The organism is Rossellomorea marisflavi, from assembly GCF_001274775.1.
Taxonomy (GTDB): domain Bacteria; phylum Bacillota; class Bacilli; order Bacillales; family Bacillaceae_B; genus Rossellomorea; species Rossellomorea marisflavi.
The window spans coordinates 1,625,032-1,682,702 of sequence record NZ_LGUE01000001.1 but is presented as its reverse complement, the minus strand read 5'-3'; the positions used below and the strand labels follow the sequence as shown (position 1 = coordinate 1,682,702).

Here is a 57,671-nt window from a genome sequence, read left to right as displayed (position 1 = left end):
TCCTCTTCCAGCCGCTCTTGATCTGGTGGGTGCTAGCTGTCAGCAAGGTGGAAAAGACTCGCAGCTTCTATTCTTAGGAAGATATCAAAAATGCGCCCCGGGAGCAGAATCTGCTTTCCGGGGCGCATTTCGTTTTACATAAGGAACATGGCTGCAATCGTCGTTACGACCAACCCGATGGTGACAGGGAGAAGGTTGCGACGGGCGAGTTCGAAAGGGTCAACCCCGCAAATCGCCGCTGCAGGAATCAGAGCCCATGGAACAAGTGTCCCACCACCGACCCAGATGGCGGCAATCTGTCCAAGGGCTGTGAGGGTCGCAACCCCAGATCCAATGCTGTCGGCAAATAGGGAGGCAATGGACCCGACGAGGGAAATACCTGAAAACCCTGAACCATCAAGACCGGTTATGGCTCCTACAGCAGTCAGTGTAACGGCACCTACTGCTTGAGATATCGGAACGACAGTCGATAGAGCGGCGCCCAAATCATTGACGATACCGTGGGAGGTTTGCGGCAGGTGATCACCGATGATGGCATTAAACCCTGAGTCGCCGAGGTAAAAGAACGCTGCGATGGGAATGACGGGACCGAACACTTTGAAACCGAACTGGAATCCATCAATGAGGAACCCGGTGGTTTTTGACAAACCATCTCCTTTGAATGCTGCAAGGGAGATGATAAGAACGATGAACATGGCGGTACCACCAATCAATGCAGTGGCATCTCCGCCCTGGAGACTGAAAACAGACATCGCCACCACATTCAGGATGAAGGCGGCGGGAATCAGGATGGCAATGATCCGTCTCCAGACAGGGGAGAGGGAGGATGAGGTGTCCGTTTCGGTGAACAGCAAAGGTGAAGTCTCCACCTTCAGTTTTCCCTGCTTCATATCCCTCTTCAGGAAAATGAAAGCCGTTACGGTCGTGACCCCCCCCATGATAATGACCAGCGGGATACTTGCAGAAATAACATCTCCGATCGGGATGCCTGCTGCATCCGAAGTGAGCTTCGGTGCAGCCTGTATGACAAAATCTCCTGAAAGGGCAATCCCGTGTCCGAAAAGGTTCATGGCCATGGCGATTCCGAGTGCCGGAAGCCCCACCCTGAGGGCAACAGGAACAAGGACGGCTCCGAGTAGGGCGACAGCTGGCGATGGCCAAAAAAACCAGGAGATGAACATCATGACGAGACCGATCGTCCAGTAGGCAAGGGTCGGAGTACGGATGAATGAAGCGAATGGTTTGATCATCACATCATTGATGCCGGTGGAGGTCAAGCTTCTGCTCATGGCAACGATGATGGAAATGACGAGTATGGTGGGGAGCAGTTCTGTAATCGCATAGATAAAGCTTGAGAAGATCGAACTGATTGATCCGGTCAAAGAGCCGGTGGCGACAGCGGCAATGGTGAAAATCCCCAGGATGCAAATGATGGTGGTGTCCTTCCTGAACACCATAAAGGCGATGATCAATCCAATGAACGATAAATAGATCCAGTGCAGGGAGGTCAAATCGATCCCCATTAGGAAAACCCCTTTCCATTCTTACAGGGCAAAAGCCCTGATTTGTAGTAATAAGATATGAAAGGCGAAACCTGTTCGTGCCAGGCGTAGTGCATTTCCTGGGGAATAGGGGAGTATATTGTCCATTATGGCACACAAATAAGGAGCCGCCGAAAATCGGCGGCTCCACTGAAACGATCAGATGGTCGTCACATGATATTTTGTCACATAGGATGAACGGGGGAAGATGTCTTTTTTATTGTCGATTCCGGATTCCGTTCCGCGTTTGGCATGAGCCTTTTTGTACTGGTTGGATTCCTGCCAACCAAGGAAGCTTTTTTCATCCTTCCACTGTGTCATGATCACATATGTATCAGAGCTTTGGGGTCTCAATACCCTGATTGAGATAAAGCCTTCCACTTCCTCCACAAGACCGGCACGATTGGTAAAGCGGTATTCGAATAAGGGGCGCCCTTCGTCCGTTACAGGTATATTGTTGCAAACCACGAACCCTTCTTCCGTAAGCTCCCCGGATGAATCGAGGATGTCATAGGTGCGCGGGGAACTGAAGACGCTGTCCCCTTCGCTTTCGTGGATCAGAAGTCCATCTTCTCCCTGCATGAGGACCATTGTCTCTCCCGGGTGCTCGTCTTTGATCGTCTTTAGGAAATCATGGGTCCCTGTCGTCATATAAATCTTCATGTCCATCACCTCTTGCGATATAGTTAGCTTCTATTATACTCTTCCCTAAAACCGTTTGCATGTAACATGAAGAGGGAAATGTTTTATAAATCGGTGGCAAAGCCGAGAAAATCGGCAATTTTATGACAGTTGCCACGTAAATCTATACTTTCAGACTGAAAACGTCTATAGTAGTGAGGTTGAGAACATCTATATTCATGAAAACTCTTACATAATTGTTGGAATCAATCTTACTTAGGCTACACTATACATATTGGATGTACGAGGAAAGGTGGACGAACAAAGGTATGAAAGCAATGAATGATACGCTGCTGCGTGCAGCAAGGGGAGAAGATACGGAGCATACTCCGGTATGGTTCATGAGACAGGCTGGACGTTCCCAGCCCGAATACAGGGCGATCAAAGAGAAATATTCTCTTTTTGAAATCACGCATCAGCCTGAACTTTGCGCATATGTGACAAGGCTGCCGGTCGAGCAATACGACGTGGACGCGGCCATCCTCTATAAGGATATCATGTCACCGCTCCCATCGATCGGAGTGGATGTAGAGATCAAGTCTGGAATCGGTCCGGTCATCGACCAGCCGATCCGCTCCCTGTCGGATGTGGAGAAGCTTGGCGAGATCCATCCGGAAGAGGATGTTCCTTACGTACTTGATACGATCCGTCTGCTGACAACCGAGCAGCTGTCGGTTCCCCTGATCGGATTTGCAGGGGCGCCGTTCACCATGGCAAGCTATATGATCGAGGGTGGCCCATCAAAGAATTATAATAAGACGAAGGCCTTCATGTATGAACAGCCTCAAAGCTGGTTCGCCCTCATGGACAAACTGTCTGACATGACCATCACGTATGGGAAATCACAAATCAAGGCAGGAGCATCTGCTTTTCAAATATTTGATTCCTGGGTTGGCGCACTGAACGTACAGGACTACCGTTATTTCATCAAGCCATATATGGAACGTATCTTCAATGAATTGAAGGAAACAGGAGTTCCCCTCATCCTCTTCGGGGTGGGTGCGAGTCATCTGGCAAGGGAATGGCATGACCTGCCGGTTGACGTCGTCGGTCTGGACTGGAGACTATCCATCAAGGAAGCAAGGGGGATGGGGCTTACGAAGACCCTTATGGGTAATCTTGATCCTGCGATCCTTCTTGCACCATGGGAAGTCATCGAAGAGCGTACAAAAGCGATACTGGATCAAGGCATGGAACTGCCTGGCCATATCTTCAACCTTGGACACGGGGTGTTCCCTCAGGTGAATCCGGACACATTGAAGAGGCTTGCTGCCTTTGTACACGACTATAGTTCGAGATAACCGTTCTGCCGAGCACTATTTTTGGTATTAATGGTCCAAACATGGCACAATATTCACAGACAAGTTATCAACTAAGAGGTGAAGAGGTATGTCTAAGAAAAAAATGGGTCTCCTCGTCATGGCTTACGGGACCCCCTATAAAGAAGAAGATCTTGAACGTTATTACACGCATATCCGTCACGGTAGGGCACCATCAAGTGAACTGCTTGAAGACCTCCGGGGCCGGTATGAAGCAATCGGGGGGATCTCCCCTTTGGCAAAGATCACCCTGGAACAGGCCAAGAGCCTTGAAGAACACTTAAATGATATGCAGGATGAGATTGAATTCAAAATGTATCTAGGTCTGAAGCATATCGAACCATTCGTGGAAGATGCAGTGGAACAGATGCATCGAGATGGAATTGAAGAAGCGGTCTCCATCGTACTCGCTCCTCATTTCTCTACCTTCAGCGTGAAGTCGTACAACGGCAGGGCGAAAGAAGCGGCAGAGAAACTGGGGGGACCAATCATTACGTCCGTTGAGAGCTGGTACGATGAGCCGAAATTCATTCAGTACTGGGTCGACCGTGTGAAGGAAACCTACGCGGGTATGTCTTCTGAGGAACGTGAATCAGCCGTGCTGATTGTGTCAGCTCACAGCCTGCCTCAGCGCATCCTCCAATCAGGGGATCCGTATCCCAAGCAGCTTGAAGACACGGCACGCATGATTGCAGATGGTGCCGGCGTGAAGGAGTATGCGGTCGGATGGCAGAGTGAAGGGAATACACCGGATCCTTGGCTGGGTCCCGATGTACAGGATCTGACCAGAGATCTTCATGAGGAAAAAGGGTACAAAACCTTTGTTTATACTCCAGTTGGATTTGTATCCGACCACTTGGAAGTACTATACGATAATGACTACGAATGTAAAGTGGTGACGGATGAAATCGGTGCGGCTTATTATCGTCCGGAAATGCCGAATAGCAAGCCGGAATTCATCGACGCCCTTGCAGACGTTGTATTGAAGCACATTCAGTAGCTCAGGCAATTGGACTGAGGCAGAAGGAAACCATTCCCGCAGCCCAGTCCTTCTCTGTGTTTTATGATCTTTGAATAAAAGAAGGCGATGAAGTATGACAGACAGAACGAAGAAACGGGTCGTCGTCATCGGCGGGGGCATCACGGGATTGGCGGCAACGTTTTACCTTCAAAAAGAAGCGCGTGAAAAGGGGCTTCCTTATGATGTGAAACTTGTAGAGTCGACACACAGGGTCGGCGGAAAGGTACAGACCGTCAAAAGGGATGGATATGTGATCGAGAAAGGTCCTGATTCCGTGTTTACGACGAATGACTCGATCCTGAAGCTGGCCGGGGAACTCGGAATCAGCGATACATTGGTGACGAATGAGAAAGGGAAGTCCTTTGTGATTGCCGGGGGGGAATTATACCCGATTCCCGGAGGGTCGATCGTGGGCATCCCTACCCAGATTGCACCTTTTGTCACGACCAATCTTTTCTCTCTCACCGGTAAGATGAGGGCAGCCGCAGATTTCCTCCTGCCGCGCTCTCACATGACGGAGGACCAATCACTCGGTACGTTTTTCAGGAGAAGGATGGGAGATGAGGTGGTGGATCATCTCATTGAACCCCTTTTGACAGGTATTTTTGCAGGGGACATCGATCAGATGAGCCTCATGTCCACCTTTCCGCAATTCTATGAACTTGAACAAAAACATCGCAGTTTGATAGCAGGAATCAAAAAAAACAGCCAGAAAGAGACATCAGAAGGCGGATTTCTGACCTTTACCGGCGGACTGCAGTCCATGATCGACGCATTGGAGGCGAAGATCGAACCGGGAACGGTGTTTAAAAGCATGAAGGCGACCCATATCCGAAAAGAAGAGAAAGGATATTCCGTCACCTTTGCCGATGGAAGCATCGAGTGCGATGCCGTCATACTGGCTGCCCCTCATCACGTGGTTCAAAGACTTCTTCCACAAGAAGGGTATCTGGACTTTCTGAAAGAGATGCCCGCCACTTCTGTCGCCACCGTTGCCATGGGCTTCGACAATGATGCGATCAAGCAGAAAAGGGACGGCACCGAGTTCCTCGTGTCGAGAAACAGTGATTTTTCCCTCACTGCAGCTGCCTGGACACATCGGAAATGGCCTCATACGGCTCCAAAAGGAAAGGCACTCATCAGGAGCTATTTAGGGAAACCGGGCGATGAAGCGATTGTTGATCTTTCCGATGATCAGATTGAGCAGATTGTCATTGAGGATCTGAACAAAATCGTTGAATTGAACGCGAAGCCGGAATTCACCATTGTGTCGAGATATAAGCAATCCATGCCACAGTATACGGTCGGACACCGGGACCGCATAAGGGAAATGGCAAGGAAGGCGGAGGAATCCATTCCCGGTATTTTCATCACGGGAAGTTCCTTCGAGGGACTGAGCATACCCGACTGTGTTTTACAGGGAGAAACGGCAGTGGAAAAGACCCTGGAATTCCTTCAGGATTGATGCATCTCCCAAAAGGCCAAATCTTTCCGATTTGGCCTTTTTTCTTGTGGGAGCTATTTCCTTCTTGCTATACGTGGGCGTGTGTGGTAAGTTAAGTAACGGCAATGAAATGACCAAAAATCAAATTTAGTCATTCGGTCATATGGAGGTGGGAATCATCGACCGTAAAAAACAGATCGTGGATGCAGCTACCAAATCCTTTTCTTTATTCGGGTATAAAGCAACGACCATGGATCAAGTGGCAAAGCTTGCAAATGTGGGGAAAGGGACCATCTATACGTTTTTCAGCAACAAAGAAGAGCTGTTCGATGAAATAGCGTTTACCTTGATGAATGAAATGAAGGGCAGAGCAGAGGAAGCCATCTCTCCGAACGTTACATTTTCCGAGAATGTTCACAATGCCCTGTTCTCTATGCTGGAATATCGGAAAGAACATAAGCTCACCATCAAACTTTATCAGGAAGCAAGAGAAATGGGAACTCCTGCTGTCTCCGATGCCCTGCATAAGCTCGAACAGATGGTGGTGGAGTTCCTTAGTGAACGGATATCAAGGGCCATCGAGTCGAAAGCGATCAAACCATGCAATCCAGAAATGACGGCTTTCGTCATGTTGAAGCTTTATGTGGCTCTTATTTTTGATTGGGAGCGTGAACGGGGAGAACTTGATAAAGATGAAATCGCCAATCTTTTTAAGCTTTATTTGATTGAAGGATTATCTTATTGATAGTCCCTTTCTTTTGAAGCGGTATGACCAAATGAATAATATGGTCATTTATTTTATGACCAGTATGACCGAATGAATAATATAGTCAATTTGAATGCGAGGGAAGACATATGTTTAAATCTGCGGGCTCAGAATTTAAAGCCATTTTCAAAAACAAGAAATTATTGATACCAATCATCGCGGTCCTCCTCATACCGGTCATGTACAGCGGTATGTTCCTATGGGCCTTCTGGGATCCATATGAACAGCTGAGCGATCTGCCGGTTGCCATCGTGAATAACGACGAAGGAGCTGACTTCGAGGGACAGTCCTTGGAGATCGGTTCTGAGCTGGTCAAGAAGCTGAAAGACAGTGATCAATTCGATTTTCACTTTGTGAATGAGAAGGATGGATACAAAAACCTCGAGAAGCAGAAATATTATATGCTGGTGGAGATTCCGAAGGACTTCTCAAAGAACGGGACGACCTTGCTTGAGGAGCATCCTACAAAGCTTGCGTTGAAGTATGTACCGAATGAAAGCTTCAACTTCCTGTCTGCCCAGATCGGCGAGACGGCAATGAAAGAAATCAAAGCAAGCTTGTCCAAGTCTGTTTCTGAAACGTATGCAGAAACGATGTTCGATAAAATCGGAGAGCTTGGAGACGGGTTCAAAACGGCGAGTGATTCCGCATCTGACATTAATAAGGGGGCAGGAGATCTTGCAAAAGGGGCAGGAAGCCTCAAGGATAATCTGACAACCCTTGCTGAAAAAAATGTGGAAATGAATAATGGTGTCGAGAAGACCCGCTCAGGTGCCAAGTCTCTGGCTGACGGTTCAAGCGAACTATCGGGAGGCATGGGGCAGCTTTCTGAAAACTATGGAAAATTATATAACGGATTCGAGGATATTCAGGCCGGAATCGACAGCCTGTCCTCCGGTTTGTCACAAAGCGGTGAAGGATTGGCCCAGGTGGACCAAGGTCTTCAGTCGGCTATCGACAATACGGGAAAACTCCAATCCGGTGCCCAGGAACTGACAGGTAAAATCGGTGAACTGCAGGAAGGGGCGGGCAAGGTGAATACAGGTGCTGAGCAGGTTAACGCCGGTTCGAAGCAGCTGAAGGAACAATTGACGCCACTCCTTGCCAGTCTCCCTGCTGAGCAAAGAGCCGCATTGGAAGGAGCATTGAATCAGCTTACGGAGGGTACTGCATCCCTTCAACAAGGAACAGGTGCCCTCCAAGAAGGAGCAGGTGCCCTTAAGACGGGAGCGGGTACGCTTGCTTCAGGACTCGGTGCCTTGAATGAAGGACAGGGTTCATTGCTTTCTGGGGTGAATCAGCTTGAAAGTGGATCGGCAGCCCTCCAGGAGGGAGCGGGCAAACTTCAGGCCGGACAAGGCGAGATCATGAGCAATTTTGCGCTCCTCAACGGAAAGCTGAATGAAGCCAAAGACGGGACCCAGCGTCTTGCTGCTGGTGCCGGAGAGTTAAGTGCCGGTATGGATCAGCTGTATGATGGATCGAGTCGACTGACGGAAGGTTCCAGACAGCTCGCAGATGGCTCAGCTAAGCTTGCGGATGGCTCGACCAAACTTTCTGAAGGAACCGGTGAGTACGATGAAAAACTGAAGGAAGCATCGGAAAAAGCCAACAGCGTCAAACCGAATGAAGAAACCGCCGACATGATGGCGGCTCCAGTCGACGTGAAAAATGAGAAGATCAATCATGTACCGAACTACGGTACAGGGTTTACACCGTATTTCCTTTCACTTGGATTATTCGTCGGTGCATTGCTGATCTCCATCGTCTACCCATTAAGGGAACCTGCAGGCATTCCTTCCAATGGAGGAAGCTGGTTCTTCGGTAAACTCATGGTTCTTGCAACCGTAGGGATCATTCAATCGATTGTAGCCGTCGCCATACTCCTTTGGGGTCTTGGGCTTGAAGTGGAAAGTGTACCGCTGTTCCTCCTCTTCTCAGTGGTGACAAGTTTTACATTCCTTGCTCTTATCCAGATGCTTGTGACAATCCTTGGAGACCCGGGACGCTTCGTTGCCATCGTGATCCTGATTCTTCAGTTGACCACAAGCGCAGGGACATTCCCACTGGAATTGATCCCTACCGCCCTTCAGCCGATCAGTGCGCTATTGCCGATGACCTATTCGGTGGCAGGATTCAAGGCGGTCATCTCAAGTGGAGATATGGCGGTCATGTGGAATAATCTCGGCATCCTCTGTGGATATGCCGCAGTATTTGCGGTGATTACGTTGACATTCTTCATTGTGAAGTTCAAGAAACAGGTAGATCAACCTGCAGAAGCATAATAGATAGGAACTAGGATAAATGTGTTCCTGACAAAAAACATCCGGATCATTGGAGTTCCTTCATTGGAATCGAATGCGTTCGGATGTTTTTGTCTATATATGTATCCCCACAATCATAGTGATGCTAGCCAAGGCGAAGGAAACGACAATACCTTTAGGGGAAGTATGAAAATCCCAAGATACCTTTCAGTGAAGCAACAGGGGGCAGGTATATGAAAGCCTCACTTCCTGACCTTCATAAAATGGACAAATACAGTCCTCCTCCTCGGGTGTATACTAGTGGAAGGATCGATTAATACTAGAATGGAAACTATGAAGTAAAGGAGTGGATCGACCATGAAAAAAGCATGGATGGTTCTGATGGGTACTGCGATTATTTTGGCTGCATGCGGACAAGGAAATGATAAGTCTTCTGATGGTGGAGAAATGCAAAAGCCGATCGATGCCCAAATCGATATTCCTAAACAAGCAGATAAAGGGGAGAAAGTGACCCTTGCCGTTACGGTGACCCAAGGTGATAAAGCGGTGGATGATGCAGGGGAACTTGAATTTGAAGTATGGCCGAAAGATAAAAAAGAAGATAGTAAAGTGGTAGAAGCAAAACATGATAAAGAAGGACTCTATAAAGGGGAAACGACATTCGATCAGGATGGTACATATGTTGTGCAGGCTCATGTGACCGCCCGGGATATGCATACGATGCCAAAGGAAGAAATTACGATCGGAAATGGGGGAGATCATGAGCATCACCATGAAGGAAGCGACACCTCCATCCACTTCATGGCACCGGAAGAACTGAATGCCTCTCAAGATGAAGTCTTTACCGTCCATGTGGAAAATGACAAAAAACCATTGACCGGGGCGGAGGTAAGGCTTGAAATTTCCCAGGAAGGCGTCGAAAAACATGAATGGATCGACGGAACGGAAAAAGGGAATGGAGAATACGAAGTGAAACACACATTCCCTGAAGCGGGGGAATATATGGTGAAGGTCCATGTGACCAAAGGGGACGAGGTCCACGACCACATCATGGAAACCGTAAAAGTCGATTAAGCTATCGAATAGAACAGAAAACATTGAAAGTGGCGCCCATACAGGGACGCCACTTTTTTCTCTATATTAATACTCGTAGTCTGTCGTGCACTTCTCGCAGTATATGCCGTAGCATTCGTGCTGTTCTTCGATTTCATCCCCGCATTGGGCACAAGACTTTGGCGGCAGGTTCCTGAAAAACTCCATAATGTTTTTTACCATGTTCATCATCACCTTCCAGGTTAGTATCCATCCTTATTGTTATATAACTGATGGATCGATTTGTTTTATTGTATTATAACAGTATGAAAAGCGTCAACCATTTATTCAAAAATAGGCGGAAAAAATGAAAAACTAGGCACAATGAAGTATAGTATGAGTAGCGCACAACAGAATGGAGGTACAAGATGAAACTTACTGTTATCGGGCATTGGGGTGGTTACCCGAAAGCCGGAGAGGCCAGCTCCGGATACATAGTGGAACATGACGGATTCCGTCTCCTCATCGACTGTGGCAGCGGCGTGCTCTCAAGGCTTCAGACCCATTTTCCTGTCAGTCAGCTTGATGCCGTCATCCTTTCACACTATCACCCTGATCATGTGGCGGATATCGGTGTTCTTCAGCATGCTCTCCTGATTCAGTCTTTTCTTGGAACGAAGAAAAAACTGCCGGTCTATGGACATCGCGAAGACGAGCAGGGATTCCGCTCTCTTGCATATCGGGATGTGATGGAGGGGATCGAATATAAAGGGGACTCAAGCGTTTCTGTCGGCCCCTTTACCATCAGCTTCGTGAAGACCCGTCATCCTGCCCCGTGCTATGCCATGAGGATCGAGGCAGATGGGAAGGTGCTGTATTATACGGGGGATACATCTTTTACTGAATCCCTTATCCCACTTGCCCGTGAGGCTGATCTGCTGCTGTGTGAATGTAATTTCTATGGAGGGATGGATGGTTCGGGAGCCGGTCACATGACGAGCATCGATGCAGGGCGACTCGCCCATCATGCCGGTGCATCACGACTTGTCCTGACTCACCTTCCGCATTTCGGGAATCTTCAGCAACTGGTGGAAGAAGCAGGGACAGTCTTCAATGGGGCCATCGAACTTGCTGCCATGAACAAAGAATGGATCATATAGAGGAGGAATCATCAACATGAAATTCATAGACAATAAAGGCATCACGGATCCACGGATCAATCTTGCCATAGAGGAATACGCCCTTAAGAACCTTGATATCGATGAGAGCTATCTGCTGTTCTATATCAACGAGCCTTCCATCATCATCGGTAAAAATCAAAATACGATCGAAGAGATCAACACGGACTACGTGGAAAAGCAGGGGCTGCATGTTGTTCGTCGACTCTCGGGCGGAGGGGCCGTTTATCATGATCTCGGTAACCTGAACTTCAGCTTCATCACCAAGGACGATGGTGACAGCTTCCACAACTTCAAGAAGTTTACCGAACCAGTGATCGAAGCATTGAATAAACTGGGCGTCAAAGCGGAGCTGAGCGGAAGGAATGATATCCTTGCAGAAGGAAGGAAGATTTCCGGTAACGCCCAGTTCTCTACCAGGGGCCGCATGTTCAGCCATGGTACACTGCTGTTTGATTCTGAAATGGAAAACGTTGTATCTGCCCTACGGGTGAAAAAGGACAAGATTGAATCGAAAGGCATCAAATCGATCCGGAGCCGGGTGGCGAATATTTCTGAATTCCTTGAAGAAAAATTGACGATTGAAGAATTCAGGTCCACCCTTCTCAAGTACATTTTCAATGACAGCGATGTAGAAGAATATGTTTTGACCGATGAGGACTGGGATCGCATTCACGCTTTGTCCAAGGAACGCTATCAGAACTGGGATTGGAATTATGGGAAATCACCTTCGTTCAATCTCCAGCACTCCCATCGTTTCCCTGTCGGTCAGATCGATGTGAGATTGGAAGTAAGAAAGGGCACCATTGAAAACTGCAAGATATACGGAGATTTCTTCGGAGTCGGCAATGTGGACGAAATTGAAGAAAAGCTTACAGGTACCCGTTATGAGCGCAGCGAAATCGAACACGTTCTCGAAGATATGGATATCCAACATTACTTCGGGAAAGTGACGAAAGAGGAATTTATCGATTTAGTCTATTAAGTGTGGGAAGGCGGGCCATTGCGGCCTGCCTTTTTTCATGTTGATCGCGATATCCTAAGTGGCAGAGGTTAAGGGGGCTAGATGGTTTAAATCTTGCAATCTGACTTTTCTTTTAATAGAATATATTTTGAATACTTTTACTAGTTTAATGAATGATGATTCATTCATTTCGAGAAAAAGGGAGGGGCAGGAATGAATATTGCTTCACGGTTAAAGGAAGTTTCACAGGACAAAGGGGAGAAGATCGCGTATCATTTCTTGGACACATCCGTTTCTTACAGGGAGCTTGATGATTCGGTTTCCCACTTTGCGGGCGGTTTGGAAAGCCTTGGCTTGAAGAGGGGGGATCATATTGCTCTCATACTGGGGAACTCGCCTCATTTCATTATCGGTCTTTACGGCGCGCTTCGTTTGGGATTAAGGGTCATCCCGATCAATCCGATCTATACACCCGATGAAATGGGGTACATACTGAGTAATGGGGATGTGAAGGCGGTCATCACATTGGATCTCATGGTTCCACTCATGGGTAAACTTGAATCGCTTCTTCAATCCGTTGATCACGTCATTCTCTGTGAATCGGGGGATGACAGGGCAAAAGGGGTGGATCTTGAACGAATCGGTTTGTTGAATCCAAAAATGAAATCGTTTACAAATGTACTTTCCCTTGGCGGTACGGATTTTGAAGGGGCAGAGGTAGCAGAAGATGATACAGCCATCATACTTTACACTTCGGGAACAACAGGAAAGCCGAAAGGAGCCATGCTGACACATAAGAATGTCTATTCAAATGCATGGGATGTCGGAACATACCTCCAGATGAGTGAACAAGATCGTGTCATCACGGCCCTTCCCATGTTCCATGTGTTCTGTCTCACAGTGGCACTCAATGCTCCGCTCATGATGGGTGCTACCCTTCTCATCGCTCCTAAGTTCAGTCCAAAGGGGATCTTCGGGTTATCCAGGATGCATAAACCGACCGTATTTGCAGGTGTACCGACCATGTATAATTTCCTCTACCAGTACACTGATGGAGATCCCGATGACCTCAGTTCCCTCAGGCTCTGTATATCCGGAGGAGCTTCCATGCCAGTTGCGCTCTTGAAAAACTTCGAGCAGAAGTTCAACGTCATGATTTCAGAAGGCTATGGATTATCCGAGGCTTCACCGGTGACCTGTTTCAATCCACTCGATCGCCCAAGAAAGCCCGGTTCGATCGGAACATCGATCATGAGCATCAAGAATAAAGTTGTCAATGAACTCGGAGAGGAGGTCCCGCCTGGGCAAGTGGGGGAATTGATTGTAAATGGACCGAACGTGATGAAGGGGTATTACAAAATGGAAGAAGAAACCCAAGCCGCAATCAGGGACGGGTGGCTTTACACCGGTGATTTGGCCCGCATGGATGAAGAGGGGTACTTCTATATCGTGGATCGGAAAAAAGAGCTGATCATCGTCGGGGGGTTCAATGTGTATCCAAGGGAAATAGAAGAAGTGCTGTATGATCATCCTGAGATCGTGGAAGCAGCCGTCATCGGGGTCCCGCATCCCGAGAAAGGGGAAGCCGTGAGCTGTTACGTCGTGAGGAAAGATCCGGCTTTGTCTGAAGAAGAGGTGATGGAGTATTGTCGTGAGCGATTGGCAAAATATAAACTTCCTTCTTCCATCGAATTTCTCGAAGAACTGCCTAAGAACACAACCGGCAAGATTTTGAGGAGAGCGTTGAAAGCACAGGTACTGAATCCATGATTTAGAGGTTTTTTTCGAAACATGTCGAATATACGTAGAGACATGAGGAAAGGGGAGTGAAGTATGGAATACATTCTGTTGGAACAAAAGGATCATGTGGCGGTAGTGACAATCAACCGTCCAGATGCCATGAACGCCTTTCATTATGATTCCCTGCACGAACTGCAGCAAATCGTGGAATCTCTCAGGCTGAACCCTGATGTACGGGCGGTGATCTTCACTGGAAGCGGCGAGAAAGCATTCAGTGTAGGGGCCGATCTGAAGGAGCGCAAAACCCTTACGGATCAGCAGGTCGTACGGAACGTATATAAGATCGGAGAAGTATTCAATGAAGTGGCCATGCTGCCGCAGCCGACCATTGCCGCCATGAATGGATATGCATTCGGCGGGGGGATGGAACTTGCACTGGCATGTGATTTCCGCCTGGTGGTTGAAGGCACGTCCATGGGACTGACTGAAACGAGTCTTGCCATCATACCAGGTGCGGGCGGTACCCAGCGTCTTCCAAGATTGATCGGGGAATCGAAAGCGCTGGAACTGATCCTTACGGCCAAGCGGCTGACTTCAGAGGAAGCGCTTGATGTGGGGTTGGTGAACAGGGTCTTTGGAAAAGACCGCTTCATGGAAGAGGTATACGACTTTATTGACCCTATGCTGAATAATGGCCCTATTGCTGTGCAACAGGCAAAATATGCGGTGAAATCCGGTATGAACGTTGATCTGCAGTCTGGCCTCCAGATTGAACGAAAGGCTTATGAACGACTGATCCCAACAGAAGATCGTGTGGAAGCACTGTTGGCCTTTAGCCAAAAACGCAAGGCGGAGTTTAAAGGGAAGTGACTCTTCTGCACATGGGAAAGGACTCGCGAATGAACGAGTCCTTTTTTTTAATTGGTGAGGAGGGCGCGCAGCCCCTTGTAAATGAGGAATAAAGAGAACAACAAGACCGTGATGATACCGATGACGTCTGTCACTGGTGAAATCCCTTCAAGGAATGTTCCGCTAAGCGGGAGCCTCAATAGCGCAAAACCGGAGAGGATGCTGGCGAGCATCAGCAGGATGAATCGATCCATGGTAGTACCTCCTTTCATTGATATCACTATATGTAAGCGTTATCTTTTTTGGCTGGGTGATAGTACCAGATGCAGATTTATATCAGTTTTCTGACAATCATGCTATAGTGTTTTGAACATATCCTGAAAGGGGAATCAGCATGTCTCATGAATGGAAACAGCTCATCTCTTCATTAAATCAGATTACCGTCACTTCGACGGATGACAATGAACCAGTGACCATCCGTGGTGAATATGAAGGGTTCACCTGCGTGGGAATCGGGACGGACGCTGCCGTATTCCGCTCCCCTGACTATCCGGAGTATGCCTTCAAAGTGTACGCAACAACCAAAGCCGATAAAGTCGAGGCAGAAGCCCGCGTCTATAAAGCGCTCGGGGAATCACATTACTTTCCACGCTGTTATGGAACCTATGGGAATATCCTCGTACTGAGTTTTGAATCAGGCATCACGCTATTCGATTGCGTCCTGCAGGGGATTCATATCCCGAAACATGTAGTCGACGGAGTAGAAGAGGCGAGGGAGTATGTAAGGAGCGTCGGTCTTAACCCAAGGGACATCCATTTGAAGAATATCCTTTTGCAAGATGGAAGGGCAAAGATCGTCGATGTTTCCGAGTACATCCTGGATGGCAATGATTATCGTTGGGAGCACCTCAAGAAGGGATACGACGAGTTTTATTCCCTTATCGACGGGAGAGCAATCCCCTTCTGGGTCGTTGAAACGGTCCGCAAATGGTACCATCAGTGGGTAAACAGGCCATCTACCATAGAAGACTTCATGGCCATGCTGTCCAAGTTCATTCCTTTCAATAAGCAATAGACGGATCTTTCCTAAAGGAAAGGTCCTTTTTTCATTGGTCCTGGCGCTTTTCTTGGAATCTCGACCTGCTGCAGGGAGAATAGTTCCTGCGGAAATGGGTAAAAGGAGAAGAGCGGATTTTTGACAAGTCGTTCAGAATCGTTTAAAATCCAACCATTACAATCAGAAAAGGAGGATTAAAATGACGAAAGTTATTCAACCGGTATCAGAGCAGAAAGGCCCGGTCCAAGGAGGGAAAGCATTGAATCCCCCTCAAATTCCATTGGTGGCCGGGGGCAGCATCGTATCTGCCGTACTGGTCATCTATCTCGCTTTCACCCAAGATGTCAGCCAGGTCGTGCTCCTGATTCTCGGTCTCTTATTAGGATTCACCCTATTTCATGCACGATTTGGCTTCACATCTGCGTTCCGCCGGGTGATGTCGGTGGGGAACGGCCAAGCACTCAGGGCCCATATGCTCATGCTTGCCATCGCGGTCACACTCTTCGCCCCGATCCTTGCTACCGGGTTTACATTTTTCGGCGGACAGGCGACGGGGTATGTCTCCCCTGTAGGAGTGAGCCTGCTTGTCGGTGCCTTCGTGTTCGGAATCGGGATGCAGCTCGGGGGCGGATGTGCTTCCGGTACCCTATATGCCGTAGGGGGAGGCCGTTCCGTCATGTTCATCACGCTGCTATTCTTTATTGTCGGTTCGACGGTGGGGGCTTATCATCTGCCTTTCTGGACAGAAGAGATGCCTTCATTCAAGCCGTTTTCACTTGCCACTTCTACGGGTCTCGGTTACACAGGTGCCTGGATTATATCCCTCATCTTCTTTGGCCTTGTGGCATGGGTGACGCTTAGGGTCGAGAAGGTGAAGAATCCTCCCCGCATGGCAGCATTGCCTAGTGCGAAAGGATGGAAGCGGGTTGTGCGCGGTTCCTGGCCGCTTATGGCTGCCGCTGTCGTCCTCGCTGTACTCAATGCGCTGACGCTTATGACACGCGGGACACCTTGGGGAATCACTTCCGCATTTGCCCTTTGGGGTTCAAAAGCTGCCTCACTCATGGGGATCGATGTGGCGAGCTGGGGATATTGGACGGGCGAGAATGCAAGCGCCCTTCAGGCTTCCATCTTCAGTGATTCCACAACCGTGTTGAACTTCGGCGTGATCCTTGGGGCATTCCTTGCCTCGGCTGCAGGTGGTCTTTTCAGATTCAATAAGATTACAGGCGGGAACGCCATGGCCTCCGTCATCGGCGGTCTGATGATGGGATATGGTGCCCGGCTTGCCTTTGGATGCAATATCGGTGCGTATTTCGGCGGAATCGCTTCATTCAGCCTTCACGGATATGTATGGGGAATCGTAGCCCTTTCCGGAACGTTCCTTGCCCTCTATCTGAGGCCGTTATTCGGATTGTCCGTGCCGAAGCCAAAGGATACCTTCTGCTGAATTTGCTGAAAAGAGGTTGAGACAAAAGTGTCTTAGATATAGAAAAACCCGAATCCAGTTTAAGATGGATTCGGGTTTTTCATTTGTTTCATGAGCCATTATTATTATTGTCTCCGGCAGTTGATTGGTGTGCAAGAAAAAGACTCCTCCGGGAAGAGTAGCTGATGTGAGAAGGGCTGCCGAGGAGGCTCACGGGCTACCCGCGGAAAGCGAAGTCTTGCACGGAAATCATGAGCGGTTTAAAGAACCTATACTGATTTTTTTCATTAGATGGTACCTATTCGTTTTGTCCCAGGCTTATGAGAGTTCACCATAGTAGATGACCATATGACACTCGGCGTCTTCAGAAGAGGGGTTGAGGTATTCATGTGCAACATCAGCTTCAAACCGGATCGATTCTCCTTCAGAGAGGGAATAGGAAGCCTCGCCGATCTTTAAAGAGAATGTACCTTTCAGGACGGTCAAGTATTCTTCGACCCCCCGTGGGTGCCCGTCGTTCCGGTAATCACAGCCGGGTTTCATGACAATGCGGTAGCTTTCCCATTTCTTTGTCGGTTCGAATGGGAAAATCGGTATGACCACATACTTTCCCCCGTCTTCGAGAACAGGCTCTACATCTTTGTAGTCAATGATGGCGACATCGGCAGCAGGGGCTTCAAGGAGGGAAGAGAATGATACTTTCAGACCGTTCGCGATTTTCCAAAGGGTCGCAACTGTCGGATTGGAATCATCCCTCTCGATCTGACCGATCATGGCTTTGCTCACCCCTGTCCTGTCGGCAACCTGGTCAAGGCTGAGTCCTCTTTCTTTTCTGATTTTCCTGATATTGTCTCCGATCTTCATCGGCATCTCATTCATCCACTACACCCCTTGTGCAATATAACGTCTATATGTATACTATAATGAATTATTAGAATATTTTCATTGTACGATAGTTTATATGATAAAGGAAGTGTATGTGTGGAAGCTACCTACTCTGTAAAAAAAACCTCTGATTTTCGTTTGGGACTGCAGGCGGGCTTAAGCATAGCAATCGGTTATATGCCCGTCGCCCTCACGTTCGGGCTCCTGGCAAGGACAACGGGCTTGACGTTTGCAGAGACGGTACTCATGAGTATTTTTGTCTACGCGGGAGCCGCGCAGTATATTTCACTGAGCCTCATTGCTGTGGGAACCGGCGTAGTGGAAATCGTTCTTACGACGCTAATCGTGAATATCCGCCATTTCCTCATGTCTGCTTCACTGACTGAGAGATTGGAAGAACATCAACTCTATAAAAAGCTGATGACGGCCTTCGGCGTGACAGATGAAACGTTCTCAGTCATCTCGACTCAGGCAGGGAAGATCCGCACCGCTTTTGCAGCAGGTGTCATGATTATATCGTATGGAAGCTGGGTGGTATTTTCCGGAGTCGGACATCTTATGGGCGATGTCATGCCTGGATTCCTCCAGGTCAGCATGTCCATTGCCCTCTATGCCATGTTTGTCGGGCTTCTCGTTCCGTCCATGAAAAAGAGCGTGAAGGTCACGTATCTTGCAGCGGTTGCGGCAGCCGTGAACAGCCTGCTCATCTTTTATACCGATCTGTCCGGGGGCTGGTCCATCGTTGCCTCGACCTTGGTCTCATCCCTCCTGGTTGAATGGGTCTGGCAAATGAAGGGGAGGAATCACCGTGGATAAAATGATGCTTTTGATGATTGCAGGTATGGCCGCTGTCACCTACGTGCCGAGAATGCTCCCGTTTGTGATGTTTTCAGGGAAGGAGCTGCCCCCATTTATGAAGGGGGTACTTAATAATGTTCCCTATGCCGTCTTAGGGGCCCTCATATTCCCGAGCATTTTTCTGATCAAGGAAGGAGACTTGCTTTTCGGATTCGTCGGAGCCGCAGCCGCCTTCGCCCTCGCATTTTGTGGAGCCAATGTCATCATCGTCGTACTGGGTGCCATCGCGATTTTATCAGCCTATACCTTCTTGGTCTGATCGTGGAAGGGATAAAATGAGAAGAGTGGTTCATAATGAGTGATAGATGCTGCGCGGACAGGGTGCAGGTCCTTGATGCGCTGATCAGTGCTCTGTACTTCCGGGTTCTAAATGAGTGGACAGGGTATTACATATAGTAGTGAGGGTTGAGAAGGGAGGAAGTTGTTTGGCGAAGAAGTGGGCGTTTCGTGCGATACTTGCTTATGCGCTGTTGGGCTTGATTTTATATGCTTATCTATTCTATATTGCCGGTTCTGGTGTACCTGAGAGCTTTAAAGGAAGCAGCGCCGATCCTTCAACATTCATGAATGCCAAGGAGATTCTCCTCAGCGAGGATTTTTCCAAGATCAAGAATCTGCTTTTCTTTTTATCCACTCCGTATGAATGGCTCCTGTATTTTTTGATCATGATACTGGGCGTTTCCCGTATGTTTGAGAAGTGGGCAAAAGGAACGGTGAAGAACGGATTCCTGCAGACGGCCATTTATCTGTTTTGGTTATCGATCACGACGTTCATCGCAATCTTTCCGTTCCAGTACATCTCCTATCAAGTATCCAAGGCATACAATATTTCCACTCAGACGTTTTCCATGTGGATGAAGGACGAGACCATCGACTTTTGGGTGAATTACCTGTTGATGCTCATCATCGTATCGGTTCTCTATGGACTGATGAAAAGGTTCAAGCAGCGGTGGTGGCTTGCTGCATGGGCACTGTCGGTTCCGTTTACGATATTCATGATGTTCATCCAGCCGGTTCTCATCGATCCGCTTTATAACGAGTTTTACCCGTTGAAGAATAAGGAGCTTGAGGCAAAAATCCTTTCCCTGGCCGATCAGGCGGGGATTCCGGCCAATCACGTATTCGAGGTCGATATGTCAGAGAAGACGAATTCCCTCAATGCGTACGTGACCGGTGTTGGATCCAATTCCCGTATCGTGCTGTGGGATACGACGCTGGAGCAGCTGACCGATGACGAAATCCTATTCGTCATGGCCCATGAAATGGCCCACTATGTGGAGAAGCATATTTACATCGGGATCGGGATCTACCTTCTCCTGTCCTTCTTCGGTCTCTTCCTTGCATCGAAGCTCATGAGGGGCATCGTCGCCAATTACGGGGAGGAGATCAAGGTGGACCGTGTGGCAAGCCTTCGTTCCCTGCCTCTCTTCTTATTGATCATATCGGTGCTGCTATTCGCCGTAAGCCCGTTCAGCAACTGGATATCCCGCTATCAGGAGACGAGAGCGGACCGGTATGCCATTGAGTTGACACAGGATAAGGAAGCGGCCATCACGTCTTTCCAGAAGCTTTCCAAGGTCGGTTTATCTCAAGTGAATCCACCCCTTCTGGTCAAGATCTTCCGATATGGTCATCCTACCATGCTGGAGCGGCTGAATATGCTTGAGCAATACAAAATGGATACAAAAGAAAAAGAAGATCCTGCGGAATCTTCTCCATGATCAAATAGGACCCGTTGCGGGTCCTATTTGCGTTTATTGATCACGAGGTTTTTTGTTTTTTCCGTCACGTAGGCGAATAATACATCTTTATGATGGAGGTGCTCCCTGCGAAGGCGCACATTGATCCAGTCCGAATCCACCCCGAGGAGGAGGAGGTTATGATGTTGAAGCTTTCCATCGACAATGACAGAGATGGGGAGGCCTTCGTCATCGATGCGAAGGTCCAGATGTTGAATCGTAACAGGTGTATTCTCCACTTTAGGGATGATGCTCACTTCGCCGATGGGCTCCAGTATGGCGTAATCCACGTCGGAAATCTTTGGGTATCCTTTTGCCCTCAGGATGGACGTAAGCTGTATGATCGAGATTTTCGACTTCTCCAGATTATCTTCGAGGATCGTGCCTTCTTTGATCAGTAGGGTCGGTTCCCCGAGAAAGAAGCGGTTCCCGAACTGACTCAATGTAAGGAATGAGAAAAGGATATGAAGGGATACAAGGATGATCAATGCCCATAGAGTAGGGAAGAACGCTGTTGAAATCAACGGCTCTGAAGCAATCGTACCGACGATGATGATGGCCACCAGATCATAGGGGGTCATCTGGACAATGGTGGACTTGCCCATGAGCCGCATGGCGGCGATGGTGATGAGATAGAGGATAAGTGTCTTGAAAAGGATGGTCATGGTATCACCCCGGACTCTTTTCCCTTAGGATGACCATAGGATGGGGGGGACATGCGGAATAGACTTGAAAATGGCCGCCTCCCCGTTGGGAAGCGGCCAAGCCATTCATCCATAATGGCAGGATAGTGAAGTCAATTCATCCGTCAATTTCATAAAAAGGGTTTCGTCTTTGCAATCCAGGGCGGCATCGATGGCTTCCAGTAAGTCGGCTCTTCTTGTCGTAAGGATGCTTTCGTGTATGACCATGTCAATATAGATATCTAGGACGCTCTTTTCAGCATGCTTTTTCCTGGTCATCGCGGAAGCCTTCATCATATCAGTATAGGATTTTTTGTTTTCCATATACGATCACCCCTGAATTCTTTTTCTTAGTATATGGGCAAAGGGGTGAAAATTCAACCTGAAAATTAAATATTCTGATAATATTTAACGCGGAAAACGGTCACGCTTTTCAAATAACTGAATTTTTTAAAAATACGTAGGACAACTTAGTAAAAATGTGATAGTATTATGGGGAAAAATGTAAAAGGAGGCGATGGAATGAGCACAAAATCCCGAATTATAGAAGAATATGAGGTGAATCCTCATACAATGGTCCTGAAACCGATCGAGTATGGGGCCAAGACGTTCACTCAGATCATCGAAGTGAATGATGTTCTCATCTCACCGTTCAAACCGCTGGAGATCCTGAAGAAAAGCTGTGAATACTTCGGCTCTTCATACGAAGGGCTGAAAGAAGGAACCAAAACATTGACTGGCATCGTTTATAAAGCCCCGATCATTGTGAATCCCCAGATGTCTCTCTTCTTCTTCCCTACAACATCTCCCGCCAAGCATGAATGCACATGGATATCCCATGCCTTTGTAAAGGAGTACGAGCCTCTTGAAGATGGTTCCACAAATGTTCACCTCCAAAACCAGCAAACGTGCATCGTGCCGATTTCGTACAGCTCCTTCAAGAATCAGATGAGGAAAACAGCGGAACTTCGCATTGCCTATTCACAGAGGATTTCCGAGATGGAAACCCGTTACGGGCTCGGTGCACCCGATCCTTCGCAGGTGAAGATGTTCTATCTGGATCGGGATATTCCGAAACAGGATGCGTGATGATCAAGCTTCCTTCGTCGAGTCCTTTCCGGGGCTGAGGAAGCGCTGGAATAAGTAGTGGCGCAGGAGTTCTTCCACCCTGTTCCTCAGCCTCGGGTTGAAGTAGTTATGATGCTCTTCATACCCCTTGTATAGAAACATGTACATGGTGAACGCATCATCCGTCTGGATTTTCTCCACCTTCATCTTGTTATTCCTCATATACCTCCTTACACGGGCAAGCTCTGCCTGTATCGTTTTCATCGTTTCCTCGATCAGTTCCAGATAGGGGCGTTTCAGTTTGAACGGGCTGGAGGTCACGACCTGCATATCACGATTCAGGATCGTCAGGACCATGGGCAGGTAAATCGCCAGTTCCAGGATATTTCGATCGTCTTCAGGGATCCTTGTCATGAGTAATGACTCCTTTGATTCATGCTTTCTACCCGGGAGGTCCCGGGGAAGGCATGAGTCTTTTTGTTTAGAACGTGTGTTCGTATCTATTGTACGGTGTATGACGATGCTTTTCAATACTAAGTTAATGTGTTTCTATTATGAAAGTTTTTGCAATGTTTTATCCATGGCGATGCCGGGATGGTAGAATGATGAATATCCGTACCTTGATTACCGGGTACACACATTCATCTCAAAGGAGCGATCATACACTCATGGACCGACAAACCGTTTCCATCCATGATCTATACCATATCAAGGCCATTTCCTCTCCGCGGTTTTCTCCGGACGGAAAGGAAGCCATTTTTCTTCAGACGGTGATGTGTGAAGAAAAAGATACCTATTTCACACAGCTTTTCCATTATGAAGGGGATGGTGACCAACTTCGACAGTGGACGTTCCAGGAAGAAAGGATTTCATCCCCTGCATGGTCGCCGTGCGGGACGTATATCGCCTTTCTATCAGACCGCACAGGCGTTTCGCAAATCTACAGGATGGCACGTGGAGGGGGAGAGCCGGAACGGATGACGGATTGCCCCTCATCGGTAAAGCAGTTTCTTTGGTCTCCTTGCTCCACGAAGATCGTATTCAGCATGAAGCTTGGAGCGGGGGAAGACCCGCAAGGAAAGATGAAAGAAGAAGAGCGTCCCCGTCCATACGTCACCTCTACCATGAAATATAAGGGCGACGGGGAAGGGCTGCGGGATCATCGCCATTCTCAACTTGTCATCCTGGATATCATCACCGGGAAGGCTGAAAGGTTGAGCGATGACCATCATGATTACAGTCTCCAGGACTGGTCTCCCGATGGGAAAGAACTCTTGGTAACGGCCGACCTCAGTGATGATCCGGATTTTTCGTTTCAGCAGCATGTGTATACCTGGTCCATCGAAACAGGCCGCAAGCAAAGGATCACCGGAGGGGCGGGGCAGTACGGAACGGCCCGGTGGTCCCCTGATGGACGGCATATTGCCTATACGGGAGATGAGAGGGAATATTTCAATGCCACGCAGCCGAAACTCTGGATCTACAACGTGGAAGCGCGATATGCATACTGTTTGAGTGAAGGACTCGATCTTCCCATCGGTGACTATATGAACAGTGATGCCGTCCAGGCGGTCCAGGCACCGGGGATCAAATGGTCTACAGATAATGAAAGTGTATATTTCCTGGCATCGGACTCGGGGAATACGGTTTTATACTATGGTCATATCGACGGCGCAATCTTCCCTGCCTATCTGGAAGCGGAACAGCATGTTTATGATTTTGACTTCCATCCTCAAGGGCAGCGGATCATCATGGCGATGAGCACTCCTTCCAAACCGGGAGAGCTTTACCTGCTCCATGTTCCGACCGGGGCCATCAGGCAGCTGACCACTACCAATGAACACTGGACCGGGCGCCGGAACTGGGCCGAGATTGAATCCTTTTACTATCAAGGGTCGAAGGGTGAGATGGTCCAAGGGTGGCTAATGAAGCCTGCAGGAGCAGGGGATGGAAGGAAGTTTCCCCTCGTGGTAGAGATCCATGGAGGTCCCCATACCATGTATGGGAATACGTTCTTCCATGAACTGCAGGTGCTTGCAGGAGACTATGCTGTCCTCTTCATCAATCCGAGAGGTAGCCACGGTTATGGTCAGGCATTCGCCGATGCTGTGCGTGGTGACTATGGCGGCGGAGACTATGAAGATATTATGAAAGCCGTTGATCACGTGCTGGAACACTTCAGCTTCTTGGACGAGAATCGGATGGGCGTGACAGGAGGGAGCTACGGGGGATTCATGACGAATTGGATCATCGGTCATACCGGCAGGTTCAAAGCTGCCATCACCCAGAGGTCCATCAGTAATTGGATCAGCTTTTACGGAGTGAGCGATATCGGCCACTCCTTCACAGAATGGCAGATCGGTTCAGGGCTTGAAGATATGGAGACACTTTGGAGACGATCGCCCCTTGCGTACGTGGGAGAGATGGATACCCCCCTCCTCATCATGCATAGTGAAGAAGACCTGAGATGCCCTATCGAACAGGCGGAACAACTGTACATCGCTTTGAAGCGCCAGAAGAAAGAAGCAAGGTTTGTCCGCTTCCCCCAATCGGATCATAATCTGTCCAGGACTGGTGCGCCGTCACTCAGGGTGCACAGGTTGAACGAGATGATGTTGTGGTTCGAGAAGCATCTGTAAAGGGGAGGACCGCCTAGGGTGAGAGTGATCCCGAAGCGGTTTTTTTCTGGTCAGGGGAGAGGGATTGGAAAGGGGAGGTTTAAAGCGGCCCTTGGGAGGTTAAGGATGTATAATACAAACTGCGATATGGAAAATGAAACATGATATGATATGATGAAGAAAAATATCACGAAATGAGTCTTTTTTTCATGGTCGTTTAAGGGGAAACATATACTATGGATATCCAAGCGTTCAAAGATTGGTTCACATTAGAAAATATTATGGACCTCATTCAGCAATACCGGTCATTCGGGCCCGTTCCGGGAATCCTTCTCCCTTTGCTTGAAGCCTTCCTTCCTTTTTTGCCGCTGTTTGTGTTCGTCTTGGCGAATGCGAATGCATTCGGTTTGTGGTTCGGATTCCTGTTTTCATGGATAGGGGCTTCGGCAGGGGCATTGTTGGTTTTCATGCTGGTCAGAAGATACGGGGAAGCAAGGGTCTTCCGTTTCTTAAAGAAGAATAAACAGGCAGCACGTCTGACCCATTGGGTGGACAGGCACGGCTTCGGTCCTCTATTCATCCTGCTCTGCTTCCCCTTTACACCCTCGGCTCTCGTAAACGTCGTGGCCGGACTGTCCCGCATCAGTATCGCCCAATATATGCTGGCCGTCATTACGGGGAAGATGGTGATGATTTTCACCATTAGCTTTATCGGGTATGATATTGTATCATTAGTGAAACAGCCGATCCGCACCGTCATCGTGGGAGCAATCATCTTCCTCCTTTGGTTCGTCGGCAAGCGCATAGAGGCTCATCTTAATAAAAAGCTTGAAATGGATCAGCGAAACGAACGCAAGAAGCAGGAGGAATCACATTGAAAGAGCAGATAAAGAAAGAGGGCCTGGAATGGATCAAGGCACTTGCGATCGGATTGATCATCTTCATCGTCATCCGCACGTTCCTCTTTTCGAATTATGTAGTGGACGGCGAATCCATGATGCCGACCCTTCAAGATGGCAATAAGCTCGTGGTGAATAAAATCGGGTATCAGATCGGGGATCTTCACCGCTTTGACGTCCTTGTATTCCATGCCAACGAAAAAGAAGATTATGTAAAGCGCGTCATCGGGCTGCCGGGCGATACGGTCACCTACAAGAATGATAAGCTTTATATAAACGGAAAATATTACGAAGAACCATACCTGGATACATATAAAGCAGAAAGTCCAGGCAGCAAGCTCACAGGTGATTTCACCCTCGAAGAATTGACAGGTGAGAAGAAAGTGCCAAAAGGCAAACTCTTCGTCCTTGGAGATAATCGCCGTGGCAGCGAGGACAGCCGTTATTTCGGATTCATCGACCGTGACCAGGTAGTAGGGAAAGTGAATCTCCGCTATTGGCCATTGAATGAGTGGGACGTCCAATTTAAAAACTGATCCTGAAGGGTCTACCCGTATAAAACAGTCAAGCACCCAGCAAGGCATCCCCTGCCTTGCTGGGTGCTTTTTATCATATCCAGGTTCGGATAGCATAACCGGGATGAGCCGAATGGAGCATTTTCCTGAAAACGAGCAAAAATTCGATCTCTACGTGCATGTTATCCTGTACGCTATAGGTAAACCATACCGGGGGAGGAAAGAATAGTGAAACAATACATGCGGATTACAGTGGTGCTGATCTTGGCGGTTTTTTTGACGGCATGTGGACAAGTGTCGGGCAATCAATCAATGGGAACGAAAGATGCTCCTCATCCCCAGATTGCCAAAAGGGACGTCTCCACACCGCTGACAGTGGAGGAAGCCCTTGAGCGCCAAGACGGTTCACTGGCTGAAGTAGCAGGATTTGTCACAGGTCAGCCTGTATCTGATTCGGAAGTGCTGACCGGTGATTTCACGAATGATTATGCCTTAGCCCTCGCGGATGAACGGGGAGAAGCAGATCCGGAGAAGATGCTGTTTGTGCAGATCCCTTCTTCACAAAGGCCTGAAGCAGGCTTGAAAACGAATCCCGACATATTCGGCAAGAAGCGAGTGATCTCTGGGAAACTGACCGGTTACTTTTCTCGCCCCGGTTTAAAGGAGGTCACCTCCATTTCGCCGGGGGAAGGGGACGAGGAGAAAGAGGAAGAGCCTTCGACAGACCCGGGAGACTACTACTCAAGCGCTGAAGGGTTGAGCGGTGGAGCACTGAAAGCGGCTCTTCACGATATCATCGATGATCATCGGGAGCTCTCTTATGGCGAGCTATGGGATGCGATCGCCAAAACGGATGAAGATCCCGATCAACCAGGTCATGTCATCCTTCTTTATACGGGCAGATCCCAGGCGCAGGCGCTGCACGGTGGAGATGTGGATGATTGGAACAGGGAGCATGTGTGGGCAAAGTCCCACGGGGATTTCGGGACGGCAAGAGGGCCGGGGACCGATCTACACCACCTGAGGCCCGCCGATGTTACAGTCAATTCTTCCAGGGGGAATCTGGATTTTGATAACGGCGGCTCACCCCATGATGAAGCGGATGGGAATTTTTCCGATGAAGACTCATGGGAGCCTCGGGACGAAGTGAAGGGAGACGTGGCGAGGATGCTCTTCTATATGGCCGTCCGATATGAAGGCGATGCGGGAGAAGTGGACCTTGAACTCAATGACCGGGTGAATAACGGCAAAGCACCGAATCACGGGAAGCTGTCGGTCCTGTTGGAATGGAATGAATCAGATCCCGTCGATGACCGTGAAAGACGGAGGAATGAGATCATTTATGAGGAGTATCAGGGGAATCGGAACCCTTTTATCGATCATCCAGAATGGGCAGAGCAAATATGGTGAAATGGACAGTCCGGGGCATCTTCCCGGGCTGTTTTGCTTTCTGTTGGAAATCAGGCGGATTAGCATATTTTATAAACGATCTATATTATAATGAACCTATCCAAAAAAACCGGGTACTTGCCGGATAGACTAAGAGTATAACGGAAAGGGAGTGAGGGAGATGACGGTAAGATTCATTCTCGGACGCTCTGGAACAGGGAAGACGCATCGCATATTGCGAGAAATGAAAGAGGAACTGAGGGAACGTCCACAAGGGACCCCGATCCTATATGTCGTACCTGACCAGATGTCCTTCATATCGGAATATGAGCTTGTGAACACACCGGGGTTGAACGGCATGATCCGGGCGCAGGTCTTCAGTTTTACACGTCTTGCGTGGAAGATCCTCCAGGAGACGGGAGGCATGACCCGCTATCATTTATCCGACGTGGGGCTCAATATGATGATCAGGAAAATCATCGAAGAGAAAAAAGGAGAATTGAGCATTTTCCGTAAGTCGTCGGAAAAACCCGGTTTCATCGGCCATGTGGAAACGATGCTCACAGAGTTCAAACGCTATTGCATCGAACCAGGTGACCTTGCCGCATTTAAAGAAAACGGCATGGGTAAAAAGGTGCTCCGGGATAAACTTGCGGATCTTGAGCTGATTTACGAAGAATTCCAGTCAGCGTTGCTGGGGAAATACCTCGATTCGGAAGACTATTTCCAGCTGCTTTCCGATCAGATCCAACATTCCGATCTTCTGCAGGATGCAGTCGTCTACATAGATGGTTTCCATAGTTTCACCCCACAGGAATACAGGATCATCCAGCAGCTCATCGAGCGCACGCGCAAGGTGACCATCGCCTTGACGGTGGATGCCAGGGAAGTAGGGCTTCCTGAGAACGAACTAAGCCTCTTCCGGATGACGAGTGAAACTTATGGGATCATCCGGGAAGGCTGCACCGCAGCTGCTATTCCGGTTGAAGAAGAAGTGATGGAGGCGCCGATCCGCTATCAAAGCGGACCGCTTGCCCATCTGGAACAGCACTATGAGACAAGACCTATCATCCCTTCGGAGGCAGCTGGCAATCGCATTGAATTCATGGAAGCGTCCAATCGACGGGCGGAGATCGAGGGGGTTGCACGGAAAATCCGGGAGCTTGCCCGCGGAAGGGATCACCGCTATAAGGATATCGCCGTCCTTGTCAGGAACGGGGCGGACTACAGGGACAAAATCGAAACGATCTTCCAAGACCATGATATACCGTACTTCCTGGATCAAAAGCGGACGATGCTCAATCATCCCCTGATTGAACTAATCCGATCCACTCTTGAAATCATCTCTTCCAACTGGAGGTACGAACCCGTATTCCGGGCAGTGAAGACCGATTTATTATTCCCCCTTCACGAGGAACCGGGGGAGCTCAGGGAGAAAATGGACCGACTGGAGAATTACGTTCTGGCCCATGGGGTGAAAGGAGACCGGTGGGTGAAGAAGGATCGGTGGAAATACCGCCGATTCAGGGGACTTGAACATGTGGACTCCCCTCAGACCGACCAGGAAAAAGAAATCGAGCATGAAATCAACGAGCTTCGCCTCTTCATCTCCGCCCCTATCATCCGTCTGTCAAAACGGTTGAAAAAGCAGAAGACGGGGCAGGAATACTGCGAAACGTTATTCGCTTATCTGGAGGAACTTGATATTCCGGCGAAGCTCGAGCGGAAGCGAATGGAGGCTGAAGAGAACGGCGATCTGGTCGCCGCAAGGGAGCATGATCAGGCGTGGGCCGCTGTCATGGATCTCCTCGATCAATACGTGGAGATCCTTGGAGGAGAAAAAACGAGTGTAAAGGCATTCGCGTCAATTCTCGATACGGGCATGGAAGCGATGAAGTTTTCCCTCGTACCGCCTGCCATCGATCAGGTCATCATTGCCGATCTGGAGAAATCAAGGCTCGCCCATATCAAAACTGCGTTTGTCATCGGTGTGAACGAAGGGATACTTCCGGCCAAAGTGACAGAAGATGGTATCCTGTCGGATGAAGACAGGGAAACCCTGCAAATCGCAGGCGTGAAAGTCGGGCCAAGGAGCAGGACCAAGCTACTCGACGAAGAGTTTGTTGCATATAAAGCGTTCACGACACCTGGTGAACGATTGATCATTTCCTATCCGATTGCCGATGAAGAGGGAAAGGCCCTCCTGCCATCGCCCCTTATCAAGAGGCTTAAGGAACTATTCCCGGAGGCAAGGCATTCCCTTGTCGTCAATGATCCCGCGGAGCTTGACGAAAGAGGGCAACTCGACTACGTCAGTCATCCCGGGGTATCGATTGCCCATTTGACGACGCAGCTTCAGCAAAAGAAGCGGGGATACCCGGTGTTTGATTTTTGGTGGGATGTATATGACTACTATGTGACTTCCGATGAATGGAAGTGGCATGCCGGCCATGTACTCTCCAGCTTGTTCCATCGCAATGAATCGGCCGATTTGACCGATGAGTCGAGCAAGGACCTGTACGGGGAGCATATCCTGGCCAGCGTCTCAAGGATGGAAATGTTCCACGGCTGTCCGTTCTCCCACTTTGCAAGCCACGGTTTGAAGCTGAGGGAGCGGGAATTATTCAGACTGGAGGCACCCGATATAGGGGAAATGTTCCACTCTGCGCTCAAATGGATATCGGAAGAAGTGGAGCGTGCCGGTCTGAGCTGGGCATCACTCTCCAAGAACCAGTGCCTACGCCTTGCCAAGGAGGCCGTGACGATGCTTGCGCCTAAACTGCAGCATCAGATCCTCCTCAGTTCAAATCGCTACCACTATATTGCGCAGAAGCTTGAACAGATTATCGGGCGTGCGAATTTGATCCTAAGCGAACATGCGAAAGCCAGCGGCTTCGTACCCGTCGGCGTTGAACTTGGGTTCGGACCGAAAGCGACCCTACCCCCATTCCAATTCAAACTGCGCAACGGTACGCAAATGGAGCTTCAGGGAAGGATCGACCGGGTGGATAAAGCTGAGGACCAGAACGGTGTGTACCTGCGCATCGTCGATTACAAATCGAGCGCCAGGGACCTGGACATGACAGAGGTGTACTACGGGCTGGCCCTTCAGATGCTCACCTATTTGGATATCGTCTTGAGCAATTCCAAGCAGTTTGTAGGAAAGGAAGCACAACCTGCGGGCGTCCTCTATTTCCACGTGCATAATCCTTTGATCAACAGCAAGAAGCTCCTTACCCTCGATCAAATCGAACAGGAGATTTTCAAAAGCTTCAAGATGAAAGGACTGGTGCTAGGGGACAGCGATGTGATCCGCCTCATGGACCAGACGTTGGATACGGGAAGTTCAGATATCATCTCCGCAGGTATCAAAAAGGACGGATCCCTGTCATCAAGATCGAAGGCGGCATCAGGAGAAGACTTCCAGTTCATGCGCCATCATGTAAGGAAAATGTATGAATCATCAGGAAACCGGATCGTTTCCGGTGAAACGGCCATTGCCCCGTACAAACTGAAGGACCGGACACCATGTCAGTTCTGTTCTTACAAACCCGTCTGTCAGTTCGATCAGTCCCTTGAGGAAAATGAATACAGGGTCCTACCCGAGGCAAAGACCGAAGACATCATGGCGAAGATAAGAGAGGAGGCTGATCAATGAGCAGTCATCATATACCTGTAAAACCAGACGAAGCAACGTGGACGGATGATCAGTGGAAGGCCATCTGGGCGAAAGGACAGGATGTCCTTGTGGCCGCAGCAGCCGGATCGGGAAAAACGGCGGTGCTCGTGGAGCGAATCATTCAGCGGATCGTATCCGGTCAAGACGGATTGGATGTGGATGAACTGCTGGTCGTTACCTTCACGAATGCCTCTGCTGCCGAGATGAGGCACAGGATCGGTCAAGCCCTTGAAAAAGCCATCGATTCCGATCCCCATTCCACCCATTTGAGAAAACAGCTGAGCTTATTGAACAAGGCGTCGATTTCCACCCTGCATTCATTCTGCCTCGAGGTGATCCGGAAATACTATTATTTGATCGATGTCGATCCCGGCTTCAGGATTGCCGATGCGACCGAAGGAGATCTTATCAGGGATGAAGTGGTGGAAGATCTGTTTGAAGAAGAGTACGGCAAGGAGGGGAATACCCCATTCTACACACTGGTGGATACGTTTACGAGTGATCGGAGCGATAAAGCCCTACAGGATATGATCCTCAAGCTTTATGATTTCTCCAGGTCCCATCCCGCACCGTCCCAGTGGCTGAACGGTCTTGGTGAAATGTATGGCGTGGGAGGGGTCGAGAGCATAGATGAACTCCCGATTGCCGACTATCTCCACAGGGATATATCCCTTCAGCTTGAAGGGGCAAAGGATGTATTCCAGCAGGCATTGAACATGAGCCGTATGCCTGGAGGGCCATCACCACGGGCAGAAAATTTCCTCGATGACCTTGGTGTCGTCGAAATGCTTCAGCTCAAGCAGAAGGAGTCATGGGAAGCTCTTTACGAAGGGATTCAAGCCCTCCATTTCACTAAACTGAAACCATGCCGTGGAGATGACTTCAACAAAGATCTGGTGGATCGTGCAAAGGCCCTTCGTGATCAAGGGAAGAAGATGGTAGAGAAGATCCAGGAAGATTTCTTTTCCCGCCGACCGGATTCATTTTTGAAAGATATGGGAGAAATGCAGGCTGTCATCGTCACATTGGCGGAACTTGTCTCCCGATTTGCCATCCGCTTCAAAGAAGCTAAAGAAGAAAAAGGTCTTGTCGATTTTGCCGATCTCGAACATTTTTGCCTCGATATCCTCAGGGAGCCAGGAAGTGCGGAATTGATTCCCTCACCGGCAGCGATGGAGTACAAGGAGAAGTTCAAAGAGGTCCTCATTGATGAATATCAGGACACCAATATGGTACAGGAGTCCATTCTGAGGCTGATCACTGAAGCGGATGAAGGGAAAGGGAACCGGTTCATGGTAGGGGACGTCAAGCAGTCGATCTACCGCTTCCGTCTGGCTGAACCGAACCTTTTCCTGGATAAATACAACCGGTTCGGCAGTGACGGAACGGGAATGAAAATCGACCTTTCCAAAAACTTCAGGAGCAGAAAGGAAGTGCTGGACGGGACCAATTTCCTGTTCAAACAGATCATGGGCATGAATGTCGGGGAAATGGAGTATAACCGGGAAGCGGAATTGGTTCCGGGTGCCCCGTATCCGGCGGACCAGCCTTATCCTGTAGAGCTTGCACTGATACAACAGGAGACAGGAGGCGATGATCCCCTCGACAGTGAGGATATCGAAAAATCTGTACTGGAAGCAAGATTCATGGCGAGGAAAGTCAAAGAGCTCATCGAAGGCCGGACGCTCATACATGATGCCAAGAGCGGTACGGATCGTCCGGTCGAATATCGTGATATCGTCATTCTTCTCCGTTCGATGCCGTGGGCGCCGGAAATCATGGAAGAATTCAAGCGTCACGGGATTCCTATTTACGCCAATCTGTCCACCGGTTACTTCGATGCCGTCGAAGTGGCCATCATGCTCTCGCTTTTAAAGGTGATCGATAACCCGTATCAGGACATCCCCCTGGCATCGGTCTTGAGGTCACCGGTGGTCGGCCTCGATGAAGAGGGACTTGCGAGGATCCGGATCCATTCTAAAGCCGGAACGTACTATGAAGCAATGAAATCCTTTGCGAAAAAGAGACCTCAGGGAGAACGGGATGAAGAAGTGTACGAAAAGGTCCGCGTGTTCTTGTATCATTTGGAACTCTGGCGTACAAAAGCAAGGCAGGGCTCGGTAACGGAACTGATCTGGCAGCTATATAGGGATACGCGATTTTATGATTACGTAGGCGGAATGGCTGGTGGAAAGCAGCGCCAGGCGAATCTGCGGGCTTTATATGACCGTGCAAGGCAGTACGAGGAAACATCGTTCCGGGGGCTGTTCCGATTCCTTCGATTCATCGATCGGATGAGGGAAAGAGGGGATGATCTAGGGGTTGCCCGGGCATTGAGCGAGCAGGAAGATGTGGTCAGGCTGATGACGATCCATTCAAGTAAAGGACTTGAATTCCCGGTTGTGTTCGTGGCAGGGACCACGAGGCAATTCAACCTCATGGACCTGAATGCTGCCTATCTTCTGGATAAGGATCTCGGCCTGGCAGCGAAATACACCGATCCCGTAAAGCGGATCAGCTATCCGTCCCTACCGCAGCTTGCCTTCAAACGAAAGAAGAAGCTAGAAGCGATTTCTGAAGAGATGAGGGTCCTGTATGTAGCCCTCACACGGGCAAAGGAGAAGCTGTACCTGGTCGGGACCGTCAAGAACATTGATAAGACCCTTGATAACTGGAAGCGCCGAGGCACAACGGAAGAGTGGTTGCTAAGCGACCATGAACGTTCAAAAGCCCTTTCGTACCTCGACTGGATCGGGCCGGCAGTTCTTCGCCACAGGGATGGAGACCCACTGAGAGCAGATGGGCTCGCCGGGACGAATGATATTGCCGATCATCCATCCTCTTGGAAGATCAGCACATTCCAGGCAGCAGATCTTATGGAGGAATCGGGTGATGATAAAGGGGATTCACAGGACTGGATGGACACCATCAAGGCATCCGCAGAGATGGGGATGGATTCACCTTTCGAAGAGGAAGTGCTCCACCGCCTCTCTTGGACGTATCCCCATGAGAGGGCTACAAGTCTCAGGTCCAAGCAGTCCGTTTCCGAGCTTAAGCGGATGGTGGAGATCAAGGATGAAGCGGCAAGCAACGATATTCTGAGAAGGCACCAGAAGCCGGTATATGAACGACCGAAATTCATGCAGTCCAAGGACCTCTCCCCGGCAGAAAAAGGGACAGCCATGCATGCTGTCATGCAGCATCTTACCCTCAGTGGATCGGCACCCGGCGAAGGGGACATACGCAGTCTGATGGAGGACCTTCTAAGACGCGAGATCATGACGGAAGAACAGATTTCCTCCATCGATGTCTTACGCATCGAGCAATTCTTCCATACTCCAGTCGGAGCCCGGTTGTTGAATGCAAGTGAAATCCAACGGGAAATCCCGTTCAGTATGAGCGTCCCCCTGAGGGATATCACCCTCGACGGAGAAGGAGCACCGGAAGAAACGGTTCTGGTCCAAGGGGTGATCGACTGTGTGTTCCGGGATGAGACAGGTCTCATCCTTCTCGATTATAAGACGGATGGGATCCACGATCGATACGAGAATGGATTCGAGGAAGCAAGGCCGGTCCTGGAAGAGCGGTACAGGGTCCAAATCGAACTGTACACACGTGCCCTGGAATCCATCTGGAAAGAACCTGTGAAAGAGAAATTCCTCTACTTCTTCGATGGCGGGCATGTCCTCGAAATCTGAAGGGTATCCTACATGTAAGAAAAAGGGAGGGGAGACACCCATGGCTGAGGACCAAACGTGCGAACTCTGCGGCAGACGCGATGTGGAGACGACCACCCATCATCTTACACCGAAAGAGGTCGGGGGGACATTTCTCCCGACGGCTGAACTTTGCATCCCGTGTCATAAACAAATCCATTCCCTCTATACGAATGAGGAGCTTGGGATCCGCCTGAATACCATCGAAACCCTGCGTCATGACCCAAAGATATCCGCGTTCATCAAGTGGATCAGGAAGCAACCATCGTCCAAACTCGTCAGAACGAGGAAAAGCAGGGAACGGAGAAAGAGAAAATGAATCCAAAAAAAGGCTGAGACAAATCTGTTTTAGTCATAGTAAAACCCGGATCAATTGCCTACGAAAAAGCAAATGATCCGGGTTTTACATTCGTTCAATGAACATTCAAATTTCATCGTTTCCAGCGGTTGATCGGAGTGCAAGACGAAGACTCCAGCGGGAAGAGTAGCTGATGTGAGACCCCGCAGGCGTGCCGAGGAGGCTCACGGGCTACCCGCGGAAAGCGAAGTCTTGCACGGAGATCATGAGCGGTATTAAAGGGGCCACTTTTAGTTTTGTCCCACCCTCGTTAGTTGTTGCCGGCAATCGGCTGGTCGACTACGTTGCAGTCAAAAGTGGTCGTGGCGCTGAATACATTGTAGGTGAGCTGGAATGGACCGGTGTTGAACCCGCCAGAGCCACCATAAGTTTTAGAAGCGTTTTTGGGGGAAATGATTCCCGTGTCTCCGAACTGTACGTTCCCCCCGCCGATATTCAGAATCGAGACGGGTCCGACTAATGCTGGCATATCTACCATCTCCTGTCGCGAGTAAGTCCTATCATCATTAGCCTATGTGATTGTATGAAAAAGGTTAATTGGGCTCTTCGATTTCTTCCGACTGCGTCTGACCGTTCCCTCCCTCGGCATCTTCGAGCTGGCGGATGTGTTTTACCCTGGCATCCATGGAAACAAGAGAAACATTCCCGACGTGTATGATGGAGGAGAAAGCCGTTGCTTTTACAAATAAGCGATTGACCTTGATAGGACAAAGGTTCAACCGCGAGACGTTTACTCTTGGATCAATGGGGGCTTTCTGAATGGGGGATTGGAACACCCGATAACCGTAGCTCCCTTCACTGGAAAGGAAGAATTCCTTCTCCCGCTGGACGGCGTATGCCCATGACACGGAGTCGATGTTCCGCGTATCCCCCAGTTGGTAAAACGAGCTGAATGCCAGGGTGATACCTTCGAGTTGATTCACGATGGAATAGCGCATGGTCATCCTTTCGGGGTCAGGGGTACAAAAGGTCCGATGATCAAGGATTCAGCAGGGGTGTCAAAAGCTGAGGTGAGCTGAATGATATCTGCGTCTCCGATCAGGACGAGGGAAGAGCTTGCGACCCCCGCAATATCGATGTTTCCGACGGATAATTCCCTATTGATTACCTGGAGGTTCATGTTGATTCATCCCTTCCATATTGTTTGGCATTTGAGACATGAAGGTGTACAGAGCAGTTTGGATATCCTGTTTGATCCGGGACAGCACTTTCGCCTCCCATTCCTCTTTTGAGTGCCGGCCCTCCATGTAGGGGATCGTTTCAAGATAGAATTCGATTCTTCCCGGCATTTGATTCAGGAGGTCCTGTTGGATCATATCATGATACTGGGGATCCAATGAACGTTGGAACTGCATTTCGTTATCCTGAATCAAGACGGGAAGTTCTTCTTTGATATACCTTCCGACTGCTTCCGCAAGCCTCGCCTTATAGGGCCCTAGATCCTGCATGGATTTGACGTTCACGTTTTGCTCCACTGCCAGATCTTCGATGGTCTCTTTCAGCGAGTTCGGGTTCAGTCCGATGTTCAATGTGCCATCAAGGGACTCCACCTTGAGCTGATCGAATTTATATTCGATTTTCTCCACGTTGATTGATGGAGAGTCCCTCATATTCTGGAGCTCAGCGGAGAGATCATTCATCCTTTTTTCTAACGCGGCAATCTTTGAATGGAGATTTTCAATATATTGATAGAGTTGTTGTGGGGTCATATAGTAATTATTCATGGTACCACCTCTTTCAGTGCCGCGTGATTTCCTTACGATTCGCCTGGGGGTTGCAGAGGGACGAAGGGAGGTACGGATTGTGATTGTCCTCCCGTACCCCCGTTCTTTTGTGCCTGTGGAGCAGGTTCGGTGAATCCGCCTGTATTATAAAGGTAATCATTTGTAGCGATTTGTCCGCACGTCCCGATCTGAAGGACCGAGGAATTGGACATTCCGCCGATTTTGATGAATTGGATTTGGATGGACTGCTGCACATAATAATTCATCTCGCCACATCCTTAAACGTTTAGGATAATCCCTTGATCCATCGTGTCATCATCCACGGTGTATGTCAGGGAGCTTTCGTTATAGACGGATATTCCGCGTCCGGTGATGAAGGATCCAGCTCCTGCAAAGGTCTTGGCCGTTGAAATGGGGCTGATGTTGAATACGTCACCTATATGGAAAACACCGCTCGAACCAATGCTGATCACCTGGGCGAAGCCTACGATCGCGGGCATAAAATACTCACACCTTTGTTTATCAATAATTAGTACCAATGTATGTGAGAATTTTGCAAAAGTGACAATCGCCTAATCGGCCGTTTCGATGTACACTAGAGTAGAAGAGATTAAGAAAGGGGGACGATTCATGGCAGGTCTATCACCTGTGAGTCAATCGGAAAGAATAATCAGCCTCGATGTGATAAGGGGGTTTTCACTACTCGGTATCTTGATCATCAATATGATCTCATTCCATTCGCCATTTCTCTATATGGACCCGTATTCCTGGTGGAAAACGGCCGGTGATACAGCGTTGTATCCCTGGATCGATATCTTTGTCCAAGCCAGTTTTTATCCGCTGTTCGCGATGCTTTTCGGCTATGGTTTGGGTATACAAAAGATCCGGGCCGATGTAAAAGGGACATCCTTTTATATGTTCGGGATCCGGAGGCTGTTGATTTTACTCGTCATCGGATGCCTCCACGCCTTTTTCATCTGGTCGGGTGACATCCTCATCAACTATGCGGTATTCGGGCTGATGCTCCTCTTGTTCATGAATATGACTGGTAAATGGCTCATGATGTTGGGAGGCGCTATGCTGATCTTGCCTCAGGTTTTTTTTAGCTCTTTGCTCGTATTGATGACATTCGTCGATCCTGAAGGGGTAAGTTTCTACACGGATATCGCGTCACTTCAGAATTCGGTTGCCGCTTATGGGAACGGGTCATTCGGCGACATCATGAGTCAGCGCTTTTCTGACTGGTATGCGGTGAACGGTCCGGGGAACTTCATCTTCCTTGGTCTGTCGATCCTGCCCATGATGCTGATCGGAGCAGGGGCTAGCAAACTGAGATTATTGGAGAAAGTCGCCTTACATAAGAAAGCCTGGCTGTGGATCGGGATCTCCACATTGGTGATCGGGACTGCGATCAAATCACTGCCGTTTCTGATCGAGGCCAATACGGCCTATGGCTATATCCAGGATTTCCTGGGAGGTCCGTTCTTATCAGTATCTTATGCAATAATACTCTCATTATTATTGCAGAACCAAAAAATCTTGAAGTGGAGCAAGCCCATTGCGTCGATGGGGAAGATGTCGATGACCAACTATCTGCTTCAATCGATCATCGGGACCCTTATCTTCTATTCTTATGGACTAGGACTCTATGGGGAGGTCACGTTGACGACAGGGACTCTCCTTGCAATCGGGATTTATATCGTCCAGGTCATATTCTCGGAGATCTGGCTCACGTACTTCAAATACGGACCAGTCGAAAAAGTATGGCGGTTACTGAGCTATGGGAAGCGAAATCTGTCTACTGACAGACACCATCAAATCAAGGGGGAGTAAACGATGAAATTAGTCAGCTTTTCGGAAAATGATCGTGTATCGTATGGGATTTGGAGTGAGAACGGGGTAGTGGATGTATTCGCGGCCAGCACCGAGCTCGGAGAAGGGCATGCCCTGCCGATGGATGTGAGGAGTGGAATCGCGGAAGGGGACGGATTCGTAAAAAGGATTGAGGAAGCATGGGCTGCCATGGATGAGGAAGCCCTTGACCGGCACACGTATGATCCAGATGCGATCCGCCTTCTACCTCCCCTCACGTCACTCGGGAAAAATATCATGTGCGTCGGGAAAAACTACCGTGACCATGCCATCGAGATGGGGGCAGAAGATGCGCCTGAAAACATCATGATCTTCACCAAGGCACCAACCACCCTGGCTGCATCAGGGGAAGAGCTCCCTGCCCATGATGAGCTTACAGAACAGCTTGATTATGAAGGGGAACTTGCCGTGGTTATCGGACAGGGAGGGCGCGGCATTTCAGTGGAAGACGCCATGGACCATGTCTTCGGCTACACGATCCTGAATGATATCACGGCGAGGGATCTGCAGAAAAAGCACGGTCAGTTCTTCCTCGGCAAAAGCCTCGATGGAACCTGTCCCATGGGCCCGTATGTCGTTACGAAGGGGGAAATCGGCGATCCTCACGATCTGTCCATCACTACAAAGGTCAATGGGGAAGTCAGACAGTCCTCGAACACGAGCAATATGATGTTCAAGATCAGCGACATCATCTCGATCCTCTCAAAAGGGATGACCCTCGAGCCTGGTGATGTGATTGCGACGGGTACCCCCGCAGGAGTAGGGAAAGGCTTCAACCCTCCCAAATTCCTGAAGCGCGGCGATCTGATTGAAATCGAAGTGGGATCGGTAGGAAAATTGACAAATCGGTTACAGTCCTAGATAAAATTTTGGAATGGTGGCGGACTATGGTAATATTATGAGCGTACATATACTCTTTTTTAGGAGGGTTCACATGTTTGATAGAACGGATGCTCATATTACGACATGGGCGATCGCCATCATCTTGTTTTTTGTAGCGTTAGGGCTTCACAGAGCCGGGAATGCTAAAGCAATGAAAATTGTACATATGATCCTGCGATTATTCTACATCCTGATCATTGTGACCGGAGCGCTGTTGTTCTGGAAACACCAAGGAATTGATCCTGCCCTTTACGGTGTCAAAGGATTGGTCGGCATTTGGGTAATTGCCATGTTCGAAATTATCCTCGTGCGCTTGAATAAAGGGAAAAGTACGAAGGTGGCCTCTATCTTGCTGGTCATTGCCCTTTTGATTGTTCTCTACCTTGGATTCAAGCTTCCGCTGGGAATTAACTTCCTGGCGTAAGCAAAAAACCGTTGCCTGTAAATGGGCAACGGTTTTTTTGTTCTTCGGTTAAGTCTAAAACGCCTTGTAGCTTCTCCTTTTGTTGGTCTTTCCGAGGTTACTACTTTACGATATTCTCGATAACGATCCTCTTACCCGTGCTGAGGGTGAATTCAAAGCGATCGCGCTGTTTTTTGTAGTAGGTGAAGTGGTGTTGTACCGCGCAGATTTCGTCCCCGTTGTCGAAGGTGATGAAGTTCACGCCCTGTTTGATTTTCTGGTTTTCGAGGAATACCAGATGGTTGTGACAAAAAATACAATCGTAAATGGAATAGTTCAGATTGTTCAATGTGGTGATGAATTGGTTGAATGCGTCATCCGATATTTCCTCCATCAGGTTTTCAAGGGAGAACAAGATGCTTTTCTTGATCAAGATCCGATCCCCGTTCTCGATCCTGAATTTCTCATATGGGGTTGCGAGGATACCGTCCTCCAACAGGACACCCGTGATCCATTCGTCGTCCCTGTATAGTCTGAGCTCCTGATGAAGGTAAAAATCCAGTTCCGACTCCTCTTCGGCATCTATCTCAAAGAAATACCATATATCATCTTCTAAGAGCACGGTCCCTTCGGAGTATGCCCGCTTTTGGGATTTTAATATGTTCGATCGATAAATATTGCTCAAATGAATATCCCTCCTTAACTACATTACTTATCATTATTATCATATTTCATTCATATAAAATTGATTGAGTCAATTAACCATTTCCCTTTAGAAGCATAAGATAATCTACATGTCGAAGAGCAGTTTTCTACGAAAGTGAGGATGATGACCATGTGCGGGATCACAGGATGGATACATTTCGAACGAAATCTGACAGGTGAACGAGGGATTGTTAGGGAGATGGCGGAAACATTATCGAAGCGGGGGCCCGATGAAAATAATCTATGGGGCGATGAACATGTCCTGTTCGGTCATAAGAGGCTGATCGTGGTCGATCCGGAAGGCGGACGGCAGCCCATGTCCATCCAGCATGAGGGGAAATCCTATACAATCTGCTATAACGGTGAGTTGTATAACACGGAAGATCTCAGGGACGTACTGAAAGGAAAGGGATATACGTTTCGGGGGCATTCGGATACAGAGGTCCTCCTCACATCCTATATCGAATGGAAGGAAGCGTGCGTTGATCATTTGAACGGTATATTTGCCTTTGCCGTCTGGGATGAACAGGAAGGGCGGGTTTTCCTTGCCCGTGATCGACTTGGCGTCAAACCCCTCTTTTACACGGAAAAAGACGGTGGTCTCTTATTTGCGTCAGAAATCAAAGCATTGCTGGCCCACCCTGATATCGAACCTGAAATCGATCTTCAAGGATTGAAGGAAGTGTTGGGACTCGGGCCATCGAGGACCCCGGGGCATGGTGTTTTCAGAGGGGTACAGGAACTGCGCCCCGCATTCGCCATGAGCTTCGGTCCTGAAGGTATGAAGAAGTGGAGATATTGGAATGTGAAAAGTGAGAAGCACACAGATTCTTTCGAAGAGACCGTAGAAAAAGTGAGATTCCTCGTGACGGATGCAATCAAAAGGCAGCTAGTATCGGATGTGCCCCTGTGTACCTTTTTATCAGGTGGTCTTGATTCCAGTGCCATCACGGCGGTTGCTGCCAATTGCTACAGGGATGAAGGGAAGGGGCAGCTCCATACGTACTCCATCGATTACGAAGGAAACGATGAACACTTCAAGGCCAATGACTTCCAGCCCAATGCAGATGCGTACTGGATCAATCAAATGACCCAGGAATTCGGAACCGTTCATCACAGCTGCGTCATCGATCAGGAAAAGCTGAAAGAATACCTCACGGAGGCCGTCCTGGTAAGGGATCTGCCAGGTATGGCCGATGTTGATTCGTCCCTATTGTGGTTTTGTGAGGAAATCAAACAGGACTTCACGGTCGGTCTATCGGGCGAGTGCGCGGACGAAATTTTCGGGGGATACCCATGGTTTCATAGGGAGGATGACTTCAATCGCAAAGGATTCCCGTGGATGCGTTCAACACAAGAAAGGCAGGGACTCCTGAAGGAAGAGTGGAGCAAAAAGCTCAATCTCGAAGACTACGTACAGGCAAGGTATAAGGATACAGTGGAAGAAACCCCTTTGCTTGAAGGAGAATCGGAAGAAGAGGTGAAAAGGAGGCAGATGTTCTATCTGAATCAGCTATGGTTCATGACGACCCTCCTGGACCGGAAGGATCGCATGAGCATGGGGGCGAGCCTCGAGGTCAGGGTGCCATTTGCCGATCACCGTCTCGTAGAATATGCGTGGAATATCCCTTGGGAGATGAAACATCACGAAGGAAGGGAAAAAGGTCTTCTAAGGAAAGCACTTGAGGGCATCCTCCCTGATGAAGTGCTCTACCGCAAAAAGAGTCCTTATCCCAAAACACATCACCCTAAGTATACAGAACTTGTACGTGGATGGCTGTCAGAGATCCTGGAAGATGAAACGAGTGTCCTTCATACCTTATTCGATGAAGAAAAGCTGAAGGACATCGTCCAATCCGGTGGCGCTGCATTCCAGACCCCATGGTACGGCCAGCTCATGACCGGTCCGCAGCTTCTTGCCCATCTGGCACAGATCCATGTCTGGTTCAAGACCTACAATATTAAAATCGTTTCCTGAAGACACAGAGCCCCGGACGAATGTCCGGGCTTTTTTTGTGGGGACATCAGGGGGAGTGGGGGCGCCCGGCTCGAGGCTACGTGATTAAAATGATCTTTTATTCATAGTAATCATTAAAGAGGAAAAAAGAGGGTAAACTAAGAGGGAATCCTCATATGACTATTTTTACATATGGCAAAAGAGAAATTTGTTAGTAAAATAGAGTGTTAATCTTTGTGCCCGTGAAAAAAGCAATGTATACTTAATTTATAATCTATGTTCAGGTATTGTATATAATTTGTATAAGGGGGAAGAAAAGATGTCCAAAAATGTGATTGTCATCGGAGCGGGACCTGGAGGTTTGGCTTCAGCCATGCTTCTGGCCAGTAAAGGATATGAAGTCGACGTATATGAAAAGCATGCCTTTGTTGGCGGTCGCAACGGTGCCATCAAACAAGACGGATATACATTCGATATCGGGCCGACGTTCCTTGGCATGCCGGAGATCGCGGAGGAACTTTTTGAAGCGGCGGGGAAAGACCTTCATGATTATGTAGATCTGAAGGAGCTGCCTATGATGTACGAGCTGAAATTCAAAGATAAAGATGTGAAGATGTACAGGGATCCAGAGCGGCTGAAAGAGGAAATTGAACGCCATTTCCCCGGGAATGGAAAAGGGTATGAGCGGTTCATGAATGACACGCGCAAGAAGATGGAGCGCTTGAAACCCATCCTTCAAAGCCCGATGGACCAGTACTATCAATATATCAGCTGGAAAGTCCTGCGGGCCCTGCCTCAGCTTTCCCTGGGTAAGTCGCTCTACAGCGTGCTGAGTGACTACTTCACCGATCACGAACTGAGACTTTCATTTACCTTCCAGTCAAAATATCTGGGTATGTCACCTTGGGAATGTCCCGGGGCTTTCTCCATCCTTTCTTTCATGGAACACGAGTACGGTGTATTTCATCCCATCGGCGGGGTGAATCAGCTTTCAGAAGCGATGGCGAAAGTCGTAAGAGAAAGCGGAGGAAAGATCCATCTCTCGACGGGAATCAAAAAACTTTGGCTTGAAGGGAAAAACGTCAAAGGGGTCATCCTCGAAAATGGGGAGAAGGTATCAGCCGATGAAGTGGTCATTAATGGCGACTTCGCTCACGTGATGACGAATTTGGTGGATGACGGTGTGCTGAAGAAGTATAGCAAAGAAAAGCTTTCAAAGAAAAAATATTCATGCTCCACCTTCATGATCTACCTCGGTCTTGATAAACAATATGATCTGCCTCACCATACAATCATATTTGCCGATGACTACAAGAAAAATGTAGAAGAGATCACGAAAACGATGGCTTTATCAGAAGATCCCTCCATCTATGTTCAGAATGCTTCCGTCACTGATCCTACCCTTGCGCCGGAGGGACACTCCACGCTTTATGTCCTCGCCCCGGTACCGAATAATATGAGTGAGATCGACTGGGAAGAAAATCAAGAAAACTTCAAGGAGCTCGTCATTCGTTCCCTGGAGGAGCGAGCGGGTCTCGAGGATATCCGGAGTCATATCCGTTTCGAAAAGGTACTTGATCCCCATCAATGGGAAACCGACTTCAATATCTACAAAGGAGCGACCTTCAATCTTGGTCATCAGCTCACGCAAATGATGGCCCTCAGACCTCATAACAAATTCGAAGAACTCGATCACTGCTGGCTTGTCGGCGGGGGCACACATCCGGGAAGCGGACTGCCGACGATACTCGAATCGGCCAGGATCACCACATCGATCATGATGAAGGAAGATGCCTCCCAAACTTCAGGCGCTCACAGGGCAATGGAGGAAGCGCTATGAAGGTGGCGGTAGCGGGATCGGGAATCGGTGGGTTGATTACAGGGCTGCTTCTTGCAAAGAATGGGCACAAAGTGACGATTTTTGAAAAAGAAGACAGCATTGGGGGCAGGCTTGCGTTTGTCACCAAGGGGGACTATAAAATCGATAAGGGACCGACCATTGTCCTTCTGCCCGACATGTTGATGTCGATCCTGGCAGATGCAGGTGTGAATACAGAAGAAATCGAACTCATTCGCTGTGATCCCCTTTATGGGATCCACTTCCCGGACGGGCAGACATACCGGAAATTTGCGGATCTTGAAACGCAGCTGGATGAAATAAGGCGGGAGTTCCCTGGTGATGAGGAAGGATTCAAGAGGTTCATGGCAGATATGGATGAGCGCTTTGCCATCGGTGAACCTCAATTTCTCCAGTCCTCTTTCCTTGGCATAAAAGACTATATAAATCCAAAGACTATCGGCTCCCTCATTAAGCTCAAGGCGTATCGAACGGTCATGTCGAACCTGAAAACATACTTTTCCCATGAGCGGTTACAGATGTCATATGGATTGCAATCACTCTATATCGGAGGGAACCCCTATTCCACTCCCGCCATTTACAGCCTGGTATCATTCAGTGAGCATAAGCACGGAATCTACTATATTAAAGGCGGGTATGCAAGTATCCTTGACCCGGTACGGAAGGCGTGCGAGAGGCTAGGGGTGGAGATCAAAACGTCATGTCCCGTGGAGAAGGTCCTTGTGGAGGATGGCAAGGCGGAAGGGATCCGAACGGGTGAGGGGGACTTCCTCGCGGATGCCGTCGTAGTGAATGGTGATTTCCCTGGGACGCACTCCCTCATGGAGCGTACATCCGATAAAAAATATAAGCCTTCTTCCGGATGCGTCCTGTTCTATTTGGGAGTCAAAGGTACCTATCCTGATAAAGATCTTCACCAATTTTACCTTAATGAACATTTCTCGAAAAATATGAAGGAGATCTTCGAGAAAGGGAAAGTACCTTCGGAACCTTCTTTTTATGTGTTCAATCCATCCATCGTGGACGAATCCCTTGCACCAGAAGGGAATAGTGTCCTCTATGTTTTGGTCCCGGTTCCCGCATCTGAAAAGATTGATTGGGAGGAAGCTTCGGGATATCTTTCGTCCTATGTTTTAGATACAATGGAAGAGAGCGGATTCGATGATTTGAGGGAGCGGCTGAATTGGATGGAAACACGGACGCCTGAGCAGGCCCGTCAGGAAGGGCTATATGCAGGGGGGAGCTTCGGGATAGCCCCTGCGCTCGGACAATCTGGTCCTTTCCGACCACAGGTGCAGCCGTTCCCGGAGAAGAACGTGTTTGCTGTCGGAGCATCGACTCATCCCGGCGGGGGTGTTCCCATCGTGATGCAAGGGGCAAAACTGGTCGAACAGGCCGTGCAGAGATATGTTGAAGAGGAATTAGAAAGGAAGGATGTGACCATGGATGAACAGGATTTCGGCAGCGTACGATCACTGTGAATCGGTGATCAAACATCATTCGAAAACGTTTTTCAGGGCATTTTCCCTTTTGCCCAAGAATCAGCGTAAAGCGGTGTGGGCGGTGTACGCTTTTTGCCGTAGAGCGGATGATATCGTGGATGAGGGGAGCCCGCCTGAGGTATTGGATCGTTTTGAGCAGGAATTTGAGCTATTCCTTGAAGGGACTTTTGAAGAGCAGCCGATCTGGATCGCCTTGGATGATGTCTTCAAGCGCTTCAACATGGACCGGGAAGCGTTCCGGGATATGATCAGAGGGCAAAGGATGGATCTTGCGGGAAGGAAATACATGACATTGGATGACGTCTTGGACTACTCTTATCATGTAGCGAGCACCGTCGGATTGATGCTCCTTCCAATCCTCGCGCCCGGCAAAGAAAAGGAACTCCGCGAGGACGGAATCTATCTTGGCTATGCCCTTCAGCTGACGAATATCCTGAGGGACGTGGGGGAAGATCTGGACCGGTGCAGGCTCTACCTTCCCCAGGATCTGCTCGTGAAGCACGAGTGCTCTGTGGAAGACTTGCGGGATGGGCGTCCAACAGATGCATTCCGGCTTGTCTGGGAAGAAATGGCCGGCTTGGCGGAACACTATTACCGTTTATCCATGAGAACGATTGGTCTTTACCCGATCTACTCAAGGGCTCCGGTTAAAGGCGCGGCCCTTCTTTATAAAGAAATCCTCAATGAAGTACGCAAAAATGGATATGATGTCTTTTCAAAAAAGAACTTTGTATCTGGAAATGAAAAGGAAAAAATCATTTCGACAATATCATAAAAAAAGAGCTTCCTGTGGGATCGGTTCCCGACAGGAAGCTCTTTTCTGTCTTCAAGATGAAAGAGCTGCCCTATGGACAGCTCTTTCTCAGAGTCATATGCTATTGCGTTGCTTTAAGGGCTCTTCAGTAGAAGGAGTGCCGATCGAGTTCAAACGTTCTACAAGATCACTGCCGAATGGGCTCGAAGACACGTCAGGCTCTAATACGGTATCTTTCAATTCATAAGCATTTGAACCATGCTCAGCAAAATCAAGGCCGGACAATTCTTCTTCCTGTGAAACGCGAATCGGTGAAACCCTTGTCACGATGAACAGGAAGCCACCGACGGTAATCGAGGTCCATGCGATGACAGCGAGGACTCCCAGGGCCTGAACTCCGAGGAGGGAAGCTCCACCCCCGTATAATAGACCGTTCTGGGAATCGAATAGTCCGACAGCGAGTGTACCCCAGATTCCACAGATACCATGAACGGCGATCGCGCCAACCGGATCATCAATCTTAAGGATGGAATCCAAGAGCGTGACACCTTCGACTAGAAGGACGCCTGCAATGAGGCCAATGATGATGGCGCCGGTTAGGGAGACGTTGGCCGTACCTGCGGTGATCCCGACGAGTCCGCCAAGAGCCCCATTCAGAGTAAGGGATGGATCAATGCGCTTGAACCGGAACAGGGTGTAAAGGGCAGAAGAGATGATCCCGCCAGATGCGGCGAATAGCGTAGTGGAGATCACCATAGGCACAAGGGTTGGATCTGCGGCGAGTGAGCTCCCGCCGTTGAATCCGAACCATCCGAACCAAAGGATGAAAACCCCAAGTGCACCGATTGGGATGTTATGACCGGGAATGACGTTCACTTTCCCGTTTTGATATTTCCCTAACCGGGCTCCGAGGAATAATACCGTAATCAAAGCTCCGACGGCACCAGTCAAATGGACAACGGTTGATCCGGCAAAATCGACGAATCCGAGCTCGGAGATCCAGCCTCCACCCCATACCCAGTGGCCGACAACTGGATAGATCAAGGCGGTCATGGCAACCGTCAGGATCATATAACTCTTAAGCTTCATCCGCTCTGCGACGGCACCCGAGATGATGGTGGCACATGTGGCGGCAAAGACAGATTGGAAGACGAAGAAACCGATATCTTCACGTCCCGACAACATGAACCCGTCTGTACCGATGAAGCCTCCTCCGTCGGTTCCGAACATGACGCCGAAGCCGATAAAGAAGTAGATGATGGCACCGATGGCAACGGTGAGGACATTTTTCATCAGGATATTCAACGTGTTCTTGGCGCGGGTGAATCCAGACTCAACCATGGCGAATCCTGCATGCATGAAGAACACAAGGATGGTGGCGATCATCACCCAGGTGGAATCAAGTGATGCCTGTACGGACTCCGCCGTAGGTGCTGCTGCGAATGCCTGGCTTCCGATGAAAAAGGACAATAATAGCAAAATGGAAATTTTCTTGATCAATGTAACCCCTCCAATTGGTTTTGATTGATGACTCATAATACGGCTTGCTTGCCTCTTTCTCCAGAACGGATCCGGATGACCTCCTCCACGGGGAAGATGAAGATCTTACCGTCACCTACCGTGTTGGTGCTGCAGTACTCGACAATCAGATCAATGATATCTTCGACTTGATCATCATCAATGACCATTTCAACCTTGATCCTGGGGACCAGCTTGATTTCGAATTTATTGCCCCTGAATATCCCTTGTTTCCCTTTTTGTTTTCCGCAGCCGGCTGCTTCTGATACGGTCAATCCACTGAATCCTCTGGTGCTCAGTGCTTCACGTAAGTTGATGAATGCCTCTGCGCGAATGATCGCTTCCACTTTTTTCATTTTTTCGCCTCCTGAATTTGATGTTAGTTTTTATGACATGACTAAGTTATATCAACTATCATATTCAGAAAATATAAAAAGTTCAAGTGTTAATTTTGCATGTAAGCGGTTAAATGTAAAAAAACTTCACATTATTTTTCCTGCATGAAAAAGAGAAGGATCAAAAAATCAAAAAGTTCCCATCTGATAACGAATAAAATCAATATATATTTCTCTACCGCTAATGTACTTCGTTTTCCGCTGGTAGCCCGAGAGCCTCCTTGGCAAGCCTGGGGTTCTCGCGTCATCTACACTTCCAGAAAGAGTCTTCGTCCTGCACTCCAATCAACCGCTAGAAATAATTAAAAAGCAAAAACCCGCATTCACTTGCCTGATCATAGGCAAATAAATGCGGGTTTTACTACAGTTAAAACACGTTTGTCCCGGCTTCAGTTGGATCAAACGGCCTTTTCATTCCTGACAAATCCTTTATGGATCCAAGTTCTTGCTCGCCAACGCCTCAGCATGAGAAGGCCCCTGAGCCATTCGTCTGCTATGAAGGAAATCCAAACGCCGACGAGCCCGAGCTCAAGAGTGATGCCGAGGAGATAGGAAAGGGGGACACCGACACCCCACATCGAGGCGATGCCGAGATAAACTGGGAACTTAACATCACCGGCTGCCCTCAATGCATTGATGACAACGAGATTAAAGCTTCTCCCTGGTTCCAGGAGAAGGGTGAGATAGATCAGGACCTTAGCCGAAGAGATGATCTCCTCGTTGGAAGTGAAGATCCCCAATAATGGTTCTGCTGCAATCGAGACGATTCCTGCCATGCACAGTGAAATGATGATGGCGATTTTAAGACTTTTTAGGCATCGTGCGTAGGCGTCCTCGTATTGACGGGCGCCGATCATATGGCCGATCATGATCTGTGTGCCTTGACTGATGGCCACGCTGAAAAGAAAAATGAACATCATCAGGTTCTGTGCGTATACTTTGGTGGTCAGGGCATAGGTTCCGATACTCACGATGAAGTAGGTGATCACCATCTGTGAGCCGTTGTATGATAATTGCTCACCGGCAGATGGTATCCCGATCTTCAGCAGGCTCTTCATATGCCGGACAGGTATATGCCTCAGCCTGTTAAGTGGCAGGGCTGAAGGAATGCGCTTCATAATGACGATGATGCTTACGACAAGACCGATGAAGCGGGAGGCGATGGTGGATATCGCCACGCCTTCCACTCCAAGGACCGGAAATCCGAATGGGCCGAATATGAATAGATAATTTCCTGCTACATTCAGGATGTTCATGCCGATAGTGATGTACATAGCATCTTTTGTATATCCATAACTCCTGAGGATGGCCCCTGCCGTCATGATGAGTGCCTGGATGAAGATGAATCCTCCGACGATCCGGAGGTAACCGGATGCTTCATCCATGAGTTCCCGGGGAAGCCCCATGATGTCCAGGATACCTTTTCCTGTCAGCAGAAGGAGTGCACTCAGTAGCACTCCGAATGCCAGGTTCGTGATAAGGGATACGAGGGCGATTTCCCCGGATATGACATGTTCCTTGGCTCCGAGGTGCTGGGCCACCAGGATGGCCGTACCGGTTGCGATGAAACCGAACATGACGATGATGAGAGAGAGGATCTGATTCGCCACACCGACGGCTGCAACGGAACGATCCGAATATTGGCTGAGCATGAGTGTATCGGCATTCCCCATGAGCATATGAAGAAGGATCTCGATGAAGATCGGCCACGTGAGGGCAAACAGGGTGATGCGTTTTTTTGTGTCCATATTGACTCCTTACTTAGAGATGCCTTAAAACTTGATGATGGCGAAACCGTATGCTTCAAGCGTTAATTCGATGCTTTCCGCTTCTGCCGTGAACTCCTCCCCTGTAAGTATATTCAAGAGGGGGACTCCTTTCAGCTCGAATGGAATCGTGTATTCCAAGTCGGTGTCGGAACAATTCAATACGACGAGGATCGTCCTGTCGCCGTCCGATTTCGTAAAGGCCACATGGCGGTCCTCTCCTGCAGACGGAAGGAAGCTGAAAACTCCCTCATTCCTGAGTAGATCATATTCCTGGCGGAGATAGGTCAGTTTTTGAACATGTCCATGCAGGTCGAGGTCTTGCTGTTCCTCGTCCCATGGGAAGCATTTGCGGCAGCCTGGATCCTGACCGCCCGTCAGTCCGACCTCATCCCCATAATAGATACATGGAGTTCCCGGAGAGGTGAGCATGAAGGTATACAGCAACTTCAGCTTCCTGACATCTTCTCCGCACTCGGTTAAGATCCGCGGGGTGTCATGGCTCCCTACAAGATTGAAGTTGACATCGGTCACAGTCTGAGGGTACATATGCATGACGGTGGTCATATTCTCAACGAAGGTTTCAGGAGAAATGGCTTCGTGGGCAAACAGCTTCAGGATGTTGGTGGTGAAGGGATAATTCATGACCGCATCGAATTGATCGCCCCTCAGCCATGCCATGGAATCATGCCATATTTCTCCGAGGATATACAGGTCAGGCTTGATGGATTTCACGGCATGGCGGAAGTCCCTCCAGAACTGATGGTCCACTTCATTGGCAACATCCAGCCGCCAACCGTCGATATCGAATTCTTCCACCCAGTGACGTCCGACATTCAATAGATACTCCTTGACCTCCGGGTGTTCCGTATTCAGTTTAGGCATTGATGCCTCAAAGGCGAAGGTATCATAATTGGGTGGGTTCGACTCGGGGTCCACCGGGAAATCGTGCAGATGGAACCAATCCTTATAAGGAGATTCCTCTCCCTTTTCCAGTACATCCTGGAATGGGCTGAAATGATAACCGCTGTGATTGAACACCGCATCAAGCATGACCTTGATCCCGCGGTCATGACAAGCATGGATGAGTTCCTTCAAGGTCTCTTCCGACCCGAAGTGAGGATCGATCTCCATGTAATCGGTCGTATCATATTTGTGGTTGGAGGGGGCTTTGAAGATCGGGGTGAAATAAATTCCGTTGATCCCCAACTCCTTTAAATAGTCAATATGGTCGATGACCCCCTGAAGGTCGCCTCCGAAGAAATGATCGGGGGCCGGTTCTTCCGCATTCCATTCCAATGTGCCATCGGGATCATTGGAAGGATCCCCATTGGCGAATCGTTCAGGGAATATTTGGTACCAAACGGTATCCTTCACCCATTCGGGTGCACCGAACACATCGATGGCATTAAGGAAAGGAAAGCAAAAATAGTCGCCGATTTCAAATGATGGTTCACCGCTGAACCCTTTTTCTCCATAGAAAATGTCTTCTTCGCCGTCCGAAAGGAGAAAACCATATCGAAGCCGCTTGAAGGAAGGGGTGACGGTGGCCTGCCAGTAATCAAAGAATTGATCACTGCCTGTGAGGGTCATTTCAAGGTCGGCATATTGCCACTCGCCATCGCTCCAATCGTAGGGGTCACCGTGCAAAAGACGGATGGTGTGGATGTCGCCCCGTTTCGTCCGGATACGGATGTGCAGGTCTGTTTCAGTGCAAGCGTATGCATATTGATCTCTTGGTTGGTGAAAAATGGCTTCAAGGAACATGGCTTTTCCTCCTTTTATGAATTCCACTAAAGAGTATTCCAATTATAGGAGGTTGTCAATTATGTAATGACATAGAAAAGTTTTTACTAAAAAGGTATTGTCAAATGGGCGTTACTTAGTATAATGATAGTAGATTGTGCAATCGCTTTCACAATAAAAATGAAAACGTTATCTTATATCGGGTGGAGGTCAATCATTTATGGAAATCCGATAGGGGAAGCCCGGGGACCATACATAGATTCCAGGGGAATACTCCCGTTTTTGTGCAAGCGGTTGTCCACATTCGGAAATTGACAACCATTAGGAGGGGTCAGGGTGAAGAAAGTCGTTTCGTTATTCATGGTCTTGTTGTTGGTAGCAGGGGTATTGGCTGCATGTGGTCCGAACAGGGAAGAAGGAGCATCCGGAGACGGAGGCAAGAAGGCGGAAAACAAAGATAAGCCTGAAAAACTGGTCGTCTGGGAAGATGAGAAGAAATCCGGATGGCTGGACGAAGTCGGTAGGAAGTTCACGGAAGAAACAGGTATCGAGCTCGAGGTGAAGGAAGTCGAAATGGCTTCTAAAATGAAAGAGCAGCTGCGCCTCGATGGACCAGCAGGTACGGGTCCCGATGTCGTAACATTCCCACATGATCAGATCGGGGAACTTGCCCTTGCAGGTCATATTGCACCACTTGAAGTGTCTGATGACGTCAAGAAGCGTTTCACAGAGTCTTCTATTCTGGCAGAAAGCTATGATGGGAAGCTTTACGGCCTGCCAAAATCGTCTGAAACACCAGTATTCATCTATAACAAAGAATTGATGAAAGAAGCACCTGCATCAATGGATGATGTATACTCGTTCGCAAAAGATTTCACGAAAGATGGCAACTATGGTTTCCTTGCTCTATGGGATAACTTCTACTTTGCCCACGCACCGATGGGTGGATACGGTGGCTATGTGTTCGCTGAAAATGACGGAGCCCTTGATCCGAAAGATCTTGGTTTGAACAACGATGGAGCAGTAGAAGGAACAGAATATATTCAGAAATGGTACAAAGAAGGATTATTCCCTAAAGGAATCATCGGTGAAAACGGTGGATCCGCCATGGACGGACTGTTCAACGAAGGCAAAGTGGCATCTGTCATGAACGGACCATGGTCTTTCCAAGGCTACAAGGATGCGGGGATCGATATCGGTGTCACAGCGATGCCGAAGCTTCCGAACGGCGAGCCGATGAAAACATTCATGGGTGTTAAAGGATGGCATGTATCCGGCTATTCCAAGAACAAAGAATGGGCACAGAAATTCGTTGAATTCATCACAGAAGATGAAAATGCGAAATATCGTTTTGAACAAACACAGGAAGTACCAACAAACGAAGGCTTGATCAATGATTCTGCGATTGCTGAAAATGAAGGCGCTAAAGCTGTTGCTGAGCAGTCCAAATACGCTGTACCGATGCCGAACATCCCTGAAATGGGTGAAGTTTGGGATCCGATGGCCAAATCACTGCAAACGGTCGTGACAGGCAAGCAGGAGCCGAAAGCGGCCCTGGATGCTGCGGTCAAGCAAATCGAGGATAACATTAAAGCCAACCATTCTAACTGATGAAGAGTGGCGGCACCTGTCTGCGGGTGCCGCCATCCTTTTCAAGAGCTTTCTAAGCAAATAGCCGCCGGCTTAGAAAGCTCTTGAAACATAAAGATAAAGGGGGAGTTCAGGATGGATCAATCCAATCCTACTACTAAACATAGAAAAACGGCACTGGCCCTATCTCTCATTCCCGGCCTTGGCCAGCTTTACCATCGTCAAATCCTGAAGGGGGTCTTCTTCCTCATCATGACCCTTTCCTTCATCCTGGTGTTCAAGGATCTCATATCCTTAGGGCTCTGGGGCATTACGACCCTGGGTACCGATGTTTCCTATGGGGATCATTCCATCTTCCTTATGGTGTACGGCATTTTGGCCATCATCGTCATCTTATTCGGAATCGCATTCTATCTGTATAATCTGAGGGACGCTTATAAGAACGGAGCCAAAAGGGACAATGGAGAGAAGATCGCGACGATCCGCGAACAGTATCGGAACCTTGTAGATAATGGTTTTCCCTACCTTATCATGTCGCCGGGATTCCTTCTTCTGATCTTCGTGGTCATTTTCCCGATCATCTTCGTTGTCCTACTGGCATTCACGAACTATGATCTCTATCACTCTCCGCCTGCAAAACTCGTAGACTGGGTTGGCATCCAGAACTTCGTCGATATCTTCAAGATCGATATCTGGCGTGAAACCTTCGTGACGGTCCTTGCGTGGACGCTGGTCTGGACTTTAGGTGCCACTACCCTGCAAGTGGCTCTTGGAATCTTCCTGGCCATCATCGTAAATCAAAAAGATCTGAAGGGAAAAGCCGTCATCCGTACGGTTCTAATCCTGCCGTGGGCCATTCCTGCATTCGTCTCCATCCTCGTCTTCGCCGGGATGTTCAACGAATCATTCGGTGCCATCAATCGTGATATCCTCGGATTCTTCGGCATCGAAGGACTCCCATGGATGACAGAGCCGCTATTTTCGAGGATTGCCCTGATCATGATCCAGATGTGGCTTGGCTTCCCGTTCATCTTTGCCATGACGACCGGAGTACTTCAGTCGATCCCGGATGAATTATACGAAGCCGCGACCGTGGACGGTGCTTCGGCAGTACAAAAGTTCAAGAATATCACATTGCCCCTTGTCCTGTTTGCAACGGCACCGATCATCATCACCCAGTACACATTCAACTTCAACAATTTCAACGTCATCTATCTATTCAACGGTGGCGGTCCGGCACTGACAGGTCAAAATGCCGGCGGTACCGACATCCTGATCTCATGGATCTATCGATTGACCATGACATCAGCGCAGTATTCAAAGGCTGCAGCCATCACGCTGCTCCTGTCCATCATCGTCATCACAGTGGCCATCTGGCAGTTCAAGAAGACGAAATCATTCCAGGAAGAGGATATGATGTAAAATGAAAAAACAAAAAATCATCCGGTTGACCTTATCGTATCTTGTCATTGGCATCATGTTCGCGGTGATTCTCTATCCTGTCGCATGGATCATCGGTTCCTCGTTCAATCCCGGGCAGAGTTTGTCTGGTTCGAGCATCATCCCTAAAAATGCGACCCTTGCTCATTATAAGGAGCTATTCAATCTAGAAGAAAGCAACTATATGCTCTGGTATTGGAATTCATTGAAGGTGAGTCTCTCGACCATGGCCCTGACCGTGTGCCTTGTGAGTTTGACGGCATATGCCTTTTCACGCTACCGTTTCGTCGGACGGAAAAATGGGCTGATGGCCTTCCTCGTCCTGCAGATGATTCCGAACTTTGCAGCGCTGATTGCCATTTTCGTCCTGGCGCTTTTGACAGGACTCCTTGACAGCCATCTCGGGCTTATCCTCGTTTACGTCGGAGGACAGATCCCCATGAACACGTGGCTGATGAAAGGGTATCTCGACACCATCCCGAAGGAGCTCGATGAATCAGCGAAGATCGACGGTGCAGGACATCTCAGGATCTTCCTGCAGATCGTCATGCCACTTGCAAAACCGATCATCGCCGTTGTGGCCCTGTTTTCATTCATCTCACCGTTCGCAGACTTTATCATTGCAAGCATCCTGCTTCGCTCAGAGAAGATGTATACGCTCCCCGTGGCCCTGTATGATATGGTCGCGAAGCAATTCGGGGCGGAATTCACAACGTTTGCAGCAGGTTCTGTCCTGATTGCTGTACCGATTGCCCTACTTTTCCTTTTCTTCCAGAAATACTTCGTTTCAGGATTGACGGCAGGGGGCACGAAAGGATAATCTTATAGGCGTTACTAACATTTGGAGGAGGAGCGGAGATGAAAAGAAGAGTGTTATCTCTCATTTTAGTCCCGTTTCTTCTTTTTTACGCCCATCCGGTAGGTGCAGCTGAAAAAGAAGAGCGAATGTGGCAGGATGAATCGATTTACTTTTTGATGGTGGACCGATTCAACAATGGGGATTCAAGCAATGATAAAAACGTGGACGCCAACGACCCGCTGAGTTATCAAGGGGGAGATTTCCAGGGGATCATCGATCGCTTGGATTACATTCAGGAGATGGGCTTCACAGCCATCTGGCTCACCCCGATTTTTGAGAATCAGCCTGGGGGATACCATGGATATTGGACCACCGACTATTATAAGACAGAAGAGCATTTCGGCTCGATTGAAACGTTTAAGAAGCTTGTGGAAGAAGCGCACAAACGCGATATGAAGATCATCCTTGATTTTGTTGTGAATCATGTCGGACCTGAGCACCCATGGGTGACGGATCCTGCTAAGGCAGACTGGTTCCATGAAAAGCAGACGATGAACTTTGAAGATGAAGAAAGCGTGAAAAATGACTGGTTATACGACCTGCCCGATTTGAATACAGAGAACCCGGAAGTGAAGGAATACCTGATCGATGCCGCTAAGTGGTGGATCAAGGAAACCGATATCGATGGGTATCGCCTTGATACTGTGAAGCACGTACCGAAGGAGTTTTGGAAGGACTTCACGAAAGAAGTAAAAGCAGAGAAGGATGATTTTTACCTCTTAGGTGAAGTGTTCGACACGGACCCTGAGAAGATAGCAGAATATAATGGAGTGGGGATCGATGGATTCGTCAATGTACCCCAGGCCGAAGAAATGCGGCAGGTATTCAAGAAACCGGATACATCCATGGATCGGCTTTTCAATTTCTGGGGATACAATCAGACCTTTTATGAGAACCCTTACTTGATGGGTACCTTCATCGATAACCACGATATGAAACGATTCACGCGATTGATGGTGGAAGAGAAGGAGTTCCCGGGAACGAGGTGGAAGCTCGCCCTTACCTATA

At 48.8% G+C, this 57,671-nt stretch carries 54 protein-coding genes (2 of these 54 only partly in view); 35 read left to right on the top strand and 19 right to left on the bottom strand.

The window, feature by feature from the left end:
* Positions 1 to 77, top strand: the 3' end of a protein-coding gene (locus AF331_RS08380; protein ID WP_235576337.1) for a DoxX family protein. The gene continues 334 nt to the left of window position 1, outside the view; only the last 77 of its 411 coding nucleotides appear in the window; its start codon lies beyond the left edge, outside the window; the stop codon is at positions 75 to 77.
* Positions 78 to 134: 57 nt separating this feature from the next.
* Here AF331_RS08380 and AF331_RS08375 read toward each other — a convergent pair whose 3' ends face one another.
* Both AF331_RS08375 and AF331_RS08370 read right to left on the bottom strand, forming a co-directional pair.
* Positions 135 to 1,523 carry a hypothetical protein gene (locus tag AF331_RS08375; protein ID WP_053427608.1) on the bottom strand — a complete coding sequence of 463 codons (1,389 nt, stop codon included), beginning with the start codon at positions 1,521 to 1,523 and terminating at the stop codon, positions 135 to 137.
* A gap of 177 nt (positions 1,524 to 1,700) precedes the next feature.
* On the bottom strand, positions 1,701 to 2,204 hold the full coding sequence (locus tag AF331_RS08370; protein WP_053427607.1) for an antibiotic biosynthesis monooxygenase family protein: 504 nt from the start codon (positions 2,202 to 2,204) through the stop codon (positions 1,701 to 1,703).
* Positions 2,205 to 2,491: 287 nt separating this feature from the next.
* On the opposite strand from AF331_RS08370, the gene hemE reads away from it, so the two are divergent.
* The 6 genes from hemE to AF331_RS08340 all read left to right on the top strand — a co-directional run bounded on the left by hemE (position 2,492) and on the right by AF331_RS08340 (position 10,110).
* On the top strand, positions 2,492 to 3,523 hold the full coding sequence (gene hemE, locus AF331_RS08365; RefSeq protein WP_053427606.1) for a uroporphyrinogen decarboxylase: 1,032 nt from the start codon (positions 2,492 to 2,494) through the stop codon (positions 3,521 to 3,523).
* Between the two features lie 88 nt (positions 3,524 to 3,611).
* Complete coding sequence (gene hemH, locus AF331_RS08360; protein ID WP_053427605.1) at positions 3,612 to 4,541, top strand: ferrochelatase; 930 nt, start codon at positions 3,612 to 3,614, stop codon at positions 4,539 to 4,541.
* Positions 4,542 to 4,635: 94 nt separating this feature from the next.
* Positions 4,636 to 6,027, top strand: coding sequence for a protoporphyrinogen oxidase (gene hemY, locus AF331_RS08355; protein ID WP_053427604.1), 1,392 nt, complete (start codon positions 4,636 to 4,638; stop codon positions 6,025 to 6,027).
* A 142-nt stretch (positions 6,028 to 6,169) separates the two neighbouring features.
* Entirely contained in the window at positions 6,170 to 6,751 is a 582-nt protein-coding gene (locus tag AF331_RS08350; RefSeq protein ID WP_053427603.1) for a TetR/AcrR family transcriptional regulator, read from the top strand.
* A 110-nt stretch (positions 6,752 to 6,861) separates the two neighbouring features.
* Positions 6,862 to 9,057, top strand: coding sequence for a YhgE/Pip domain-containing protein (locus AF331_RS08345; protein ID WP_053427602.1), 2,196 nt, complete (start codon positions 6,862 to 6,864; stop codon positions 9,055 to 9,057).
* Positions 9,058 to 9,393: 336 nt separating this feature from the next.
* Entirely contained in the window at positions 9,394 to 10,110 is a 717-nt protein-coding gene (locus tag AF331_RS08340) for a FixH family protein (protein WP_053427601.1), read from the top strand.
* A gap of 66 nt (positions 10,111 to 10,176) precedes the next feature.
* Here AF331_RS08340 and yhfH read toward each other — a convergent pair whose 3' ends face one another.
* Complete coding sequence (gene yhfH, locus AF331_RS21810; RefSeq protein ID WP_079515781.1) at positions 10,177 to 10,311, bottom strand: protein YhfH; 135 nt, start codon at positions 10,309 to 10,311, stop codon at positions 10,177 to 10,179.
* A 185-nt stretch (positions 10,312 to 10,496) separates the two neighbouring features.
* Between yhfH and AF331_RS08335 the strand changes: the two genes are divergently transcribed.
* The 4 genes from AF331_RS08335 to AF331_RS08320 all read left to right on the top strand — a co-directional run bounded on the left by AF331_RS08335 (position 10,497) and on the right by AF331_RS08320 (position 14,820).
* Positions 10,497 to 11,228, top strand: coding sequence for an MBL fold metallo-hydrolase (locus AF331_RS08335; RefSeq protein WP_053427600.1), 732 nt, complete (start codon positions 10,497 to 10,499; stop codon positions 11,226 to 11,228).
* A 16-nt stretch (positions 11,229 to 11,244) separates the two neighbouring features.
* Positions 11,245 to 12,231 (top strand): lipoate--protein ligase, encoded by a 987-nt coding sequence (locus AF331_RS08330; RefSeq protein ID WP_053427599.1) that lies wholly within the window; start codon positions 11,245 to 11,247, stop codon positions 12,229 to 12,231.
* Between the two features lie 192 nt (positions 12,232 to 12,423).
* Complete coding sequence (locus tag AF331_RS08325) at positions 12,424 to 13,980, top strand: fatty acid--CoA ligase family protein (RefSeq protein WP_053427598.1); 1,557 nt, start codon at positions 12,424 to 12,426, stop codon at positions 13,978 to 13,980.
* Positions 13,981 to 14,043: 63 nt separating this feature from the next.
* Entirely contained in the window at positions 14,044 to 14,820 is a 777-nt protein-coding gene (locus tag AF331_RS08320; protein ID WP_053427597.1) for an enoyl-CoA hydratase-related protein, read from the top strand.
* A gap of 47 nt (positions 14,821 to 14,867) precedes the next feature.
* Here the strand turns inward: AF331_RS08320 and AF331_RS08315 are convergent, their stop codons facing one another.
* Positions 14,868 to 15,053: a hypothetical protein gene (locus AF331_RS08315; RefSeq protein WP_053427596.1), complete on the bottom strand. Its 186-nt coding sequence runs from the start codon at positions 15,051 to 15,053 to the stop codon at positions 14,868 to 14,870.
* 140 nt (positions 15,054 to 15,193) lie between these two features.
* On the opposite strand from AF331_RS08315, the gene AF331_RS08310 reads away from it, so the two are divergent.
* Positions 15,194 to 15,874 carry a serine/threonine protein kinase gene (locus tag AF331_RS08310; RefSeq protein ID WP_053427595.1) on the top strand — a complete coding sequence of 227 codons (681 nt, stop codon included), beginning with the start codon at positions 15,194 to 15,196 and terminating at the stop codon, positions 15,872 to 15,874.
* A gap of 181 nt (positions 15,875 to 16,055) precedes the next feature.
* Complete coding sequence (locus AF331_RS08305; RefSeq protein WP_048015454.1) at positions 16,056 to 17,306, top strand: YeeE/YedE family protein; 1,251 nt, start codon at positions 16,056 to 16,058, stop codon at positions 17,304 to 17,306.
* A gap of 297 nt (positions 17,307 to 17,603) precedes the next feature.
* Here AF331_RS08305 and AF331_RS08300 read toward each other — a convergent pair whose 3' ends face one another.
* Positions 17,604 to 18,164, bottom strand: a complete 561-nt coding sequence (locus AF331_RS08300; RefSeq protein WP_053427594.1) for a helix-turn-helix domain-containing protein — start codon at positions 18,162 to 18,164, stop codon at positions 17,604 to 17,606.
* Between the two features lie 102 nt (positions 18,165 to 18,266).
* Between AF331_RS08300 and AF331_RS08295 the strand changes: the two genes are divergently transcribed.
* From AF331_RS08295 to AF331_RS08285, 3 genes are all read left to right on the top strand, one after another.
* Positions 18,267 to 18,986 (top strand): AzlC family ABC transporter permease, encoded by a 720-nt coding sequence (locus AF331_RS08295; RefSeq protein WP_053427593.1) that lies wholly within the window; start codon positions 18,267 to 18,269, stop codon positions 18,984 to 18,986.
* A gap of 1 nt (position 18,987) precedes the next feature.
* Entirely contained in the window at positions 18,988 to 19,287 is a 300-nt protein-coding gene (locus AF331_RS08290) for an AzlD domain-containing protein (protein ID WP_053427839.1), read from the top strand.
* Positions 19,288 to 19,453: 166 nt separating this feature from the next.
* Entirely contained in the window at positions 19,454 to 20,749 is a 1,296-nt protein-coding gene (locus AF331_RS08285) for a M48 family metallopeptidase (protein ID WP_053427592.1), read from the top strand.
* Between the two features lie 23 nt (positions 20,750 to 20,772).
* Here AF331_RS08285 and AF331_RS08280 read toward each other — a convergent pair whose 3' ends face one another.
* Positions 20,773 to 21,432 (bottom strand): DUF421 domain-containing protein, encoded by a 660-nt coding sequence (locus AF331_RS08280; protein WP_053427591.1) that lies wholly within the window; start codon positions 21,430 to 21,432, stop codon positions 20,773 to 20,775.
* 105 nt (positions 21,433 to 21,537) lie between these two features.
* The gene (locus tag AF331_RS08275; RefSeq protein WP_053427590.1) at positions 21,538 to 21,774 is read right to left on the bottom strand and encodes an IDEAL domain-containing protein; all 237 of its coding nucleotides are present in this window, start codon (positions 21,772 to 21,774) and stop codon (positions 21,538 to 21,540) included.
* A 198-nt stretch (positions 21,775 to 21,972) separates the two neighbouring features.
* On the opposite strand from AF331_RS08275, the gene AF331_RS08270 reads away from it, so the two are divergent.
* Positions 21,973 to 22,539 carry a competence protein ComK gene (locus AF331_RS08270; RefSeq protein WP_053427589.1) on the top strand — a complete coding sequence of 189 codons (567 nt, stop codon included), beginning with the start codon at positions 21,973 to 21,975 and terminating at the stop codon, positions 22,537 to 22,539.
* A 3-nt stretch (positions 22,540 to 22,542) separates the two neighbouring features.
* On the opposite strand, the gene AF331_RS08265 is transcribed toward AF331_RS08270, so the two are convergent.
* Positions 22,543 to 22,932 (bottom strand): hypothetical protein, encoded by a 390-nt coding sequence (locus AF331_RS08265; RefSeq protein ID WP_048004377.1) that lies wholly within the window; start codon positions 22,930 to 22,932, stop codon positions 22,543 to 22,545.
* A gap of 254 nt (positions 22,933 to 23,186) precedes the next feature.
* Between AF331_RS08265 and AF331_RS08260 the strand changes: the two genes are divergently transcribed.
* The 7 genes from AF331_RS08260 to AF331_RS08230 all read left to right on the top strand — a co-directional run bounded on the left by AF331_RS08260 (position 23,187) and on the right by AF331_RS08230 (position 35,653).
* Positions 23,187 to 25,157: a S9 family peptidase gene (locus AF331_RS08260; protein ID WP_053427838.1), complete on the top strand. Its 1,971-nt coding sequence runs from the start codon at positions 23,187 to 23,189 to the stop codon at positions 25,155 to 25,157.
* Between the two features lie 215 nt (positions 25,158 to 25,372).
* On the top strand, positions 25,373 to 26,014 hold the full coding sequence (locus AF331_RS08255; protein WP_053427588.1) for a TVP38/TMEM64 family protein: 642 nt from the start codon (positions 25,373 to 25,375) through the stop codon (positions 26,012 to 26,014).
* On the top strand, positions 26,011 to 26,571 hold the full coding sequence (gene lepB, locus AF331_RS08250) for a signal peptidase I (RefSeq protein WP_053427587.1): 561 nt from the start codon (positions 26,011 to 26,013) through the stop codon (positions 26,569 to 26,571). Before AF331_RS08255 ends, lepB begins: the two co-directional genes overlap by 4 nt.
* Positions 26,572 to 26,862: 291 nt before the next feature.
* The gene (locus AF331_RS08245) at positions 26,863 to 27,960 is read left to right on the top strand and encodes an endonuclease (RefSeq protein WP_082346894.1); all 1,098 of its coding nucleotides are present in this window, start codon (positions 26,863 to 26,865) and stop codon (positions 27,958 to 27,960) included.
* A gap of 160 nt (positions 27,961 to 28,120) precedes the next feature.
* Entirely contained in the window at positions 28,121 to 31,597 is a 3,477-nt protein-coding gene (addB, locus tag AF331_RS08240; RefSeq protein WP_053427586.1) for a helicase-exonuclease AddAB subunit AddB, read from the top strand.
* Complete coding sequence (gene addA, locus AF331_RS08235; protein WP_053427585.1) at positions 31,594 to 35,316, top strand: helicase-exonuclease AddAB subunit AddA; 3,723 nt, start codon at positions 31,594 to 31,596, stop codon at positions 35,314 to 35,316. The genes addB and addA overlap by 4 nt, the downstream gene beginning before the upstream one ends.
* Before the next feature lie 40 nt (positions 35,317 to 35,356).
* Positions 35,357 to 35,653 (top strand): hypothetical protein, encoded by a 297-nt coding sequence (locus AF331_RS08230; protein ID WP_053427584.1) that lies wholly within the window; start codon positions 35,357 to 35,359, stop codon positions 35,651 to 35,653.
* A gap of 289 nt (positions 35,654 to 35,942) precedes the next feature.
* On the opposite strand, the gene AF331_RS08225 is transcribed toward AF331_RS08230, so the two are convergent.
* From AF331_RS08225 to AF331_RS08200, 6 genes are all read right to left on the bottom strand, one after another.
* Positions 35,943 to 36,161, bottom strand: a complete 219-nt coding sequence (locus tag AF331_RS08225) for a spore germination protein (RefSeq protein WP_048004371.1) — start codon at positions 36,159 to 36,161, stop codon at positions 35,943 to 35,945.
* A gap of 64 nt (positions 36,162 to 36,225) precedes the next feature.
* Complete coding sequence (locus AF331_RS08220) at positions 36,226 to 36,615, bottom strand: spore germination protein GerPE (protein ID WP_235576336.1); 390 nt, start codon at positions 36,613 to 36,615, stop codon at positions 36,226 to 36,228.
* Positions 36,616 to 36,632: 17 nt separating this feature from the next.
* Positions 36,633 to 36,812 carry a hypothetical protein gene (locus AF331_RS08215; protein WP_048004369.1) on the bottom strand — a complete coding sequence of 60 codons (180 nt, stop codon included), beginning with the start codon at positions 36,810 to 36,812 and terminating at the stop codon, positions 36,633 to 36,635.
* A complete protein-coding gene (gene gerPC, locus AF331_RS08210) occupies positions 36,790 to 37,416 on the bottom strand; it encodes a spore germination protein GerPC (RefSeq protein WP_053427582.1) in 627 nt (208 codons plus the stop codon). Before gerPC ends, AF331_RS08215 begins: the two co-directional genes overlap by 23 nt.
* A gap of 32 nt (positions 37,417 to 37,448) precedes the next feature.
* Positions 37,449 to 37,682 carry a spore germination protein GerPB gene (locus AF331_RS08205; RefSeq protein ID WP_048004367.1) on the bottom strand — a complete coding sequence of 78 codons (234 nt, stop codon included), beginning with the start codon at positions 37,680 to 37,682 and terminating at the stop codon, positions 37,449 to 37,451.
* 12 nt (positions 37,683 to 37,694) lie between these two features.
* A complete protein-coding gene (locus tag AF331_RS08200; RefSeq protein ID WP_048004366.1) occupies positions 37,695 to 37,916 on the bottom strand; it encodes a spore germination protein in 222 nt (73 codons plus the stop codon).
* A 130-nt stretch (positions 37,917 to 38,046) separates the two neighbouring features.
* Here AF331_RS08200 and AF331_RS08195 point away from each other — a divergent pair, with 130 nt between their 5' ends.
* The 3 genes from AF331_RS08195 to AF331_RS08185 all read left to right on the top strand — a co-directional run bounded on the left by AF331_RS08195 (position 38,047) and on the right by AF331_RS08185 (position 40,594).
* On the top strand, positions 38,047 to 39,249 hold the full coding sequence (locus tag AF331_RS08195) for a DUF418 domain-containing protein (RefSeq protein ID WP_053427581.1): 1,203 nt from the start codon (positions 38,047 to 38,049) through the stop codon (positions 39,247 to 39,249).
* A 3-nt stretch (positions 39,250 to 39,252) separates the two neighbouring features.
* Positions 39,253 to 40,149 (top strand): fumarylacetoacetate hydrolase family protein, encoded by an 897-nt coding sequence (locus AF331_RS08190; protein WP_053427580.1) that lies wholly within the window; start codon positions 39,253 to 39,255, stop codon positions 40,147 to 40,149.
* Positions 40,150 to 40,222: 73 nt separating this feature from the next.
* The gene (locus AF331_RS08185; RefSeq protein WP_053427579.1) at positions 40,223 to 40,594 is read left to right on the top strand and encodes a YisL family protein; all 372 of its coding nucleotides are present in this window, start codon (positions 40,223 to 40,225) and stop codon (positions 40,592 to 40,594) included.
* A gap of 100 nt (positions 40,595 to 40,694) precedes the next feature.
* Here AF331_RS08185 and AF331_RS08180 read toward each other — a convergent pair whose 3' ends face one another.
* On the bottom strand, positions 40,695 to 41,258 hold the full coding sequence (locus AF331_RS08180) for a DUF2777 family protein (RefSeq protein WP_053427578.1): 564 nt from the start codon (positions 41,256 to 41,258) through the stop codon (positions 40,695 to 40,697).
* Positions 41,259 to 41,408: 150 nt separating this feature from the next.
* Here AF331_RS08180 and asnB point away from each other — a divergent pair, with 150 nt between their 5' ends.
* From asnB to AF331_RS08160, 4 genes are all read left to right on the top strand, one after another.
* Positions 41,409 to 43,256 (top strand): asparagine synthase (glutamine-hydrolyzing), encoded by a 1,848-nt coding sequence (gene asnB / locus AF331_RS08175; protein ID WP_053427577.1) that lies wholly within the window; start codon positions 41,409 to 41,411, stop codon positions 43,254 to 43,256.
* Positions 43,257 to 43,554: 298 nt separating this feature from the next.
* Positions 43,555 to 45,075 carry a phytoene desaturase family protein gene (locus AF331_RS08170; RefSeq protein WP_053427576.1) on the top strand — a complete coding sequence of 507 codons (1,521 nt, stop codon included), beginning with the start codon at positions 43,555 to 43,557 and terminating at the stop codon, positions 45,073 to 45,075.
* Positions 45,072 to 46,574 carry a phytoene desaturase family protein gene (locus AF331_RS08165; protein ID WP_053427575.1) on the top strand — a complete coding sequence of 501 codons (1,503 nt, stop codon included), beginning with the start codon at positions 45,072 to 45,074 and terminating at the stop codon, positions 46,572 to 46,574. Before AF331_RS08170 ends, AF331_RS08165 begins: the two co-directional genes overlap by 4 nt.
* A complete protein-coding gene (locus AF331_RS08160) occupies positions 46,540 to 47,370 on the top strand; it encodes a phytoene/squalene synthase family protein (RefSeq protein ID WP_053427574.1) in 831 nt (276 codons plus the stop codon). Before AF331_RS08165 ends, AF331_RS08160 begins: the two co-directional genes overlap by 35 nt.
* A gap of 93 nt (positions 47,371 to 47,463) precedes the next feature.
* On the opposite strand, the gene AF331_RS08155 is transcribed toward AF331_RS08160, so the two are convergent.
* From AF331_RS08155 to AF331_RS08140, 4 genes are all read right to left on the bottom strand, one after another.
* On the bottom strand, positions 47,464 to 48,849 hold the full coding sequence (locus AF331_RS08155; protein ID WP_152915557.1) for an ammonium transporter: 1,386 nt from the start codon (positions 48,847 to 48,849) through the stop codon (positions 47,464 to 47,466).
* A gap of 32 nt (positions 48,850 to 48,881) precedes the next feature.
* A complete protein-coding gene (locus AF331_RS08150) occupies positions 48,882 to 49,223 on the bottom strand; it encodes a P-II family nitrogen regulator (protein WP_053427572.1) in 342 nt (113 codons plus the stop codon).
* A gap of 437 nt (positions 49,224 to 49,660) precedes the next feature.
* On the bottom strand, positions 49,661 to 51,010 hold the full coding sequence (locus tag AF331_RS08145) for an MATE family efflux transporter (RefSeq protein WP_053427571.1): 1,350 nt from the start codon (positions 51,008 to 51,010) through the stop codon (positions 49,661 to 49,663).
* Between the two features lie 24 nt (positions 51,011 to 51,034).
* On the bottom strand, positions 51,035 to 52,795 hold the full coding sequence (locus tag AF331_RS08140; protein WP_053427570.1) for an alpha-glycosidase: 1,761 nt from the start codon (positions 52,793 to 52,795) through the stop codon (positions 51,035 to 51,037).
* Between the two features lie 315 nt (positions 52,796 to 53,110).
* On the opposite strand from AF331_RS08140, the gene AF331_RS08135 reads away from it, so the two are divergent.
* The 4 genes from AF331_RS08135 to AF331_RS08120 form a co-directional block, all read left to right on the top strand.
* A complete protein-coding gene (locus tag AF331_RS08135; protein ID WP_053427569.1) occupies positions 53,111 to 54,385 on the top strand; it encodes an extracellular solute-binding protein in 1,275 nt (424 codons plus the stop codon).
* 114 nt (positions 54,386 to 54,499) lie between these two features.
* The gene (locus AF331_RS08130) at positions 54,500 to 55,786 is read left to right on the top strand and encodes a carbohydrate ABC transporter permease (RefSeq protein ID WP_053427568.1); all 1,287 of its coding nucleotides are present in this window, start codon (positions 54,500 to 54,502) and stop codon (positions 55,784 to 55,786) included.
* Between the two features lies 1 nt (position 55,787).
* Positions 55,788 to 56,624 (top strand): sugar ABC transporter permease, encoded by an 837-nt coding sequence (locus AF331_RS08125; RefSeq protein ID WP_048004351.1) that lies wholly within the window; start codon positions 55,788 to 55,790, stop codon positions 56,622 to 56,624.
* A 38-nt stretch (positions 56,625 to 56,662) separates the two neighbouring features.
* Positions 56,663 to 57,671, top strand: partial view of an alpha-amylase family glycosyl hydrolase gene (locus tag AF331_RS08120; protein ID WP_053427567.1) — the 5' portion only. 536 nt of this gene lie beyond the right edge of the window; 1,009 of the gene's 1,545 nt are visible here — the first part of the coding sequence; its start codon is at positions 56,663 to 56,665; its stop codon lies beyond the right edge, outside the window.

What these genes read in the sequence shown, in the direction of transcription:
- AF331_RS08375 (WP_053427608.1), bottom strand. Translation starts at nt 1,523, where the DNA reads ATGGGGATCGATTTGACCTCCCTGCACTGGATCTATTTATCGTTCATT.
- AF331_RS08370 (WP_053427607.1), bottom strand. Translation starts at nt 2,204, where the DNA reads ATGAAGATTTATATGACGACAGGGACCCATGATTTCCTAAAGACGATC.
- hemE (WP_053427606.1), top strand. Translation starts at nt 2,492, where the DNA reads ATGAAAGCAATGAATGATACGCTGCTGCGTGCAGCAAGGGGAGAAGAT.
- hemH (WP_053427605.1), top strand. Translation starts at nt 3,612, where the DNA reads ATGTCTAAGAAAAAAATGGGTCTCCTCGTCATGGCTTACGGGACCCCC.
- hemY (WP_053427604.1), top strand. Translation starts at nt 4,636, where the DNA reads ATGACAGACAGAACGAAGAAACGGGTCGTCGTCATCGGCGGGGGCATC.
- AF331_RS08350 (WP_053427603.1), top strand. Translation starts at nt 6,170, where the DNA reads ATGGAGGTGGGAATCATCGACCGTAAAAAACAGATCGTGGATGCAGCT.
- AF331_RS08345 (WP_053427602.1), top strand. Translation starts at nt 6,862, where the DNA reads ATGTTTAAATCTGCGGGCTCAGAATTTAAAGCCATTTTCAAAAACAAG.
- AF331_RS08340 (WP_053427601.1), top strand. Translation starts at nt 9,394, where the DNA reads ATGAAAAAAGCATGGATGGTTCTGATGGGTACTGCGATTATTTTGGCT.
- yhfH (WP_079515781.1), bottom strand. Translation starts at nt 10,311, where the DNA reads ATGGTAAAAAACATTATGGAGTTTTTCAGGAACCTGCCGCCAAAGTCT.
- AF331_RS08335 (WP_053427600.1), top strand. Translation starts at nt 10,497, where the DNA reads ATGAAACTTACTGTTATCGGGCATTGGGGTGGTTACCCGAAAGCCGGA.
- AF331_RS08330 (WP_053427599.1), top strand. Translation starts at nt 11,245, where the DNA reads ATGAAATTCATAGACAATAAAGGCATCACGGATCCACGGATCAATCTT.
- AF331_RS08325 (WP_053427598.1), top strand. Translation starts at nt 12,424, where the DNA reads ATGAATATTGCTTCACGGTTAAAGGAAGTTTCACAGGACAAAGGGGAG.
- AF331_RS08320 (WP_053427597.1), top strand. Translation starts at nt 14,044, where the DNA reads ATGGAATACATTCTGTTGGAACAAAAGGATCATGTGGCGGTAGTGACA.
- AF331_RS08315 (WP_053427596.1), bottom strand. Translation starts at nt 15,053, where the DNA reads ATGGATCGATTCATCCTGCTGATGCTCGCCAGCATCCTCTCCGGTTTT.
- AF331_RS08310 (WP_053427595.1), top strand. Translation starts at nt 15,194, where the DNA reads ATGTCTCATGAATGGAAACAGCTCATCTCTTCATTAAATCAGATTACC.
- AF331_RS08305 (WP_048015454.1), top strand. Translation starts at nt 16,056, where the DNA reads ATGACGAAAGTTATTCAACCGGTATCAGAGCAGAAAGGCCCGGTCCAA.
- AF331_RS08300 (WP_053427594.1), bottom strand. Translation starts at nt 18,164, where the DNA reads ATGAATGAGATGCCGATGAAGATCGGAGACAATATCAGGAAAATCAGA.
- AF331_RS08290 (WP_053427839.1), top strand. Translation starts at nt 18,988, where the DNA reads ATGATGCTTTTGATGATTGCAGGTATGGCCGCTGTCACCTACGTGCCG.
- AF331_RS08280 (WP_053427591.1), bottom strand. Translation starts at nt 21,432, where the DNA reads ATGACCATCCTTTTCAAGACACTTATCCTCTATCTCATCACCATCGCC.
- AF331_RS08275 (WP_053427590.1), bottom strand. Translation starts at nt 21,774, where the DNA reads ATGGAAAACAAAAAATCCTATACTGATATGATGAAGGCTTCCGCGATG.
- AF331_RS08270 (WP_053427589.1), top strand. Translation starts at nt 21,973, where the DNA reads ATGAGCACAAAATCCCGAATTATAGAAGAATATGAGGTGAATCCTCAT.
- AF331_RS08265 (WP_048004377.1), bottom strand. Translation starts at nt 22,932, where the DNA reads ATGACAAGGATCCCTGAAGACGATCGAAATATCCTGGAACTGGCGATT.
- AF331_RS08260 (WP_053427838.1), top strand. Translation starts at nt 23,187, where the DNA reads ATGGACCGACAAACCGTTTCCATCCATGATCTATACCATATCAAGGCC.
- AF331_RS08255 (WP_053427588.1), top strand. Translation starts at nt 25,373, where the DNA reads ATGGATATCCAAGCGTTCAAAGATTGGTTCACATTAGAAAATATTATG.
- AF331_RS08245 (WP_082346894.1), top strand. Translation starts at nt 26,863, where the DNA reads ATGGGAACGAAAGATGCTCCTCATCCCCAGATTGCCAAAAGGGACGTC.
- addB (WP_053427586.1), top strand. Translation starts at nt 28,121, where the DNA reads ATGACGGTAAGATTCATTCTCGGACGCTCTGGAACAGGGAAGACGCAT.
- addA (WP_053427585.1), top strand. Translation starts at nt 31,594, where the DNA reads ATGAGCAGTCATCATATACCTGTAAAACCAGACGAAGCAACGTGGACG.
- AF331_RS08230 (WP_053427584.1), top strand. Translation starts at nt 35,357, where the DNA reads ATGGCTGAGGACCAAACGTGCGAACTCTGCGGCAGACGCGATGTGGAG.
- AF331_RS08225 (WP_048004371.1), bottom strand. Translation starts at nt 36,161, where the DNA reads ATGCCAGCATTAGTCGGACCCGTCTCGATTCTGAATATCGGCGGGGGG.
- AF331_RS08215 (WP_048004369.1), bottom strand. Translation starts at nt 36,812, where the DNA reads ATGAACCTCCAGGTAATCAATAGGGAATTATCCGTCGGAAACATCGAT.
- gerPC (WP_053427582.1), bottom strand. Translation starts at nt 37,416, where the DNA reads ATGAATAATTACTATATGACCCCACAACAACTCTATCAATATATTGAA.
- AF331_RS08205 (WP_048004367.1), bottom strand. Translation starts at nt 37,682, where the DNA reads ATGAATTATTATGTGCAGCAGTCCATCCAAATCCAATTCATCAAAATC.
- AF331_RS08200 (WP_048004366.1), bottom strand. Translation starts at nt 37,916, where the DNA reads ATGCCCGCGATCGTAGGCTTCGCCCAGGTGATCAGCATTGGTTCGAGC.
- AF331_RS08195 (WP_053427581.1), top strand. Translation starts at nt 38,047, where the DNA reads ATGGCAGGTCTATCACCTGTGAGTCAATCGGAAAGAATAATCAGCCTC.
- AF331_RS08190 (WP_053427580.1), top strand. Translation starts at nt 39,253, where the DNA reads ATGAAATTAGTCAGCTTTTCGGAAAATGATCGTGTATCGTATGGGATT.
- AF331_RS08185 (WP_053427579.1), top strand. Translation starts at nt 40,223, where the DNA reads ATGTTTGATAGAACGGATGCTCATATTACGACATGGGCGATCGCCATC.
- asnB (WP_053427577.1), top strand. Translation starts at nt 41,409, where the DNA reads ATGTGCGGGATCACAGGATGGATACATTTCGAACGAAATCTGACAGGT.
- AF331_RS08170 (WP_053427576.1), top strand. Translation starts at nt 43,555, where the DNA reads ATGTCCAAAAATGTGATTGTCATCGGAGCGGGACCTGGAGGTTTGGCT.
- AF331_RS08165 (WP_053427575.1), top strand. Translation starts at nt 45,072, where the DNA reads ATGAAGGTGGCGGTAGCGGGATCGGGAATCGGTGGGTTGATTACAGGG.
- AF331_RS08160 (WP_053427574.1), top strand. Translation starts at nt 46,540, where the DNA reads ATGAACAGGATTTCGGCAGCGTACGATCACTGTGAATCGGTGATCAAA.
- AF331_RS08150 (WP_053427572.1), bottom strand. Translation starts at nt 49,223, where the DNA reads ATGAAAAAAGTGGAAGCGATCATTCGCGCAGAGGCATTCATCAACTTA.
- AF331_RS08145 (WP_053427571.1), bottom strand. Translation starts at nt 51,010, where the DNA reads ATGGACACAAAAAAACGCATCACCCTGTTTGCCCTCACGTGGCCGATC.
- AF331_RS08140 (WP_053427570.1), bottom strand. Translation starts at nt 52,795, where the DNA reads ATGTTCCTTGAAGCCATTTTTCACCAACCAAGAGATCAATATGCATAC.
- AF331_RS08130 (WP_053427568.1), top strand. Translation starts at nt 54,500, where the DNA reads ATGGATCAATCCAATCCTACTACTAAACATAGAAAAACGGCACTGGCC.
- AF331_RS08125 (WP_048004351.1), top strand. Translation starts at nt 55,788, where the DNA reads ATGAAAAAACAAAAAATCATCCGGTTGACCTTATCGTATCTTGTCATT.